Here is a 55,603-nt window from a genome sequence, read left to right as displayed (position 1 = left end):
CAGGCGCAGGGCGAGGTCGTGTTCGACAACCGGCGGGGCGTCACGCTCGCGCTGGAGCACCTGCGGGCGCTCGGGCACCAGCGCCTCACCGTGTTCACCCCCACCCTCGCCAGCACCCCCGACCGTCCCGCCGACGTGTACGTCAACGCCGAGGCCGAGCGGCTCGGCCTGAGCGTCGACGTGGTGGTCGTGCCGCAGTCCCTCCCCGAGTCCACCGAGGTCGCGCTGCGGGTGCTCGGCGGCCCCGACCGCCCCTCGGCCGTCTTCTGCTTCGCCGACTCCATCGCCTACGGCGTCTACGCCGCCACCCGCGAGCTGGGCCTGGACGTCCCCGGTGACGTCGCCGTCTGCGGCTACGACAACCACCCGATGTCGGCGCTGCTCACCCCGCCGCTCACCAGCGTCGAGTGGGACATCGACGGCATCGTCCACTCCGCCGTCCGCCTCGTCGTGGACGTCATCGACGGCAAGCCCCGCAAGCGCCGCGTCGTCCGCGAGCCGTCCCTGCGCATCCGCGCCTCCACCGGCGAACCGCCGGCGGACGGCTGAGCCGCCGGTGCGCCGGGCCACCGGTGTGCCGAGGTCTCCTGCAGACCGGGCCGCCGGCGGGGTGAGATCACCGGCGGGGTGAGATCACCGTTCCCACCGGGCTCAGGGGTGGAGGCGGGACAGGTGCGGTAGGAGGTCCGCGGCGGCGGCGATGTCGGTGTCGAGCGGGCGGTCCTCGACCCGCGGGTCGAGGACGGCGTCCGCCATGTCGTACGCCGAGCGCAGCGGGCCGCCGGAGGGTGCCCGCCCCTGCATCCGCAGCGCGCGGACGGCGGCCACCAGTTCGCAGCCGAGGCCGAGCCGGTAGGCGGCGACCGCGTCCGTCGTGGCGCGCGCCGACTGCGTCGAGAAGCCCGCGTGCTCCTCGACGCCGCGCGACAGCACCGCGCTGCCGAGCGCCGCGGGGGTCGCGAGGCGCCGCACGTCCGCCAGGCACGAGTGCGCCACGTACTCCAGGATCATGATCCCGGACGAGGCCTCCGTGGCGCCCTGGAACGGGTAGAGGCCGGTGAACGACGGCTCGGCGAGCGTGCCGAGGCGCGCGGCGGCCAGCGCCATCGTCTGGAAGAGGGCGGCGCGGGCCGCGTCCAGGGCGAGCCCGACGTAGGCGGTGTGGAAGTTGCCGTTGTGCCAGACCGCCCGGCCGGGGACGTCCACCAGCGGGTTCTCGGCGGCGGCGTTGATCTCCCGCGTGACGACCTCCTCGGCGTAGCCGGCCGCCTCCAGCGCGGGGCCGTGCACCTGCGGGAACGCCCGGTAGCCGTAGGGGTCCTGGATGCGCATCGGCGCCGGCCGGTCGAAGGCGAGCAGCGCGCGCATCGCCGCCGCGGCCTGCTGCTGGCCCGGATGGGGGCACGCGTCCTGCACCGCCTCCGCGTAGGGCTCCTCGGAGGCGCGGACGGCCAGATGCGACAGCGCCGCCACGACCGTCGACGCGCGCAGCGCCACCCGCAGGTCGGCGACCGCGAGCGCCGACTCGCCGAGCGTGGCCGCGTTGGAGCTGATGAACGCCAGCGCGTCGGCGGAGCGGAGCCGGTAGCCGGGGCCGCGCTCCTGACCGCCGTCCGGGCCGGGCAGCCACGGCCGCTCGCCGAGAAGGCACAGCGCGGTCGAGGCCAGCGCGGTCAGGTCGCCCGTGCCGATCGCCCCGTACACCGGCACCGGGGGGAGGAGGCCGAGGTTGAGCACGTCCGCCAACGCCTGGAGCGCGCCCGGTTCCACGCCCGAGCCGCCCGCCGCGATCTGGTTCAGCCGGACCGCCAGCATCGCCCGGACGATCTCCGGCGCGACCAGCGGACCCGCTCCGGCGGCGTGGCTGCGCAGCAGTCGCAGCCCGTGGGCGTCGGCGTCCTCCCACTCGACGTCCACGACGCGGTTGGCGCCGACCCCCGTCGTCCGCCCGTACACCGGCCGGGCCTCGGTGATCTCACGGACGAGTCGCCACGCGGCGCGCGCCCGCTCGACCCCGGCCGGGGCCACGGCGACCGCCACATCCTCCCGGGCGGCGCGCGCCACCTGCGCGCATGTGAGGGATGTCCCATCGATAACGATTCGGCTGTTCTCCACGCCGACACGCTACTTTCCCTGCATTACCGGTAGATATGCTTGCATGCTTGACGTGCCGGACATGCAGGGACACTGGGATGACGTTACCCACGGGTCGCGGTGGGGAACCAGTCGGAATCGATCATCGGCGTCACGGGGGACGCCCGGCGAGGACGTGATTCGTTGATCACCTTTGAGGGCGTCACCAAGCGCTATCCCGGGGGCACCGTCGCGCTCGACGACGTGAGCCTCGACTGCCCCGCGGGCCGCATCACCGTGTTCGTCGGCACGTCCGGCGGCGGCAAGACCACCGCCCTGCGGACCATCAACCGGATGGTGGAGCCGACGTCCGGGCGCGTGCTGATCGACGGGCAGGACGTCCGCGAGCGCAAGCCCGCCGAGCTGCGGCGCGGCATCGGCTACGTGATCCAGCACGCCGGGCTGTTCCCGCACCGCACCATCCTCGACAACATCGCCACCGTCCCGTACCTGCTGTCCTGGAACAAGAAGAAGGCGCGGGCGCGGGCGCTGGAGCTGATGGAGCGGGTCGGGCTCGACCCGGCGATGGGCAGGCGGTACCCGTTCCAGCTCTCCGGCGGCCAGCAGCAGCGCGTCGGCGTCGCGCGGGCGCTCGCCGCCGATCCGCCGATCATGCTGATGGACGAGCCGTTCAGCGCCGTCGACCCGGTCGTCCGCGCCGAGCTGCAGGACGAGTTCCTCCGCCTCCAGGAGGAACTGCACAAGACGATCGTGTTCGTCACCCACGACATCGACGAGGCCATCAAGCTCGGCGACCGGATCGCGGTGTTCCAGACCGGCGGCAAGCTCGTCCAGATCGACAGCCCCGAGAACCTCCTCGCCCACCCGGCCGACGACTTCGTCGCCGGGTTCATCGGCCAGAACCGCGGAATCCGCACCCTGTCGTTCGCCGAGACGGGCGGCCTGAGGCTGAGCGACGCCGCGGTCCGCGCGGCGAGCACCGACGCGGCGGACGCCGCCGGGACGGACTGGGTGCTCGTCGTCGACGACGACCGGCGCCCGCTCGGCTGGGCCCGTCCGGCGCAGGCCGGCGGGCCGCTCGGCAAGGCGAAGCTCAGCCCGGTCGGCCCGACGTTCCGGGTCGGCGGCGACTCCGTGCGGACCGCGCTGGACGCGGCCGTCCTGTCCCCGTCCGGGCTGGCGGTCGGCGTCGACGAGACCGGCGCCGTCGTCGGGACGGCGAGCGGGACCGACCTGCTGGCCGTGCCCACCCACGGCCGCGACGGCGCCGCCGCCGGAACCGCCGCCGGAACCGCCGCCGGTCCGGAAGAGGCGGATCCGGAAGGGGCCGACGCCGGAGGCACCGGCTGATGGACATCGACTGGGGCTGGATCGGCGAGCACACCGACACGCTGTCCGAGCACGCCCTCATCCACCTGCGGCTCGCCCTGCTGCCGGTGCTGTTCGGCCTGCTCATCTCGCTGCCGGTCGGCATGATGTGCCGCCGCTGGCGCTGGCTCTACCCGCCCGCGCTGACGATCTCGAACATCTTCTACGCGATCCCGTCGCTCGCGCTGTTCATGGTCTTCATCCAGTACACCGGCCTGACGGCGTCCACGGTCATGATCCCGTTGACCCTGTACAGCCTGTCGGTGCTCGTCCCGAACGTGGTGGACGGGCTGGCGTCGGTGTCCGAGCCCGTCCGGCAGGCGGCCACCGCGATGGGATTCGGCCCGCTGCGGCGCCTGCTCCAGGTGGAGCTGCCGATCGCCGTGCCCATCGTCATCGCCGGGACGCGCGTCGCCGCCGTCTCCTCCATCAGCCTCGTCGCCGTAGGCCAGCTGATCGGCCAGGGCGGCCTCGGCTACGACATCATCCGCGGCTACCAGCTCCAGTTCCAGACGCAGATCGTGGCCGCCACCGTCCTGATCGTCCTGCTGGCCCTGGTCACCGACGCGATCCTGGTCACCGTCCAACGCCTGCTCACGCCGTGGGCCCGAGCCCGGATGACCTCATGAACGAGCTGTGGAACCAGATCGACCTGTTCTGGACGTGGCTCACCACGTCCTCCCAGTGGCACGGCGGCGACGGCATCCCGCACCGGCTGCTCCAGCACGTCTACTACAGCGGCGTGGCGCTGGTGTGCGCCGCGGTCATCGGCCTCGCGCTCGGGCTGCTCGTCGGGCACACCGGCCGCGGCGGGTTCCTCGCGATCAGCCTGGCGAACGTCGCCCGCGCCGTCCCCACCTTCGGCCTGGTGCTGATCGTCGTGGTGATCGAGTACAGCATCACCCCGGTGCTCGTCGCCCTGGTGGCGCTCGCCGTCCCGCCGATCCTCGTCAACACCTTCGAGGGGATCCGCGGCGTCGACGCCGACGCCAAGGACGCGGCGAGCGGCATGGGCATGACCGGCTGGGGCGTGCTGTGGCGGGTCGAGCTGCCGATGGCGCTGCCCCTGATCCTGCTCGGGCTGCGCACTTCCGCGATCCAGGTCGTCGCCACCGCCACCATCGCCGCCTACCCGGGCTTCGGCGGCCTCGGCCGCTACATCATCGACGGCCTGGCCCGCAACGACTACCAGCTCGTCGTCGGGGGCACCGTCCTGGTGGTGCTGCTCGCGCTGATCGTCCAGGCGGCCTTCGCGGCGCTGCGCCGCCTCCTCGTCTCACCGGGCCTGCTCGGCTCCGCCCGATCCTCCTGAAAACCGAAGGAAGAGCACCATGAACAAAACCATCAGGGGCGCGGTCGTCGGCCTCGTGGCCGCCCTGTCGCTGTCCGCCTGCGGAAGCGGGGACTCCGGCGACGACAAGAACCCGCTGTCCGGCGGCGGCGGGAACGGCACCGTCACCGTCGGCGGCGCGAACTTCCCCGAGAGCAACCTCCTCGGCGAGCTGTACGCGCAGGCGCTGGAGGCCAAGGGCGTCAAGGTCACCCGCAAGTTCAACATCGGCGCCCGCGAGATCTACTACGACCAGGTCGTCAAGGGCGGCATCAGCGTGATGCCCGAGTACAACGGCGCCCTGCTCACCACCTCGGTCGACAAGTCCAGCACCGCCGCCACGACCGACGAGATCAACGCCGCCCTCAAGGCCAAGCTGCCCGCCGGCGTCGAGATCCTGGACTCCGCGCAGGCCGAGGACAAGGACTCCGTCACCGTCAACCCGCAGACGGCCGCCAAGTACAAGCTGAAGTCCATCGCCGACCTCAAGCCGGTCGCCAAGGACCTGGTCATTGCGGGGCCGTCGGAGTTCAAGACCCGCCAGCAGGGGCTCGTCGGCCTCAAGAAGACCTACGGCCTGGAGTTCAAGAAGTTCCAGCCGTTCGACGCCGGCGCCCAGGCCACCCTGGTGAAGCTGCTCACCGAGAACAAGGTCCAGGCCGCCGACCTGTTCACCACCGACCCGACGATCCAGCAGAACAAGCTCGTCGTGCTGGAGGACCCGGAGAACGTCTTCTCCGCCCAGAACGTCACGCCGCTGGTCAACAAGTCCGCGGTGGACGACAAGGCCAAGGCGGCGCTGAACGCCGTCTCCGCCAAGCTCACCACCCAGGACCTCCTCGACATGATGAAGCGCGTCGCCATCGACAAGGACGACCAGGAGAAGGTCGCCGAGGAGTGGCTGAAGAAGTCCGGCCTCGCCTGACCCGCCGCGACACCGCCGAACGGCCGGGCCCGCACATGGGCCCGGCCGTTCGCCGTCCGCGTCGGCGGGTCAGTTCCGGAAGGCGAGCCGGGCGAGCACGGGATCGTGGTCGGACGGGTAGAGCCCGCCGGAGCGGTAGGGGTCGATCTCGGCCCACGCCGTCCTGATCCGGCCCCGCACCAGGATCCAGTCGATGCGCCTGCCGCCCGGTTCCGGCGGCTCCCAGTGGTTCTCGGTCCGGTACTGCGGCCCGTGCCGGTCGGCCGCCGTCCAGGTGTCGCGGAACGCGCCCGGCCCGGTGAGGATCGAGTACGCCGGGGATGCCCCGGCCGTGTCGTTGAAGTCGCCCGTGAGGACGACCGGCGCGCCCGCCTGGAAACCGCGGACGCGGTCGAGGATCAGCCGGGCGCTCTTCTCCCGCGAGCCCGCCGACATGTTGTCCAGATGCGTGTTGGCCTGGTAGAACACCGTGCCGGTGCGGCGGTCGCGGAACTTCGCCCACGTCACCATCCGGACGTACCGGTTGCCCCAGGTGGCCGAGCCGATCACCGACGGGGTGTCGGACAGCCAGAAGTGGTCGAAGTCCAGCACCTCGAACCGCTCCTCGCGGTAGAAGATCGCCAGGAACTGGTCGCGGGTGCCGCCCTGGCTGCCGAGGCCGATCCAGCCGTACTCCGGCAGGGTCCGGAGGAGGTCGCGCACCTGGTACCAGCGCGCCTCCTGCACCCCCAGCAGATCCGGGTCGTGCTCCCGCAGCAGGCGCCTGACCAGCGGCAGCCGGGTCTTCCAGTCGCGGGGCGGCGGGTCGTTCACGCCGCGCAGGTTGTACGTCATCACCCGCAGCGACCCGTCGCCGGCCGCCCTGGGCTCGACCAGCACGAACCCGGAGACCAGCAGGACCGCAGCGGCCGCGACCGCCGGCCAGAACCATCGCCGGCGCAGGAGGCGCCCGGCCATCCCGCCGCCGTCACCATGACGCCGCCTCACCACGCAGCCACCGCCCGTCGTGCCGCACCCGCCGGTCCTGCCGCCGCTCCGAGCATAGATCGCGGCCTACGATTCGGACATGCTGCTCGAGCACCGAGGAAAGCGCCCCGTCGTTCCCGAGTCGGCGTACGTGGCCCCCTCAGCTGTCCTGTGCGGAGACGTCGTCCTGGGGGAGGGGGCCCGCATCCTGCACGGCGCGGTCCTCACCGCCGAGGACGGCACCGTGCGGACCGGCGCGAACGTCGTGGTCATGGAGAACGCGCTGGTCCGCGGCCGGGCCGGCCATCCGGCGGCCCTCGGCGACGCCGTGCTGGTCGGACCGCACGCGCACGTCAACGGCGCGACCGTCGAGGACGAGGTCTTCGTGGCGACCGGCGCGTCCCTCTTCCCGGGCTCGGTCGCCGGGACGCGCTCTGAACTGCGCATCAACAGCGTCCTGCACGTGAACTCGCGGCTGCGTCCGGACACGGTCGTCCCGATCGGTTGGGTGGCGGCCGGAGACCCCGCCGAACTCTTCTCCCCGGACCGGCACGACGACCTCTGGGAGAAGCAGCGCGCCCTGGACTTCCCCGGCACCGTCTACGGCGTCCCGCGCGGCTCCTCGATGCGCGACATCATGGCCCGCCAAGCGGACTTCTACGCCGCCCACCGCCACGACCGCCGACTCGACGACTGACCACCGCCGCCCCGGGCGGTGGTCAGGTCCAAGCGGGTGCTCAGACGCGGACGGGGAGGGAGACGAGGCCGCGGACGATCGAGCCGGTGCGATGGTGGCGCAGCTCGTCGGCCGGGACCGCGAGGGCGAGGTCGGGGAAGCGGTCCAGCAGGCCGCCGATGGCGATCTGGCCTTCCAGCCGGGCCAGCGGGGCGCCGAGGCAGAAGTGCGGCCCGTGGCCGAAGGCGACGTGGCCCTTGGGAGCGCGCGTCACGTCCAGCCGGTCGGGGGACTCGAACACCGCCGGGTCCCGGTCCGCGGCGCCGAGCGAGACGTGCACCCAGGCGCCCTTGGGGATCGGCGTCCCGGCGATCTCCATGTCCTCCAGGGCGATGCGCTGGCTCGCGCGCTCCACCGGGCCGTCGAACCGCAGCAGCTCCTCGACCGCGGCCGGCAGCAGCTCGGGCCGCGTCCGGAGCAGTTCGAGCTGGCCCGGGTTCCGGAGCAGGGCGAGCACCCCGTTGCCGATGAGGTTGACCGTGGTCTCGTGCCCGGCGATGAGCAGCAGCGCGACGGTCCCGAGCATCTCGGCCTCGGTGAGGGCGGACCCGCCATCGCGGGCGGTGATCAGACCGCTGACCAGGTCGTCCTCGGGACGGGCCCGCCGCTCGGCGATGACCGCGAGCAGGTAGTCGTTGAACGCCCGGGCCGCCGCGCGGCGGCGCTCGCGGGCCTCGGCGGTCAGCGCGGGCACGGTCAGCACGGCCGTCCACTCGCGGAACCGGGCCCGGTCGGACGCCGGGACGCCGAGCAGTTCGCAGATGACCTGGATCGGCAGCGGGACGGCCAGCTCCTCGATCAGGTCGGCCCCGCCGCGGGCCGCGATGCCGTCCAGCAGCCCGTCGGCGATCTCCTGGACGCGGGGGCGCAGCCGCTCGACCCGCCGGCCGGTGAACGCCTTCGCCACCAGCCCGCGCATCCGGGTGTGGTCGGGCGGGTCCATGGCGAGCATCGTGCCGCCGAAGAACAGCTCGGCGTTCACGGGCACGGTGCTGTACGAGCTGTCCTTGGACAGGCGCGGATCGGTCAGGGCCGCCCGGCCGTGCTCGTGGTCGACCACGAGGAAGGCGGTGGCGCCGGGAGGGAAGTCGATCGGATGGACGGGCCCGGAGGCGCGCAGCTCGTCGTACACGGCGTACGGGTCCTCGCTGAACGCCCGGCTGAACAGCAGGTCCAGTGGCAGCATCAGATCACCCTTCCGACGCCGGCGAGAAAGCCCGGCCGCGACATGTCGGGCGTGGCCGGCTCGGCGTCCGGCCGCCAGTCGGCCACCTGGACCAGGCCGGGACCGACCAGCTCGGTGCCCTCGAAGAACGTCATGACCTCGTCGATCCCGCGCGGGACGATGTCGCCCGCTCCGGTCCTGCCGTACGCGCCCCGCACCTGCTCCTCGACCTGCGGGGGGACGTGGCCGCGGTGGCCGTGCGTGACGGCCAGGTGGCTGCCGGGGGCGAGCGGCGCGCGGAGCCTCGCCACGATGTCCGCCGGGCGCGCCTCGTCCGGGATGAAGTGCAGGATGGCCAGCAGCAGGAGCCCCACCGGCCGGTCGAAGTCGATCCGGGCCTTGACCTCGGGATCGTCCAGGATGCTCTCCGGGTCCCGTAAGTCGGCCTGGATGACCGTCGTCAGCGGGTTGTCGGCCAGCAGCGCCCGCGCGTGCGTGAGCACGATCGGGTCGTTGTCGACGTAGATGACGCTGGAACCGGGAGCGGCGCGCTGGGCCACCTGGTGCACGTTCTCCTGGGTCGGCAGCCCGGAGCCGATGTCGAGGAACTGCCGGATGCCGCGCTCGGCCATCATCGTCACGGCCCGCGACAGCAGCCTGCGGTTGGCGCGGGTGAACTCCAGCACGTTCGGCATCGCGGCCACCACCTGGTCGGCGGCCTCGCGGTCCGCGGCGAAGTTGTCCTTGCCGCCGAGGTAGTAGTCGTACATCCGGGCCACGCTGGGGGTATGGGGATCGATCACCCACTCCGGATGGTGCTCACCGCTCACGGACGGTCCTCCCTGTCCGGGTACCCGACCGCCCGAGTCTAGGGGCGAACCCCGGACGATGTTGATCAATTCGCCACACCCGGACGGCCGGCCCCGGCCGGTGCAGGCCATCATGTGAATCATGATGTTCGTCGCGGACCCCGAGCGGACAGGGGAGACCACGCTGCCGGACGGCCGGCTGCTCGGCTGGGCCGAGTGGGGCCCGGAGGACGGAACGCCCGTCCTGCTCTGCCCCGGAGCGGCCACGAGCAGGTGGCTCGGCTTCGGCGCGGGCGCCGTGCGTCCCCTCGGAGTACGCCTCGTCTCGGTGGACCGTCCAGGCCTCGGCGCCTCGTCGCCCTCACCCGGCAGGACGTTCGCCGACTTCGCGACCGACGTGAGCGCCTTCTTCGCGCTGCGCGGCCTGGAACGTCCCGCCGTGGTGGGGAACTCGCAAGGCGCACCGTTCGCGCTGGCCTGCGCCGTCGCGGGCCTCGCGTCCTCCGTGGCCGTCGTCTCCGGCGCGGACGAGGTCGCCGCCCCCGAGTTCGCGACCGCGCTGCCGGACGAGCTGCGCGGACTCGTCGACCGGGTGGCCGCCGACCCGCGCGGCGCCGAGGAGTTCTTCCGCGGATTCGGCGCCGACGCTATGTGGACGATGGTGATGAACGGGAGCCCCGAGTCGGACCTGCGCGTGTACGGCGAACCGGCATTCGCCGCCGCTTACCGGCGCGCCCTGGACGAGGCTTTCGCGCAGGGCCCGGACGGCTACGCCCGCGACACCGTCCTCGCCATGGGCCGCTGGCCCTTCGACCTCGCCGCCATCGGCGTCCCCGTCGACCTCTGGTACGGAGAGCAGGACACCACCCATTCACCGGACAACGGCGCCACGCTCGCGACACGGATCCCCCACGCACGGCGCCACGTCGTAGAGGGGATCGGCGGCGCCGTTCTCTGGACGCACGCCGACCGCGTCCTTCGCACGTTGACCGCTCCCCTCCCCTAGAACCGGAGGAACCCGCATGCCCGGCACTACGACACGGGCGGTCCGAGACGGATTGGTGTGCGGGTCGCGTATCGCGGACGGATCGTCCAGGAGGCGGGCGGTTCCGCGACGATGCGTTCAGGCGCGATTGCGCACGGCGCGGAACCCGGCACCATGACACCCGTGAACGAGAATGATCTTTTCAACCTGGACGGCCGCCGGTTCGCGATGGTCAGCTCGACCGCGAGCCGGGTGGACCCCGCCGCGCCCACACGGTTCGCCTACACGGAGGCCGACGGCGTGGTGTGGGGCAGCTACGAAGGCGACACCGTGGTCCACGGCCGGTTCGTGGGGGCCCGGCGCGGGGCCGAGGTCCGGCTGAACTACGTGCATCTGACCAAGCGGGACGCGGATCCGGTCGCCGGGTCCAGCACGAACCGGATCGAACTCCTCCAGGACGGCCGGATCCGGCTGGTGGAGGAGTTCCGGTTCGAGGGGGACGACACGCCCCAGGTCAGCGTCTGCGAGGAGATCATTCGGGGAGGTCTTTGAGGTTGGCCCGCCCCGCGCCCGCGCGGATGAAGCGCATCCGTCCCATGGTGACCGGGGCGGGGCCGGGCTCCGCCTCGGCCTTCGCCGGAGCGGAGTCGGACGTCAGCACGAACGGGCGGCGGATCACCTCGTCGAGGATGAGCACCGTCTCGGTCGCCTTCACCGCCGGGATGCCGGCGAGGCGCTCGGAGACGAGTCGGTGCACGGCCGCCACGTCGGTGGCCCGGACCTGGATCATCGCGTCGTGCTGGCCGGTGGTGATCGCGCAGTACTCGACCTCGGGCATCAGCGCGAGCTGGGCGCGGAACTGCGGCCACATCTGCTGCCGGACGGTGACGAAGATCAGCGCGCAGATGCCGAGGCCGGTGCGGACGGGGTCGACCTGCACGGTGAACCGGCTGATCACGCCGCTGGTGCGGAGCGCCTCGAAGCGCATGTAGGCGTTGGCCCGGGAGATCCCGACCTGCTGGGCGAGGGCCGCGATGGAGATCCGGCCGTCCTGGCGCAGGACCTCCAGCATCTTGAGATTGATCGAGTCCAGCTCGGCGCGGATCTGTCCAGGTTCGGGCCCCCTATTGGGTGGTCCTTGGGACGCTCTGGCCATGAATTCGTTTCCTTCTTCGGCTTCGTCTTGACTTTCGCTGGCTGCATAGACGTTCAGCCGGAAGTCTCGCACTATCGGACATCGTCGTCCAGACGCAGAGAACTGACCTGACGGACCCCCGGAGGCCGCGATGCCGATCACGAGTGGAACCACACGGCGGGCGGCGTTGTCCGTCCTCGTGGCCGCAGCACTCAGCCTGACCGCCTGCTCGGGCGGGGACGAGGCGTCCTCGTCCGGGGGCGGCAAGGCCCTGGTCATCGACACCTCGTTCAACCTCAAGACCGTGGACCCGGGCCGGATGTACGAGCAGACCGGCCTGCTCATCGACCGGGCCCTCTACGACACCCTGCTGAGCTTCAAGGGCTCCGACGTCAGCAAGCCGGTGCCGGCGCTGGCGGAGTCGTACGAGCTGTCCAAGGACGGCAAGAAGCTCACCCTCAAGCTGCGCCAGGACGCCGTCTTCTCCGACGGCGGCCCCGTCACCGCCGACGACGTGGTGTTCTCGCTCGACCGGGTCCGCGACCTCAAGGGCAACCCGTCGTTCCTGCTCGATGGCGTGAAGGTCGAGAAGACCGACGACAAGACCATCACCCTGGTGTCGGCCAAGCCCAACCCGTCGCTGCCGTTCATCCTGCCGAACCCGGCGCTCGGCATCGTCAACTCCAAGGTCGTCAAGGCCAACGGCGGTGCCGCCGGCCCCGACGACAAGGCGGAGAAGTACCTGAACGGCCAGTCGGCCGGATCCGGCCCGTACATGCTGGAGTCCTTCAACGCGGCCACGCAGGTCGTGCTCAAGGCCAACCCCAAGTACTGGGGCGCCACCAAGCCCGTCTACAAGCGGGTCGTGGTGCGCAACGTCCAGTCGCAGACCCAGAAGCTGAACGTGCAGCGCGGGGACAGCCAGATCGCGGTGGACCTGACGGCCGACCAGGCCCAGGGCATCGGCGGCGGCAACCAGATCGTCAAGGGCGCGTCCGCCAACGTGTTCTTCCTGCTGACCAACCGGAACCCGGCCGTCAGCAAGACCACGTCCAACCCCCGGTTCGCAGAGGCCGTCCGCAAGGGCGTCGACTACGCGGGGCTGCTGGAGCTCGCAGGCGAGGGCTCGGTGCAGGCGGCCGGCATCGTGCCGTCCATGATCAACGGCTCGCTGCCGGCGGAGCAGGCGCCCAAGCGCGACGTCGCCGGCGCCAAGGCGGCGCTCGCCGCCGGCGGGATCACGAACCCCAGGGTCAAGCTGGAGTACCCCAGCGACTTCACGCTCAACGGCCTGTCCTTCCAGCCGCTGGCCGAGCGCGTCCAGGCCAACCTGAAGGAGGTCGGCATCACCGTCGACCTCGCCCCCGCGCCGATCGCGACCGCGCTGGAGAGCTACCGCGACGGCAAGGAGGAGATGGGCCTGTGGTGGTGGAGCCCGGACTACCCGGACGCCAGCAACTACCTCGCCTTCCTGCCCGGCGGCCTGATCGGCGAGCGCGCGGGCTGGAAGAAGGGCGCGGACAAGGCCCTGGAGGACGCGGGAGCCAAGGCCGCGACCACCATCGGCGATGACCGGTTCGCCCAGTACCACCAGATCCAGACCGAGCTCAACGCGCGCGGCCCGATCGTGCCGCTGATGCAGCCGAGCCAGCGCCTGGTCACCGCCGGATCGCTGACCGGCCTGGCGGTCAACCCCGTGTGGACCTTCGAGATCGCGGCGCTCGGCAGCAAATGAAGTCCCCACACCCGTCGGACGAGCGGACGCTCAAGGGCCGCCGGCCACCCGGCGCCCGGTGGTGGTCGCGGCATCCGCTGATGCGGTTCCTGACCCGGCGGCTGGCGGTCTCCGTACTGCTGGCCGTCGGGGTCACCCTCGTCACCTTCATCCTGACCAACATGGTGCCCGGTGACCCGGCCACCGCGAACCTCGGCCAGCAGGCGCTCGGCAACCCGGCGATCGTCCAGCAGTTCCGGGAGCAGCACGGCCTCGACAAGCCGCTGCCCGTGCAGTACGCGACCTACATGGGCAACCTGGTCCGCGGGGACCTGGGCGAGTCGCAGCAGAGCCACCGGCCGGTCGCCGACGACCTGCGGGAGTTCGTCCCCGCGACGTTCGAGCTGGCCGGCACGGCGCTGCTGGTGTCGCTGCTGGTGGGCGTCGCGTTCGGCGTGATCGCGGCGCTGCGCCGGGACCGGTTCGTCGACCAGTTCCTGCGGGTGACCAGCCTGGCCGGCGTCTCGGTGCCGACGTTCTGGCTGGCGCTGCTGGCCTTCTACCTCTTCTTCTACAAGTTCGGGCTGGCGCCGGGCTCCGGCAGGCTCTCCCCGGCCATGGCGCCTCCGCCGCACGCCACCGGCCTCTACACGGTGGACGCGGCGCTCGCCGGCCAGTGGGACGTCTTCGCCAGCGCCGTCGGCCATCTCGTGCTGCCCGCGCTCGTGCTCGCCACGTACACGATCGGCCTGCTCACCAGGTTCACGCGGTCGGCCGTCCTGGAGGTGCTCGGCCAGGACTACGTGCGGGCCGCCCGGGCCAAGGGCCTGCCCGGCCGCGCCGTCCTCTTCCGGTACACGCTGCGCGCCGCGCTGGTGCCGGTCATCACGGTGGCGGGGCTGGCCTTCGGCAGCCTGCTGTCCGGCACCGTGCTCGTCGAGGCGATCTACGCCTGGCCCGGCGTCGGCGAGTACGCGTACAAGAGCGCGACCACGCTCGACCTGCCCGCGGTCATGGGCGTCGGACTCGTGGTGGGCGTGATCTACGTGGTGGTCAACCTGGTGGTGGACATGCTGTACGGCGTCATCGACCCAAGAGTGAGGCACACGTGAGCCGCAGGGTGCCGGAGGCATGGCGCAAGCCGCTCGCCGTCGTCGGCCTCGCCATCGCGGCGGCATGGCTGGTCGTGGTGCTCGCCGCGCCGCTGCTCGCGCCGCACGACCCGCTGAGCCAGGCCTTCCCGCGGCTTCAGGCGCCGAGCGGGGCGCACTGGTTCGGCACCGACGAACTCGGCCGCGACGTCCTCAGCCGGGTGCTGTACGGCGCGCGCCTGTCCATCCCGCTCACCATGCTGCTGGTCGTGATGTCCGTCGTCATCGGCGGGCTCCTGGGGGCCTGCGCGGGCTACTTCGGCCGCTGGCTGGACGAGACGATCATGCGGGTGGCGGACCTGGTGTTCGCGTTCCCGACCGTCATCCTCGCGATGGCCGTGGCCGCCTCGCTCGGCGCCAGCCTCCGCAACGCGGTGCTCGCCGTGCTCGTCGTGTCCTGGCCCGCCTACGCCCGGGTCACCCGCGGTCTGGTGCTCGGCATCCGGTCCCGCGAGTTCGTGATCAGCGGGCGGCTCCTCGGGTTCTCCGCGTGGCGCTCGCTGCGCACCGACGTGCTTCCGAACGTGACCGGCCCGGTCCTGGTGCTGGCCACCCTCGACATCGGCACCCAGCTCCTGCTGCTGTCGGGACTGTCGTTCCTGGGGCTCGGCGCCAAGCCGCCCACCGCCGAGTGGGGCTCCATGGTGGCGTCGGCCACGCACGTGTTCGACAAGTGGTGGGTCGGCGTGTTCCCCGGCCTGGCCATCCTGACGGTGGTGCTGGCCTTCAACTTCCTCGGTGACACGATGCGCGACGCGCTCGACCCGCGGACCGCACGGGCGATCAAGGAGCGGGCGCTGTGACCGTGCCGAACACCGGGCCGGAAAGCGGGCCGGACACCGTGCTGAACATCGAGCGGCTCACCGTCGAGCTGGGCGGGCGCCAGATCATCCAGGGGATCGACCTGGCGCTGGAACCGGGCCGGATCCACGGGCTGGCGGGCGAGAGCGGCTCCGGCAAGACCATGACCGGGCTGGGCGTCATGGGGCTGCTCCCGCACGGTGCGCGCACCGGCGGGCGGATCCTCTTCGACGGGACCGATCTGCTGGCCCTCCCGCCCAAGAGGATGAACGCGCTGCGCGGCAGCGAGATCGGCATGGTCTTCCAGGACCAGTCGACGAGCCTGCACCCCATGCTCTCGGTCGGCCGCCAGCTCACCGACCACATGCGCCACCATCTGGACCTGGACAAGGCCGAGGCGCGCCGCCGCGCGGCCGAACTGCTGGCCAGGGTGCGCATCCCGGATCCCGGCGGCGCGCTCCGGAGATACCCCCACCAGTTCTCCGGCGGCATGCGGCAGCGCATCGCGATCGCGATCGCGCTGGCCTGCGACCCGAAGGTCCTGATCGCGGACGAGCCGACCACCGCGCTCGACGTGACCGTCCAGGCCGGCGTGCTGCGCCTGCTGCGCGGCCTGTGCGACGAGCTCGGGCTCGCCGTCCTGCTGGTCACCCACGACCTCGGCGTCATGTCCGCGGTGGCCGACACGATCAGCGTGATGCGGGCGGGCCTCCTGGTCGAGACCGGCCCGCGCGCGCAGGTCATGTGCGAGCCCGCCGACCAGTACACCCGAACGCTGCTGGACGCGCTGCCGGAGCGGAGCACCTCATGAAACTGCTGGACGGTGCCGAGCCGGCGCCCGCCACACCGCTGCTGTCCGTCGAGAACCTGGTGGTCGACCACCGCAGCCCGGACCGGCCCCCGGTGCGGGCGGTGGCGGGTGTCGACCTGTCCGTCGCGCCCGGAGAGGTCGTCGGCCTGGTGGGCGAGTCGGGCTGCGGAAAGTCGACGCTGGCCCGCGCCATCTGCGGCATCATCCGCCCGTCCGGCGGCTCCATCGGGTTCGAGGGCCGCCCGGTCACGCCGCTCGGCCTGCGCCGCCGCGATCCCGCGCTGACCCGGATCCAGATGGTGTTCCAGGACCCGTTCGCCTCGCTGAACCCGCGCCGCCGGATCGGCGGCCAGATCGCCGACGGCCGGCGCGGCGGCCCGGACCCGGGCGAGCTGCTGGAGCGGGTCGGGCTGTCGGCCGACATGGCCGGCCGCTACCCGCACGAGTTCTCCGGCGGGCAGCGGCAGCGCATCGCCATCGCCCGCGCGCTGGCCGCCCAGCCGTCCCTGCTGATCGGCGACGAGCCGATCTCCGCGCTGGACGCCTCCGCCCAGGCGCAGGTCGCGGGGCTGATGCGGTCGCTGACCGTGGAGTCGGGAGCGGGGCTGCTGTTCATCAGCCACGACCTGTCGGTCGTCCGGATGATCGCGGACCGGATCGCGGTCATGTACCTGGGCAGGATCGTCGAGATCGGCCGCACCGCCGAGGTCTGGGCCGACCCGCGGCACCCCTACACCCGGGCCCTGCTCGCCGCGGTCCCCGCGCCGGACGGGGCGGGCACGCTGCCCGCCGAGCTGCCCGGGGACGTGCCGGACCCGGCGGCGCCGCCGTCCGGCTGCCGGTTCCACCCGCGGTGCCCCCACGCCATGGAGATCTGCTCGCGACGGGAGCCGGTGCAGGAACGCGGGGTCGCCTGCTGGCTCTACGATTCGGCGCCGGAATGAGCGACGACCGGCTGGAGCGGGTGCGGGCCCGCATGGTCGAGCACGGGGTGGACGTCCTCGTCCTGCGCCCCTCTTCGAACCTGCGGTACCTCGCCCGCTCGGTACGGCACGGCTTCCTCGTCATCACGCCGGACGGCCCGCCCGCGCACGTCCCCGATGCCTCGCCCCTCATCCCGGCGGGCTCGCGGGTCGCCGTCGACCCCCAGATGCTCGCGCACGAACTGCTGTCCATCCAGGAGCGGCTCGGCCCGCAGACCCTGTTCGCCTCGGCCGAGCCGCTCCTCGCGGCGCTCCGGATGCGCAAGTCCGGCGCCGAGATCGCGGCGCTGGAACGCGCGGCCGTCGCCGCCGACCGGGCCGTGGCGTCGGCCGCCGAACTGAGCTGGTCCGGCGCCACCGAACGGGAGATGGCGCGGCTGCTGCGGCGGCTGCTGCTGGAGGCCGGCCACGACGAGGTCACGCTCGTCACCGTCGCGGCGGGGGAGCACTCCGCCGACCCCTACCACCGGCCCACCGAACGGACGATCAACCCGGGCGACGCGGTCCTGGTCAACATCGGCGGACGGTACGAGGACTACTGCTCCGACATCGCCCGGATGTTCGTCGTGGCCGAGCCGCCCGAGGACTTCGAGGCCATGTACTCCGTCGTCCTCGCCGTCCACGGCGCCGCCTGCGAGGCGGTGCGCCCGGGGGTCACCGCCGCCGAGATCGACGAGGTCTGCCGCGACGCCATCGCGGCCAGCGGGTACGGGTCGTTCTTCGCCCACCGGACGGGCCACGGGGTCGGCCTCGACCAGTTCGAACCGCCCTACCTGTCGCCGGGGGACCGGACCGTCATCGAGCCCGGCATGACCATGTCCATCCAGCCCGCCATCTACCTTCCGGGACTGTACGGCGCGCGGATCGAGGACGTCGTCGTCTGCACCGACGTCGGAGCCCGCCGCCTGAACCAGAGCCCCCGCCTGCTCATCGTCACCGACCGCTGAACGAGCGCCCCGGGCTCGGCGACCTGGCGTTCGAGCTTTTCCGCAGGGGACGGGGCGGGGTGGGGGCGGCGGTATCCGATGATCCGCCGCACGGGCGGGGGAGCGGCGCGAAAACGGCTTCGTCCGCGTGAAGATCAAGAAGCCGGTGACGGTACGGGTGGTCTCGAAGCACCCGGCGGCGCTAGGTCGGACGGCCGTCGGCGAAGTGTGTCAGCAGCATCTCGACCAGGGCGGTGACGTCCGCGTCCGCCATCGGCTCGCCGGTCATGCCCATCCGGTGCAGCAGGGTTCCGACGGCGACGTCGATGAAGAGCAGGACCCGGTCCTCCGGCTCGCCGAGCGCGTCCTGGAGCGCGGTCCGGTAGGGGGCCTGGAGCCGCGAGGACAGGACCTCGCGCAGGTCCGGGTCGCTGACGGCGTCGCTGAACACGCCCGCGAACGCGTCCCCCACGCCCGGCTCGGCGATCTTCGCCGCGATCCAGCGGACGGCCGAGGACATGAGCTCGGCCCGCCCGGTGCCCTCCAGCGGCACCGGGCCGAACGCGTCGAGCAGGCAGTCGACGATCAGCGCGCCCTTCGACGGCCAGCGACGGTAGATCGTCGTCTTGGCGACGCCGGCCGCGGCGGCGATGCGGTCGACGGTGGCGCGCGCGTAGCCGAGCTCCCGCACCGTGGTCAGCGTCGCGGCGAACACCACCGCGTTGACGCCGGAGCGCGGGCGGCCCGGTGGCCGGGCGGAAGCGGTCGCTGGTGGCACCCCCAGACGATACCCGTCGCGCCCCGGCGCCGATCAGCGGTTCAGCGCTCCCGCGTGCCGGGCGGATTCGATGCGGGGCGCAACCGGTGGCGCAGGAAGGCGAGGATCTCGCGACGTGCGGGCCGGGCGTCCGGGATCAGGCCGGGCATGCTGAGGAACCCGTGGATGGCCCCGGGGTAGCAGGCCACGCGGGCGTCCGTGCCGTCCGCGCGGAGCCGTTCGACGTAGCGGCGGCCGTGGTCGTCCCCGGGATCCAGCGCGCCGGTGACGACCAGCGCGGGCGGCAGGTCGGCGAGATCGTCGAACTTCACCGGGGACACCGTGCGCGGGTCGAGGGTCGGCGGGACGCTCAGCCTGCGGGCCGTGCGCCATTCGGACACCGACAGCCCGGGGTTCCCGGAGTTCGCGGCGACCGACGGGTAGTCGGCCATGGTGTCGGTCCAGTCCGTGCTCGGGTAGCAGAGCACCTGGGCGTGCAGGGGCGGGCCGTCCTTGCGGGCGCGCAGCGCGACCAGCGCGGCGAGGGTGCCGCCGGAGCTCTCGCCGAGGACCGCGACGGCCGCGGGGTCGATGCCCCAGCCGAAGGGGTCGTCGACGAGGGCGGCGAGCGCGTCGTAGGCGTCGTCGAGGGGCGCCGGCAGAGGGTGCTCCGGGGCGAGGCGGTACTCCACCGACACCACCACCGCGGGGCAGCGGGCCGCGAGGCGGCTGTTGAGCCAGTCGTTCTGCGCCGGGGTGCCCACGATGAAGCCGCCGCCGTGGAGCGAGAGGATCAGCGGCAGCCCCGGGCCGGCGTCCTTGGGGCGGTGCACTCGCAGCCTCAGGCGGCGGCCCGGCAGGTCGATGGTGCGCTCCTCGATGCGGGCGCCCCGGTCGGGCAGGCCGGTGATGATCCGTACCGCGCGGGACGCCCGCAGCCGGTTGACCTTCGCGCGCGCGGCGATCACCTGTTCGTCGGTGAGCGCCTCCCAGTCCACCTTGTCCCTGAGGACGATGCGGGCGCGCAGTGGAGCCTTGGCCGTCATGATGACCTCCTCATATTTACGATACCAATAGTAGCGTAATAGGGATGGCCGGTCCGCGCGGGGTGTCCCGGGTTGCGATGGCGCAGTTCGTATGTAAATGTTTACTGCATGTCGGTGAGCAAGGCTTCCCTCCTGGCCGCCGCGGCGGAGGAGTTCGCCCAGTACGGCCTTCGGGGCGCGCGCGTCCAGGCGATCGTCAAGCGGGCCGGTGTCAACGAGCGGATGATCTATCACCACTTCGGCAGCAAGGAGGGCCTGTACAGGGCCGTCCTCGAGGACCAGATGGCCGCGCTGCACGACGCGTGGCACCCGGCTCTGGAGAAGGCGCGGGCCCTCGCGCCCTACGAGGGCGTGACCGCGGCGCTCGGCGCGCTGGCCGAAGCCCTCTCGGGGCGTCCCGTCCTGATCGGTCTGTGGCTTCACGAGTCCCTGGGCGGGTGGAAGACCCTCCCGCTGCCCTCGGCCGACACGCTTCCGGCGGAGCTGCGCGAGCTGTACGAACGCGGCCAGCATGAGGGGGTCTTCCGCGGCGACCGGCCGTTCGAGATCGCTTGGGGCATCGCGATGAGCGCCCTCATCGGGGGCGTGGTGCTGGCGCGGCGCGGAGACGCTCTGGCGGCGGAGAGGGGCATCGACTTCACCGCGGCCGAGACGCGCCGCCTGGTGCTGGAACAGCTGCTGGACGGCATGACCGGCTCCAGGCGATCCCCGGGGGAGAAGTAGACGCCGCCGCTCGGAGCGCATCCGCTCCCCGCACGACATGCGCAGTAAATATTTACTGAAGATGGAGGGTCCAGTCCCATGACCGTGTCCGCGAAAGCGGTCGAGGAGCCGGGCGGCGGGCGCCTGCCCGCCCGGCTAGTCCTGCTCATGATCACGATCGCGCTGGGGTCGATCATGATGCAGCTCGACGCGACGATGACCAACATCGCCTACGACACGCTGCTCAAGCAGTTCGACAGCTCGTTGCTCACCATCCAGTGGATCACCACCGGGTACCTGCTCGCGATGGCCGCGGTCATGGCCCTGTCCGGGTGGGCCCTGGAACGGTTCGGCGCCCGGAAGATGTGGATCACCTGCATCTCGCTGTTCCTGGTCGGGTCCGTCCTGTGCGGCACCGCCTGGGACGTCTACAGCCTCATCGGGTTCCGGGTGGTCCAGGGGCTCGGCGGCGGCATGGTGCTCCCGCTCGGCATGGCGATCCTCGCCCAGGAGGCCGGGCCCGCCCGGTTCGGACGGGTCATGGGGGTGATGGGCGTCCCCTCCGCGCTCGGGCCGGTGCTCGGGCCGGTGCTGGGCGGCGTCATCGTCGACGACTGGGACTGGCGCTGGATCTTCTTCATCAACGTCCCGGTCTGCATCGCCGCCATGGTGATGGCCTGGCGCGTCATGCCCACGCGGACGTCGCCGGGCGCCGGGCGGCTCGACGTGCTCGGCCTCCTGCTGCTCTCGCCCGCCTGCGCCGTGGTCGTCTTCGGGCTCACCGAGGCCAGCAGGTACAGGTCGTTCGCGGACCGGCACGTCGTCCTCCCGCTGGCCGTGGGGGCGGTGCTCCTGGCGGCGTTCTGCCTGCACGCCCTGCGTGCCCGCGATCCGATCCTCGATCTGCGGCTGCTGAAGGTCCGCAGCTTCATGTCGTCCTCCGCCGTGCTGTTCTTCGCCAGCGTGGCCCTGTTCGGCGCGGTGGGCGTGCTTCCGCTGTACTCCCAGCAGGTCCGCGGCCACAGCGCCCTGGAGGCCGGCCTGCTGCTGGTCCCGCAGGGCGTCGGGATGGCCGCCTCGCTGATCGCGGTGGGCAAGCTCGCCGACCGGGTCGCCGCCCGCGTCCTGGTCATCGGCGGCCTGGTGCTGACGGGTGCGGGCGCCCTGGTCTTCACCCGGCTCGGCGCCGAGAGCAGCGAGGTCCTGCTGAGCGCGGCGCTCCTGGTCAACGGCTGCGGCATGGGCGCGGTGATGGTGCCGGCGATGGCGGCCGCCATCCGCGACGTCCCCGGGCCGGCGATCCCGCGGGCCAGCGCGGCGAACAGGATCATCATGCAGATCGGTTCGTCGTTCGGGGCCGCGGTCCTGCTCATCGTCGCGCAGGGACGCCTCGAGGAGCTGATCGCGTCGAAGCACGTCACCCCCGACGGGCTCGCGGGCGCCTACGGCCGCACCTTCTGGTGGGTACTCGGCTTCGTCGCCGTCTCGATCCTGCTCGCGCTCCTCATCCCCGCCCGGGCGTCCCAGTCCGAGCCGGCACGGCCGCGATCCGAGCAGGCCGGATCACCGCGCGTCGAGGATGTCCCGGACGTCTAGGTTGTGAGAATGGAGACGGCTGCTCTGGACGGGCTGGACCGGGCGATCGTCCACGCGCTGCACGTGGACGGGCGTGCGAGCTTCAGCCGGATCGCGGCCGTGCTGGAGGTGTCGGACCAGACGGTGGCGCGGCGCTACCGCAGGCTGCGCACGACCGGCGCGCTGCGCGTGGTGGGCCGGCCGGTTGCGCAGCGGATGGGCTGGGTGGAGTGGGTGCTGCGCGTCCAGGCCCTGCCCGAGGCGGCCAACGCGATCGCGGACGCGCTGGCACGCAGGGACGACACGCTGTGGGTGAGCCTGACCTCGGGCGGCACGCAGATCGTCTGCGTCGTGCAGGCGCGGGACCGGCGGCGCCGCGACGCGCTGCTGCTCGGGCAGCTCCCGCGGACGCCGCAGGTGACCGGGATCAGCGCGCACTGCGTGCTGCGGGTGTTCGCCGGAGGCCCGACCGGGTGGCACGGCCGGACCGACGCGCTCACGCCCGCGCAGATCGCCGCGCTGGCCCCCGACCTCGACGATCGCCAAGGCGAGGCCGTCGTCCTGACCGAGGAGGACGAGCAGTTGCTGAGCGTGCTCCTCCAGGACGGGCGGGCGGGCTACACGGACCTGGCCAAGGCGATCGGCGCCTCGGAGATGACCGCCCGGCGCAGGCTGGACCACCTGCGCCGGACCGGGGCGGTCTTCTTCGACGTGGACATCGACCCGCTGCTGCTGGGCTACGACACGGTGGCCATGCTGTGGCTCACCGTCGAGCCGTCCGCGCTGCGGCGGACCGCCGACGCGCTGGCCGCGCATCCCGAGGCCGCCTTCGTGGCGGCGACCACGGGGCCGACGAACCTGCTGGTGTTCGCCGCCTGCCGCGACGTGTCGGCGCTGTACGACTACCTGGAGGCGGGGATCGGCGCGCTCCCGGGCGTCCGCCAGGTGGAGAGCGCGCCGATCATCCGCAGCAGCAAGAGGATCGGGGCGGCCATGGGAAGTGATGGACCTCGGACCGACGGCCGTAGCGGCCTCGCCCCGGTGACCCGCCGCGGATGAAGGCGGTCCCCGCCTCCTGGACGCGGTCGGCCAGGCGCCGAGAGCCGCGGTGCCGTCCCGAAGCAGAGCCCGCGTAAGGCGCCTGCGGTCGCCATCAACGCACCTGCTGGAATGCGAGCGCCGCGCCCCGCGCCTGGGCCGCGCCGACGAAGAAGCCTCCACCCGGCAGGTCCCGCGCGACGAAGCCGTTGCCCTCCACGAGCGTGCGCGCGGCGCCGAGGTCGCCGACCGCCACCGTCTGGGCCGCCATGTACGGCAGGGCGGGGACGTCCTCACCGGGCAGCACCTCGCCGAAGGCGGAGACCGTGACGATCTCCACCCGCCCCAGCGCCAGCCGCAGCACCCGGCGCGGCCCCTCGGCGACCGCGGGGACGTCCAGGATAAGCGCGTAGCGGTCCGCGGTGGCGGCCAGCTCGCCGTCGCCGACCACCAGCAGGACGCTCTCCAGATGCGTCGCGCCGTTGGCGTGCTCCAGGTACCGGGGCTGGTGGATCAGCTCCGGTGTCAGGTGCCGGGCCGCGTGGACCAGGCCCTCGGGGGTGAGCGACCGCTCCAGGTGGACGGCCTGGAACCGGGCGGTGGCGGTGCCGCCGGGGGTCTCCACGTCGCGCTGGAGCGGCAGCACTCCCGAGGAGGACAGGCCCGCCCGGCGCAGCCGCTCCTCGGCCGCCTCCGCGTCCACGCAGCCGAACGAGTAGCCGTGCAGGCCCTCGTACTCGGCGATCAAGGGGCGGATGTTCCACGGGTCGACGCTTCCGTCGCCGAAGAGGCCGAGCAGTTCGAGGTAGTTCTGTCCGAACAGGGCGCAGCGGTTGCCGGCGCCCATGGGCCTGCGCTCGCCGCCGGGCCGGTCGGAGCCCATGTGCATCGACAGCGGGCTCAGGGTGAAGCCCAGGGCTTCGTAGGCCGCGGCGGTGGCGTCCATGTCGGTGGTGTAGAGGACGGAGTGGTCGATCCGGTCGATGTCGGTCATGTGCCAAGCGTCCGCGCCGCCCCCTCGCCGCCCCAGCCGCCCGTCGGAAACCGAGGATTTCCGACGCCCGGGCCCCTGCCGGTGGGGGAACGGCACGCCGCGGCCGTGCACCCGGCGGCGGGGGGAGGCGGGGTGGCGGCCGGTCATGCGAAGCCGAGCGCGACTCCTCCGTCCACGACGAGCTCGATCCCGGTGACGTACTTCGACCGGTCGCCTGCGAGGAACAAGGCCGCCTCCGCCACGTCCCACGGCGTGCCCATGTGACCCATCGGCACCTGGGCGTCCCGCTTCGCCCACATGGCCTCGATGTCGGGGCTGTCGTAGGCGTCGGCGAGCATCGCCGTGGCCACCATCGGCGTCTTCATCAGTCCGGGGAGCACCGCGTTCACCCGGACCCGCTCCCGGGCCCATTCACGCGCGGTCATCCGCGTCAGGTGGTTGAGCCCGGCCTTGCTCGCGTAGTAGCTCGCGTACGGCACGCCGCTCCAGCGGATCCCGGTGACCGAGGAGATGTTGACGATGGAGCCGCCGCCCTGCTCGACCATGTGCGGGATGACGTGCTTCATCGTGAGGAACGCCCCCTTGAGGTTGACCGCGAGGACCCGGTCCCAGTCGGCCTCGTCGAGGTCGGTGACGCCGCCCACCGCTCCGATGCCGACGTTGTTGTCGAGCACGTCGAGGTGCCCGTGCGCGTCTACGACGGCGCCGACGACGGCGCGGACCTGCGCCTCTTCGGTGACGTCGAGCTCGACCGCCTCCGCGGCCCCGCCCTCCTCCCGGATCAGGCGGACGGTCTCGCGCGCCGACGCGAGGTCGATGTCGGCGCAGACCACGGTCGCGCCCTCGCGTGCGAACGTCAGCGCGGTCGCGCGGCCGTTGCCCATCCCCTCGCCGATGCAGCCGGCGCCGACGACCAGCGCGACCTTGCCCGCCAGTTCGTCCCTGCCCGCCAGTTCGCCCCTGCCCGCCGGTTCGCTTCCGGTGGTTCTCGGTTCCGTCATGATGCTCCTCAGATCCTTGTTCGTGTGCCGGCCCAGAACCCCTCGCGGATCTCCCGCTTGAGGACCTTGCCGTTGCCGCTGCGCGGGAGCCGCTCCATGAAGACGACCTTCTTGGGCGTCCGGACCGGGCCGAGCCGCTCGCGGCACCGGGCGATCAGTTCGGCCTCCCCGACGTCGTGTCCGGCCTTGAGCTCGACCACGGCCGTCACGGCCTCGCCCCAGTCCGGGTCGGGAGAGCCGACCACGGCGCAGTCGCGCACCGCGGGGTGGCTCCAGATCACCTGCTCGACCTCGCTCGGGTGGACGTTGAAGCCGCCCGAGATGATGAGGTCCTTCTTGCGGTCGGTGATGTGGAGGTAGCCCTCGGCGTCGCGGTGCCCGAGGTCGCCGGTGTGCAGCCAGCCGTCGACGATCGTCTCCGCGGTGCGCTCGGGGTCCTTGTAGTAGCCCTTCATCACCAGGTCGCCCCGGACGCAGATCTCGCCCGTGCGGCCCTGCGGCACCTCCGTCCCGTCCTCGTCGAGGATCGCCACCGTGGCCAGCGGGTAGGGGCGGCCGCACGAGCGCAGCCTCTCCTCGGGCGCCACCTCCCCGCCGGCCAGGTGCTCGTCGGGCCGGAGGAACGAGATCGCCGCGATGGCCTCCGTCTGGCCGTAGCCGCCCAGGAAGACGGGACCGAGCCGGTCGATGCCGGCGCGCAGCCTGTCGGTCGACATCGGCGCCGCGCCGTACACCAGGTAGCGGAGGGACGAGGTGTCGGCCGTCCGGTGCTCCAGCGTCTCCAGCAGGCGGTACACCGCCGTCGGCGGGAGGAACAGCTCCGTGACCGCGTGCCGTTCGACGGCGTCGAGGACGGCGTCCGGCGTCGCGCGCGGGACGATGACGACCGTGCCGCCGCGCGCGGTCGTCTGCAGGCTGAAGAGCCCGGCCGTGTGCGTCATCGGGGCGGCGGCGAGGTTGACGACGGGCGCCCCCGCCGGATAGGTCAGCGCCATCATCTGGTGGGCGACCATCACCGACAGGGAGCGGTGGGTGTTCATCACGCCCTTCGGCTCGCCGGTCGTCCCGCCGGTCGGCGACACGGCGACCACGTCGTCCATGGCGAAGCGGACGGGCGGCGGCGTGTCCGGCCGGCCGGCGGTCCAGTCCTCCAACGCGAGGTCGCCGGTACCGGCCGCGAGGGCCACGTAGAGGCCGACTCCCGGCGAGGCGGCCTTCATCTCGGCGACCTGGTCGGCGAGGTCGGGGTGGTAGAAGAGCACCTCCACGTCGAAGCGCCGCAGCAGCCCGATGTTCTCGCTCACCGGAGTGGCCGGGTTCAGGGGCACCCACGCCGCGCCGGCGCGCCACGCCCCGAGCACGCAGATCCACGCGGACGGGGCGTTCGGGGACAGGACGGCGACCTTGGACTCGCGCCGTGCTCCCGCGCCCAGCAAGGCGTGGGCGATCCGGCACGACAGTGCTCCCGCCTCGTCGAAGGTCCACACCTCGTCGTCGGACCGGTAGGCGACCCCTGTCGGGTCGATCGCCCGGCCGCGGTCGAAGAAGTCGATGACGGCCATCTCTCACGCCCTCCCGAGGACGGTCACGCAGGTGACGGCCTCTTCGCCGCGGTGGAAGCCCCCGCCGTTCTCGGCGACGGCGATCCGGGCTCCCTCCACCTGGCGGGGTCCCGCGGTCCCGCGCAGCTGCTCGGTGAGCTCGAAGATCTGCCCGAGCCCGCTCGCCGCGAGGGGGTGGCCCTTGGACTCCAGGCCGCCGGAGGGGTTCACCGGCAGCCGGCCCCCGAGGGCGGTCTCGCCCCGCAGGGCCGCCGGTCCGCCCTCGCCGGGCGGAACCAGACCGAGCATCTCGGTCTGGAGCACCTCGCCGAAGGCCGTGGCGTCGTGGACCTCGGCCACGTCCACGTCGTCCGGGCCGACCCCGGCCTGTTCGTAGGCGCGTGCGGACACCGAGCGGCTCTGGTGGCCCTCGAAGGTGCGCGGGTCCCGATCCGTCCCGGTGCCGATCGCGGTGGCGAGGACCTCGACCCTCTTCGCCGCCCCCAGCCGCCGCAGCCCGGCCTCACCGCAGACGACGACCGCCGCGGCCCCGTCGGTGATCGGCGCGCACATCGGAACGGTGAGCGGGTACGCCAGCCTCCGCGCCGCCAGGACGTCCGCCACCGTCATCGGCCTGCGGTGGTGTGCCCGCGGGTTCGCGGCGGCGTGGCCGTGGTTCTTGGCCGCGACCGCCGCGATCTGCTCCTGGGTCGTGCCGTACACGCGCATGTGGTTGCGCGCGACCGCGGCGTAGACGTCCATGAAGACCGAGCGGGGCCCGAGGCCGTCCACGTCGACGTCTCCGCCGAGTTCCTTCAGGGTGCGGGCGAGCGCGGCGGGATCGGACACGTCGTAGGCGCCGTCGAACACCGCCATGGTGCGCGCGGGGTCGTCGACGTTCATCCGCTCCACCCCGACGGCCAGGGCCACGTCCGCGGCTCCCGCCCGGATCCGGTCCACGGCGAGCGCGAACGCGGTGGCGCCGGTGGCGCAGGCGTTCTCGACGTTCACGACGGGGATCCGCTGGACGCCCATCGCGCGCAGTGCGATCTGGCCCGGGACCATGTGCTGCCCTTCGAGGGCGCCCTGGGTGGCGGTGCCGAAGAACGCGGCGTCCAGAGCGCCGACGGTGGCGCCGCAGTCTTGCAGCGCGTCGGCGACGGCCCAGCGGGTGAGGTCGCCGACGCTTTTGCCGCGATGCCTGCCGAACGGTGTCATCCCGACACCTGCGATCCAGACGGGAGTTGGCACGGTCGTCCTTTCGACGGGGGCGGGGCTCAGTGGACGGGGAGGTTCGTCAGGGAGTTGAGGACCGGTACCAGGTAGTGCTCTTCGCGGTCGAGGTGGGTCAGGAGCTCGACCGACAGCCGTTCCAACTCGGCGTGGAAGCCGGGGGCGAGCGGGGTTTCGGTGGCCTTGCGGAGGTCGTTCAGGAGGGTGGCCATGTGCCGGTGGTCGGACGCGAGGCGGTCCAGCACCTCGGACAGTTCGGGGTGCTCCTGCGACAGGAACGGGAAGATCGCGCTGTCCTCGGTGGTGTGGTGGTCGTGCAGCGCTTCGCAGAACGTCACGCAGTGGCTGCGGAGCCGGTCCGGCAGGGCGAGCGGGCCGGCGGCGCCGCCGTCGGCGGGGAGCCGTGCCGCCTCCTCCCGCAGGGCGGCGATGTCGCGGCGGAGCTCGTCGTGGAGCGCGATCAGATGGTCGCCGAAGGCGGTCAGGCGGGAGTGCTCGGAGCCGGCGGCGGTGTGCGCGTGGTCGGGCATGAGAGGATTCCTCGTCTTTGTTTTCGGGCAGGCGGAACAGACCCGGCGGCGCGGGTGGCGTGCGCGGGGGCTCAGGCGGTCAGGGCGCGGACCTCAGTCGGCCGGCGTGCGGCGTTCAGTCGGCCAGAGCGCGGCGCAGGGCGGCGGCGAGGGCGGCGATCTGGCGCTGCGACACATCGGCGGACAAGATCGCCTGCGACCCGTGGAAGGTGCCGGGCCACTGGTGCAGCTCGACCGACACGCCCGCCTGCAGAAGGCGGACGGCGTAGTCGATGCCCTCGTCGCGGACGGGGTCGAACTCCGCGGTGGCGATGTAGGCGGGAGGCAGGCCGGCCAGGTCGGTGGCCCGCCCCGGGGCGGCGTACGTGGTGGCGGGCGCGCCCCCCAGGTAGTGCCCCCATGCCAGGGCGACCTTGTCGCGGTCGTGCCAGGGCGTGTCGGTGAAGGTGCGCTGCGACCAGGTCTCCTGCCGGTCGTCGAGTCCCGGCTCGTTGAGCAGCTGGAAGCGGATCGGCGGTCCCTGCTCGTCCCGCGCCCGCAGCGCCACCGCGGCCGCCAGGCACGCTCCGGCGCTGTGCCCGCCGACCGCGATCCGGCCCGGGTCGACGCCGAGGTCGTCCGCGTGCTCGGCCGTCCAGGCCAGCACGGCGTAGGCGTCGTCGAGCGCGGCCGGGAACCGGCTCTCCGGGGACCGCCGGTAGTCCACCGAGACCACCACCGCTCCCGAGCCGTCGGCGATGCGGGAGGCCCACGGGTGCTCGGTGTCCAGGTCGCCGAAGACGAACCCGCCGCCGTGCAGCCAGACGACGGCGCCCCGGGCGTCGCGCGGGCGGTAGATCCGCACGGCCACGTCCGGGTCCGCGGGCACCGTGCGGTTTTCGAGCCGCATGTCCGGGACGTCCGGTGCCGGACGCGCGGCGGCGCGCTCGGCGAAGCTCTTGCGCGCGCCGACGGGGTCGGTCAGGTCGGTGTCCGGGAGGAAGGGGATGAACGCTTCGAGCTCGGGATCCATGCCGGTAATCCTCACCGTCGCCGCCCGGCCGGCACATCCGCCATCCGTCGCGCATCCCGCATGGATCGCGCGCCGACCGGCGCTTATCCTCGTGCCCATGGAGGCCCTGGTCGAACGGTTGTCCGGATTGGACCCGCAGGTCGACGGCGTGATCCGCGTCGTCATGTTCTACGACACGCTGATGCGACGGCGGGTCGACCTGCCGGCGCTCGCCCGTGCCTCGGCGGGCCTGGCCGAGTGCGTCGCCGGGATCCGGCTGCACAGCACGGGGCGGGTGATCCGCGTCGCCCCCGACGGCGCGAACGCCTCCGGCCCACCGGCGCCCGCGTCCACCACGGCGCCGGTCGTCCTGGACGAGGAGGAGATCGGCACGGTCTGGCTGGAACGCCCCGGACCGCCCGGCCCGCTCGACGAGGCGGTCCTGGACCGCCTCGCCATCGCCGCCGCCGCGGTCTTCGAGAGGTACGGCCCGGAACGCACCACCATGGCCGACCCCGCCCTGGTCGAGCTGGTGATCAGCCCCGGCGCCGACGAGGCGGCCAGGGCCCGGGCGCTGCGGCTGCTGGGCTTCGCCGCCGACCTGCCCGTCCGCGTCGCCGCCGTCCGGTCGCCGCTTCCCCTCGACCGGATCGGGACCCTGGTCTGCCCGGGCCGGCCGGTGAAGGCGGCACCGGTCGCCGACGTCGGCGTCATCCTGGCGACCACCCTCGACGCGGCCCGGTTCCCGGCGGGCGTGCGCGCGGGCATCGGCGTCGCGGAGCGACCCGACCACGCCTGGCGCGAAGCCCGTACCGCCTTGCGCTTCGCCGGCACGCGCGAACCCGTCGTCCGCTACGAGGACCTGGGAGCGCTGGCCCTGCTCGCGCAGATTCCTCCCGGGTCCGTGCGCGACAACCCCGACGTGGCCGCGATCGCCGGGCTGGCCGGCAACCCGGACGAGCTGAACACCCTGGACGCCTACTGCGCCACCGGCTCCCTGCGCCAGGCCGCCGACCGGCTCCACCTGCACCACAGCAGCGTCGCCCGGCGGCTCGACCAGCTGGCGAAGACGCTCGGCATCGACCTCACCGAACCGGCGGGACTCACCCGCGCCAGGCTCGCCCTCACCATGTGGCGCCTCCTCGACGACTGATCCTCTTCGGCCGGGGAGTCGGTTCAGCGGGCGCGGCTGGACAAAAATAGGTAGACCGGTCTAGTTTGTCGCCATGGCGTTCAGTGCGAGCGAGACCGGCGGTGCCTTGGTCTTCGGGGCTACGGGGTTCATCGGGCGATGGCTGGTGGCGGAGCTGCTGGGCCGGGGGCGGACGGTCGCCGTGGCCGTGCGGGGCGGAGCCGACCGCGGTGAGGAGCTGCGTGGATGGCTGCGGGAGCACGGGGTCGACGCGCGGGGGCTCGTGGTCGTGGACGCCGACATCACCCGACCGGGTCTGGGGCTGGGCGAGGGCGATCGCGAGCGGCTGGAAGGCGTGCGGGACGTCTTCAACGCCGCCGCCCTCTTCCGGTTCGGGTTGGGACGCGAGGAGGCTAGGCGCGCGAACGTCGACGGTGCCGTGAACGTCGTGCGGTGGGCCGCAGGCCTTCCTCGGCTGCGGCGGCTCGTCCATGTGTCCGGGTATCGGGTGGCCTCCGCCGGCACGCTCACCTATCCGGCGGCGGCGAAGGAGTTGGACGCGCTGTACCGGCGGCTGGGCGCCTACGAGGCGTCGAAGCTCGAAGGGGACGCGGCGGTACGGGCCGTCTCGGAAGAGGAAGGCGCTCCTCTCACCGCGGTGCATCCGGCGACCGTGATCGGGCATTCGGTCACCGGTGAGGCCGGGCAGTACATCGGACTGGCCGAGCTGGTCCGGGACCTCTGGGCGGGGCGCCTGCCCGCGCTGGCCGGGTCGCGGCGCACGTTCGTCCCCGTGGTCACCGTCGATCACCTGGCGCGCTTCATGGCCGCCGTCCCCGAGTACGACGAGGGGCCGTACCGCGCCCACCGGGTCCTGGACGGCGCCACGCCGAACCTGCACGAGCTGGTCGGGCTGCTGGCGCGGCACCTGGGCGTGCGCCCTCCCAGGATGATGCTGCCGGTCGGGCTGGTGCGGCGGCTGCCGCGCGCGCTCACCGGCGTCGAACCCGAGACGCTCTCCTTCCTGTCCGAGGAGCGGTACGACACGTCCTCGGCCGACGTGCTGGCCAAGGAGGCCGGGCTGAGCCATCCGCCCGTGGAGGACGCGCTGCGCCGCTGGGCCGATCGGCTGGTCGCCGACCGTTTCGGGAGCTAGCGGTCAGGTCGGGGGGCGGCCCGTGAGCCGGGTGGTCAGGGCGGCGGCCGTGGCGCGGACGTGGTCCGCCAGGGCGGGCCACGCGGGTTCCGGGTGGTCCTCGCGGCGGAACGTCACCGTGATCGCGGCGGTGGGATGGCCGGTGTGGTCGAAGGCGCAGGCGGCGATGCTGGCGAAGCCCTCGGTGATGTGGCCGTCCTCGACCGCCCAGCCCCGGCGGGCGTCCTCGGCGAGGATGCGGCGCAGGTCGCTCAGGGACGACGGGCCGCGACCGGTGCGGTCCACGAAGCGGCCGGGGAACAGGGCCCTGACCTGCGCGGGCGGCAGGTAGGCCAGGATCGACCGGCCGCTGGCGGTGAGCTGGGCGGGCATCCGGACGCCCACGTCGGTGACCAGGGTGGCGTGCCGGGGCGGCTGCTCCTTCAGCAGGTAGAGGGTCTCGGCGCCGTGCAGGACGCCGAGCTGCGCGATCTCGCCCACGCGGTCGACCAGGCGGCGCAGCAGGGGGCGTGCCAGGCGCTCCAGGGGCTCGTGGCGCAGGTAGGCGGAGCCGATCTCGAAGGCGGCGACGCCGAGGCCCCAGCGGCGCTCCTCGGGGATGTAGGTGACGAAGCCGTCCTCGGCCATCGCGGTGAGCAGGTGGTAGGCGCTGGAGCGCGGCAGGTCGAGGGAGCGGGCGATCGCCGAGGCGGGCAGGGGGCCGGGAGCGCCCGCCAGGAGGCGCAGCACCGCGAGCGCGCGGCGGGCGGCCGGGACCTGGCTCATGCTCCGATTGTCTCGTATACGAGACACAGAGCGCGGTCCGGGGCTGGGGCGGAGGCCCCGGAGGCGCTCCAATGGTGGGTATGGGTTTGGTGGGTAGGGGGTTTGGCATGGGGGACGCAGGCGTCGAGGTCGGGCCGGAACCGCTGGCGTTCGATCAGGTCGTGGCGGTCGCGCGGGACGGTGCGGAGGTGGCGCTGTCCGACGGGGCGCTCAAGCTGATCGGTGAGGCGCGGGCCCACATCGAGGAGCTGTCGGCCCGTCCGACGCCGGTCTACGGCGTCTCGACGGGCTTCGGAGCGCTCGCCACCCGGCACATCGCGCCCGAGATGCGGGCGCAGCTCCAGCTGAACATCGTCCGGTCGCACGCGGCGGGGTCGGGGGCCGAGGTCGAGCGGGAGGTCGTCCGGGCGCTGATGCTGCTCAGGCTCCGGACGCTCGCCACGGGACGGACCGGCGTCCAGCCCGTCACCGCCGGGACCCTGGCCGAGCTGCTCAACGCGGGCATCACCCCGCAGGTCTTCGAGTACGGGAGCCTCGGCTGCTCCGGCGACCTCGCGCCGCTCGCCCACGTGGCCCTGGCGCTGATCGGCGAGGGGTCGGTCCGGGATGCCTCCGGCGAGCTGAGGCCGGCGGCCGACGCCCTGCGGGACGCGGGCATCACGCCGGTCAAGCTCGGCGCCAAGGAGGGGCTCGCCCTCCTGAACGGCACGGACGGGATGCTCGGCATGCTCGTCCTCGCCATCCACGACCTGCGGAGGCTGCTCACCGCCGCCGACGTCGCCGCCGCGATGAGCGTCGAGGCGCTGCTCGGCACCGACCGCGTCTTCGCCGCCGACCTGCAGAACCTGCGGCCCCATCCCGGCCAGGCCGCGTCGGCCGCGAACCTGCGGGCGCTGCTGGCCGCCTCGGAGATCATGGAGTCGCACCGCGGGCCCGACTGCACCCGCGTGCAGGACGCCTACTCGCTGCGCTGCGCCCCGCAGGTGAACGGCGCCGCCCGCGACACCCTCGCGCACGCCGAACTCGTGGCGGGACGGGAGCTGGCGTCCGCCGTCGACAACCCCGTCGTCCTCCCGGACGGGCGGGTCGAGTCCAACGGCAACTTCCACGGCGCCCCGATCGCGTACGTGCTGGACTTCCTCGCGGTCCCGGCCGCCGACGTCGCCTCGATGTCGGAGCGCCGCACCGACCGGATGCTCGACAAGGGACGCTCCGCCGGGCTGCCCGCCTTCCTCGCCGACGACCCGGGCGTCGACTCCGGCCACATGATCGCCCAGTACACGCAGGCCGCGATCGTGTCGGAGCTGAAGCGCCTCGCCGTCCCCGCGAGCGCCGACTCGATCCCGAGCTCGGCCATGCAGGAGGACCACGTCTCGATGGGGTGGAGCGCGGCCCGCAAGCTGCGCCGCGCCGTGGACGGGCTCGCCCAGGTGGTCGCCGTCGAGATCCTCACCGCCGCGCGGGCGCTGGAGCTGCGCACCCCGCTGCGGCCCGGCCCGGCCACCGCCGCCGTGGTCGCCGAGCTGCGCGAGGCGGTCCCGCCGCCCGGCCCGGACCGCTACCTCGCCCCCGAGATCGCCGCCGCGACCGCGCTGGTCCGGGACGGCTCACTGGTCGCCGCCGCCGAGGCCGTCACCGGCCCGCTGTCCTGAAGGAGTCGTACATGTCCGGTCCCCGTCCCGTCCGCGCCCCGCGCGGCACCTCGCTGACCGCCACCAAGGGCTGGCCGCAGGAGGCCGCCCTGCGCATGATCCAGAACAACCTCGACCCCGAGGTCGCCGAGCACCCCGACGAGCTGGTCGTCTACGGCGGGTCCGGGAAGGCGGCCCGGAACTGGGACGCCTTCGACGGCATCATCCGGTCGCTGTCCGACCTGGAGGGGGACGAGACGCTGCTCGTCCAGTCCGGCAAGCCGGTCGGGATCTTCCGGACGCACGAGTGGGCGCCGCGCGTGCTGATCGCGAACTCCAACCTCGTCCCGCAGTGGGCGACGTGGGAGGAGTTCCGCCGCCTTGAGTCGCTCGGCCTGACGATGTTCGGGCAGATGACCGCCGGGTCGTGGATCTACATCGGGACGCAGGGGATCCTCCAGGGAACCTACGAGACGTTCGCCGCCGTCGCCGAGAAGCGGTTCGGCGGCACCCTCGCCGGGACGATCACGCTCACCGCCGGGCTCGGCGGGATGGGCGGCGCGCAGCCCCTCGCCGTCACGATGAACGGCGGCGTCGCGATCTGCGTCGAGTGCGACCCGTCCCGGATCGAGCGCCGGGTGGCGCACCGGTACTGCGACGTGCAGGCGGGTTCGCTGGACGAGGCGCTCCGGCTCGCGGAGGAGGCCAAGGCCGAGCGCCGGCCGCTGTCGATCGCGGTGCTGGGCAACGCCGCCGACATCGTCCCCGAACTGCTGCGGCGCGGCGCCCCGATCGACATCGTCACCGACCAGACCAGCGCGCACGACCCGCTGATGTACCTGCCGAGCGGCGTCGCGTTCGAGGACATGGCCGCCGAGCGCGACAAGGACCGGGACGGCTTCATCGCCAAGGCCCGCACCTCGATGGCCGCGCACGTCGAGGCCATGGTCGGCTTCCAGGACGCGGGCGCCGAGGTGTTCGACTACGGCAACTCCATCCGCGGTGAGGCGCAGCTCGCGGGCTACACGCGCGCGTTCGAGTTCCCCGGGTTCGTGCCCGCCTACATCCGGCCGCTGTTCTGCGAGGGCAAGGGGCCGTTCCGGTGGGCGGCGCTGTCGGGCGACCCGAAGGACATCGCCCGCACCGACAAGGCGATCCTCGACCTGTTCCCCGACAACGAGCCGCTGAGCCGGTGGATCCGGATGGCGGGGGAGAAGGTCCATTTCCAGGGCCTGCCGTCGCGGATCTGCTGGCTCGGCTACGGCGAGCGCGACAAGGCGGGCGAGGTGTTCAACGACCTCGTCGCGCGCGGCGAGATCAGCGCCCCGATCGTGCTCGGCCGCGACCACCTCGACTGCGGCTCGGTCGCCAGCCCGTACCGGGAGACCGAGGGCATGAAGGACGGGTCCGACGCGATCGCCGACTGGCCGCTGCTGAACGCCATGCTCAACACCGCCTCCGGCGCGACGTGGGTCTCCATCCACCACGGTGGCGGGGTCGGCATCGGCCGGTCCATCCACGCCGGGCAGGTCTGCGTCGCCGACGGGACGGCCCTCGCCGGGGAGAAGCTCCAGCGCGTCCTGACCAACGACCCGGGCACCGGCGTCATGCGGCACGTCGACGCCGGCTACGAGCGGGCCGCCGAGGTCGCCGACGAGCGCGGGCTGCGCATCCCGATGCGGTCGTGAGGGGCGGTCCGGTCGTGGGCTTCGAGGAGATGTGGGCGGAGCTGCTGCCGGTCGGCCGGGACGCGGCGACCGGCGGCTACCACCGGTTCGCGTGGACGCCGCCCGAGCTGGAGTGCCGCGCCTGGTTCGCGGGCGAGGCGCGCCGCCGCGGCCTCGACCTCGAACACGACCCCAACGGGAACATGGTCGCCTGGTGGTACCCGGAGGACGGGACCCGCGCGGACGCCGTCCTGACCGGCAGCCATCTCGACTCCGTGCCCGGCGGGGGAGCGTTCGACGGGCCGCTCGGCATCGTGTCGGCGTTCGCGGCGGTCGACCTGCTCCGCGAGCGCGGCGTCCGGCCCGCCCGTCCGATCGGCGTCGGGGCGTTCGCCGAGGAGGAGGGCGCCCGGTTCGGGGTGGCCTGCCTCGGCTCCCGGCTGCTGGCCGGCGCGATCGACCCGGACCGGGCGCGCGGCCTCACCGACGCCGACGGGCACACCTTCGCCGAGGTGGTGCACAACGCCGGGCTCGACCCGCACGCGATCGGCCCCGACGAGGACCTCCTCGGGCGGATCGGCTGCTACGTCGAGCTCCACGTCGAGCAGGGCCGTGCGCTGGAGGAGCCGGTCGGCGTCGCGAGTGCGATCGTGCCGCACGGCCGGTGGCGGTTCGGCTTCGCGGGCGAGGGCAACCACGCCGGGACGACCGGGCTGCCCGACCGGCGCGACCCGATGCTGCCGTTCGCGCACATGGTCATCGCCGCGCGGGAGGCCGCCGAGCGCAACGGGACCGTCGCGACGGTCGGGAAGGTCCGGGTGGAGCCGAACGGCGTCAACGCGATCCCGTCGGCCGTCACCGCCTGGCTCGACGCCCGGGGCCCCGCCGACGACGCCGTCCGCCGGACGGTGAAGGAGGTCGACGAGGCCGCGCGGGTCGCGGCGCGCCCGCACCGGGTGAGCGTCGACCTCGCCGAGGAGTCCTACACCGAGATCGTCGACTTCAACCTGGCGCTGCGCGACCGCGTCCGCGCGGTGCTCGGCGGCGTGCCCGTCCTGCCGACCGGCGCCGGGCACGACGCGGGCGTCCTGTCGGCCCGGCTGCCGACCGCGATGCTGTTCGTGCGGAACCCGACCGGGGTGTCGCACGCGCCCGAGGAGTTCGCCGAGCCGGCCGACTGCCTGGCCGGGGTCGAGGCCCTCGCCGCGGTACTGGACGACCTGGCGCGCGGGTAGGGATTCCGATATGCAGTGGCATGCCCAGTTCGCCTGGCTAGGCGACGGCGTCGCGCCCGACGTGCTCATCGAGGCCGACGGCGAGCGGATCACACGCATCACCCCCGGAGTCCCGGCGGCGCCGGGCGCCCAGCGCCTTCCCGGCCTCACCCTGCCGGGCCTCGCCAACGCCCACTCCCACGCGTTCCACCGCGCGCTGCGCTCCCGCGTCCAGGCGCACTCCGGGACGTTCTGGACGTGGCGCGAGCAGATGTACCAGGTCGCCGAACGGCTCGACCCGGGCTCCTACCGCGCCCTCGCCACGGCGGTGTTCGCCGAGATGGCCCTCGCCGGGATCAGCTGCGTCGGCGAGTTCCACTACCTGCACCACCGGCCGGGCGGCGCGCCCTACGGGGACCCGAACGCGATGGGCGAGGCGCTGATCGCCGCCGCGGCCGACGCGGGCATCCGGATCACCTTGCTCGACGCCTGCTACCTGACCGGCGGCATCGGCCGCCCGCTCGCCGGCCCGCAGCTGCGGTTCGGGGACGGCACCGCCGGGAACTGGGTGCGGCGCGTCGACACCCTGTACGAGCAGACCGGCAAGGCGGAGCGGCTCCATGCCCGCGTCGGCGCCGCGATCCACTCGGTCCGGGCCGTGCCGCGCGAGCAGCTGCACGCCGTCGCGTCGTGGGCGCGCGAGCACCGCGCCCCGCTGCACGTCCACCTGTCCGAGCAGCCCGCCGAGAACCGCGACTGCCTGGACGCCTACGGCATGACGCCGACGCGCCTGCTCGCCGAGGCCGGGGCGCTCGGCGCGCTCACCACCGCCGTGCACGCGACCCACCTCGCCGAGGAGGACATCGCCCTGCTCGGGACGACGATGACCGGCGTGTGCATGTGCCCGACCACCGAGCGGGACCTCGCCGACGGCATCGGCCCCGCCCGCGGCCTGGCGGACGCGGGCTCCCCGATCTGCCTCGGCTCCGACCAGCACGCCGTCGTCGACCTGTTCGAGGAGGCCCGCGCGGTCGAGCTGGACGAGCGGCTCCGCACCCGCGCCCGGGGCCACTGGACCGCAGGGGAACTGCTCGCCGCCGCGACGTCCAACGGCCACTACGGGCTCGGCTGGCCCGAGGCGGGACGGCTGGAACCCGGCGCCTACGCCGACCTCGTCACCGTCGCCCTCGACTCGGTCCGCACCGCGGGCGCCGCCCCGGACCACGCCGCCGAGGCCGCCGTCTTCGCCGCCACCGCCGCCGACGTGCGGCACGTCGTCGTCTCCGGCCGCCAGATCGTCCACGACGGCCGCCACCTGCTGGTCGAGGACGTGCCCGCCGCCCTGGCCGAGTCCATCGCCGCCGTCACCGCCGACCCGCCCCCGGACCCCGGAACCGGCTGAGCCTCGATTCCAGGACGGGAACCGGCCGCCCCCTTGCCTGCCGGCACGCGCCGTTTACGATCATGTAGTGGTCGATATGGGCACCCCTCCCATGTTGTACGGCAGGAGCGTCGAACAGGCGCGGATCGAACGGCTCATCGCGGGCGCGCGGACCGGGCGCGGCGGTGCCGCCGTCATCCGCGGCGCGCCGGGCATCGGCAAGACCGCGCTGCTCGACCACGCGGCGGACGCCGCGGACGGCACCCTGGCGCTGCGCTGCGCCGGATCCCCGTGCGAGGCGGGGCAGCCCTTCGCGGGCCTGGACCTCCTGCTGCGGCCCGTCCGGGACGGCTTCGACGCTCTCCCCGGCGCCGCCGCCGACCGCCTCCGCGCGCTGAGCGAGCCGTGCCCCGACGGGGAGGTGGACCTCGTCCCCGTCCGCCTCGCCTTCCTCGCCCTGCTGCGCCGGATCGCCGGCGAGCGCCCGGTGCTCTGCCTGGTCGACGACGCGCAGTGGCTGGACCCGGCCTCGGCGGACGTGCTGGCGTTCGCCGCACGCCGCCTGGCCGCGGAGCCGGTCGCCCTGCTCGCGGCCGATCGCGGGGAGGAGACCTTCCGGTCGTCGGGGCTCCCGGACATCAGGCCGGACGCGCTGGAACCGCACGAGGCGGCCGCGCTGCTGCGCGACGGAGGCGGAGGGCTGAGCCCGCTCGCCGTGGAGCGCGTCGTCGCCGAAGCGGACGGCAACCCGCTCGCGCTGCGGCTCCTCGCCGGATGCCTCACCCCGGGCCAGCGCGCGGGGCGCATCAACCCGTTCACGTTCCACGACGGCACCCGCCCGATCCGCGGGCCCGTCCTGGACGAGGCGGCGGAGCGGCTCGACGCGCTGCCCGCCCGCACCCGGACCCTGCTGCTCGCGGCGGCGGCGGACGACGCCCGCGACGCCGCGCGGCTCGCGGCGGCCGCGTCCAGGCTCGGCGCGTCCGCCGCGGACCTGGCGCCCGCCGAACGCGCGGGCCTGGTCGAGGCGGCCGGGACGGCGGTGGCCTTCACGCACCCGCTCGTGCGGGCCGCCTCCTACCAGCACGCCACCGCGTCGGAGCGGCGCGCCGTCCATCGGGCGCTCGCGGACCGCGCCGGGCGCGAGGACCCCGAGGCGCGGGCCTGGCACCGGGCGGCCGCGGCCCTCGGACGCGGCGAGGACGTCGCGGCGGAGCTGGAGCGGGCGGGGGAGTGGTCCGGCGACCGGCGCGCCTACCTGTGCTACGCGCGGGCCGCCGAGCTGACCCCGGACGGCGGCGTCCGCGCCCACCGGCTCGCCGCGGCCGCGCGGTCGGCGAGCGAGGCGGGCCTGTTCGGCGCGGCGGCGGAGCTTGCGGCGCGGGCCGCCCCGCTCGCCGCCGACACGCTGACGCGCGCCGAGCTCGCACAGGTCGGCGCGGCGGTGGAGTTCGAGTGCGGCTCGCCGGGCCGGGCGGCGCGGACGCTGGTCGAGGGCGCCCTGCCGATCGTCCGCCGGGACCCGGCGGAGGCGCTGCTGATGCTGGCGGACGCCGTCCGGTGCGGATGGCACGCGGGCGATCCGGGGCTCGTGCGGGAGGCCGCGGACGCGCTGCGGGCCGTCCGGCCGCCCGGGCACTCGCCGGCGGCGGACCTGGCGCGGGCGGTCGCCGAGGCAGCGGGTCCGGCGGGCGGCGCCGGAGGCCTCGGCGGGCTGCTGGGCTCCCTGGCGGACGAACCCGGCCGCCGCCTCGCGGCCGCCTGCCTCGCCCTCGCGGACGGTGCGCACGAGGCCGCGTCCCGGTTCGCGCGGGACTGCCGCGACGCGGCCGGGCGGCTCCCCTACGCGCTGCAGGTCCTCGCCCACGCGCAGATCGACCGGGGACGCCACCGCGAGGCGCGCGAAGCCGCCGAGGAAGGGCTGCGGCTCGCGGGCGGGCGGCACCGCTCCGGCCACCTGAGCTGCCTCCTCGGCTGGCTGGCCGCCGTCGAGGGGGACGAGCGGCGCTGCGCGGACCTGGTCGCGGCCGGGACGGAGCACGCCCGCGCCGAGCGGATCACGCCGACCGTCTCCCTGGGGACCTGGGCGCTCGCCCTGCTCGACCTCGGGCACGGCCGCCACGACGAGGCGCTCGCACGCCTGGAGGACGTCCCGGAGAGCGCGCCGGAGGCGGGGCCGGTCGCGACCGTCGTCCGCCAGGCGTCCGACCGGGTGGAGGCCGCCGTGCGGTGCAGGCGGCCGGAACGGGCACGGCGGCCCCTCGCCCTGCTCGAAGACCGGGCCGCGAAGCATCCCTCGCCGACCGCGCTGGCGCTCCTGGAGCGTTGCCGGGGCCAGCTCGCGCCCCGGGACGAGGCAGAGCACCACTTCGCGCGCGCGGCGGAACTGCTGGGCCGGGAGGGCGGCAACACCTACGAACGAGCTCGGACGGAACTACTCTACGGCGAGTGGTTGAGGAGGGCGCGCCGCCGGGCCGAAGCCCACCGGCACCTGGCCCTGGCCGTGGAGCTGTTCACGACCGTGGACGCGCGGGTCTGGGCCGAACGCGCGAGGGCCGAACTCGGGGCCGCCGGGGTGGCCGGTCCCGCGGCGGGGGCGGACCGCGGTCCGGCGGGCGGCGGTCCGGGAGCCGGCGGCCTGACCCACCAGGAACTGCAGGTGGTGCGGTTGGCCGCCGCGGGCGCGACCAACCGGGAGATAGCGGCCCGGCTCTATCTCAGCCCGCGGACGGTCGGAAACCACCTCTACCGCGCGTATCCCAAGCTCGGCGTCAGGACCCGCGCGGAGCTTCGGCGGCTGGACTTCGGCGCGGGTTCCGGCCGCCCGGGCGAATGACACCCGGCGGGCGGCGCCTTCGCCGCCGTTCCGCCGCCGGTCATCCCCGGGAGTGCTCAACCGGAGCCCGCTCCTTGCTCAACCGGCGGCTCAACCGGGGCCGCCGGCCGCCGCCGAAGATGAGTCGTCCAGCCTCGTGATCTTGAGCCGGACGGCTGGTTAGCCTCCTCGGAGGAGGTGGCCGAATGGCGCCGGACGAATGGGCACTGACCGCCGCGGACGCGGCGGCGGCCGCGGTCCTCCTCAACTCCGGGCTCGCGAAGCTCGTGGTCCCCGGGCCGCTGCGCCGCGCGCTGGCCGAGCTGACGCCCGCCGCGGACCGCCCGGCGGCGGTGCGGGGGCTCGCCGCCGTCGAGATCGCCGCGGCGGTCGCGCTGATCGTCGGTCCCCTCCGCGTGCCCGCCGCCGTCCTGGCCTCGCTGCTCGGCCTGCTGTTCGCCGCGTTCGGCGTCCTCGGCCGGACCCGGCGGAGCACCGCCCCGTGCGGCTGCTTCGGGGCGTCGGCCGACCGCCCCCTCGGCTGGTCGAACGTGGCGGTCGGGCTGCTGCTCGCCGCCGTCCTGCCGCTCGCCGCGACCACCGCGACGCCCGCGGACCACACCGAGGGCGCCGTGCTGCTCGCCTCGACGGGCTCCCTGGCGCTCTGCCTCTCCGCCCACCGCGAGCTGATCCGGCAACGGCTGCTGAGCCGGATCCGCGCCGCGGCCCCGCCCGCCCCCGCCGCGGGGCGACCGCTCGACGCGAGTCCGCTCGCAGGAAGTGAGGCGCGCTGATGCTCATCGTGTTCGGCTTCGCGCTGCTGCTGCTGACCGCCGCCGTCGTGGTGCTCTTCGCCATGCTCGGCGAGCTCGCGACGCGGGTGCCCGATCCGGACGACCGCCCGGTCCCCGTCGTGCGGCCGCTGGACGGCACGAACATCGGCCGCGAGCCCGGCGAGTGGCCCGCGGGACTGCCCGACCGCGACGACGCCGTGATCCTCGTGCTGAGCACGGTCTGCGCGTCCTGCCAGACCATCGCCAAGCAGCTCGCCGCCGAGCCCGAGCACCTCGCCTGGGCGGAACTGGGCCTGGTGATATCGACCGGCGCCCGGGAGGGCGGCGAGGACTTCGTCACCGCCAACCGCCTCGGCTCCTACCGGCACCACGTGGACGAGGGCGGCGCCTGGACGCGGGCGGAGTTCGCCGTCGAGATCAGCCCGACCGCGCTCGTCTTCCGCGGCGGCCGGCTGGCCTCGGCCCACACCTTCAACGACGTCGCCGCGCTCCGCGACGCGGTGCGGAAGGAGATGGAGACCGCATGAGACGGTTCACGAGGCGCCGGTTCTTCTCCGGCGTCGGCGCCACCGGGCTGACCACCGCCGCCGTGATCTTCGGCGGGGCCGGGACGGCGCACGCCGCGAAGTACAAGTACTACTGCTGCAACCTCTGCAAGGCACCGTCCATCTCCATGACCACGTGCCGCTCCTACGAGGGCTACCTCTGGACGTGCTCGCCGCCTGACAACGGCTACCTCCACTGCACCTGCTGCGAGACGATCAACGCGGGGGCCTACTGCCCCTCGTCGATCAAGTCCGCCGCGGAATGCAAGTACAGCTGACGGGCGCGGGAACGTGACGGTCTGGGTGATCATCGGCGCCGTGGGAGCGGTGCTCCAGGTCCTGAGCCCTTGAGGCCGCTCCATGGCCGGGGTCGCCGGTCCCATGCTCCGCCGCAGCAGGCGCAGCGGCGCGAAGTTCCTGGCAGGGCTCGCCGTCGGCGGCGCCCTGGCGGGCCTCATGCTTGCGGTCCCCGCGTACGTGCTCGGCGTCCTCCTGCGCTCGGTGCTGCCCGAGCCGGTGAGGGTCTGGCTGGTGGTCGCGGCCGCCGTCGCGTTCGCGGTCGCCGACATGCTGAACCGGACCCCGCACGTGTGGCGGCAGGTGCCGCAGGAGCTCGTGCACAGGCTGCCTCCCGGGACGCTCGGCGTCACGTGGGGGTTCGACCTCGGGCTGCTGTTCACCACGCAGAAGACGACGTCTCTCATCTGGGCGGCCATGGGGGCGGTGGTGCTCCTGCGGCCGGACGTCGGCGCGGCGCTGCTCGTGGCGCTCTCCCTGATCGTCAGTGTGGCCGTCACCGCCTGGAGCATGAGCGACCGGGCGATGGGACTGCTCGGCAGCGGAAAGGATCACCGATGGGCGAGGACGCTGCGGCGGACGTCGGGAGCGGGCCTGCTGCTCGCGGCGGCGGCCTGGGCCCTGGCGTGGGCGGCCTGACCCCGGTCATCGAGCCGGACCCCGCGCTCGGGCAGGTCGTGGTGACCCGCTTCGAATGCGGCACGCTGCCCAAACTACTCGCCCTGATCGTCCTGCACGTCCGGGTGAAGCGGCAGGTGCGCCGCCACGCCCGCGGCCTGGTGGCGTCGCGCGCGGTCGTGCAGTGGCGGCGGCGCACCCTCCTCAGCGTCTCGCTGTGGGAGGACCTCCAGAGCATCTACTCGATGGGGAACGTGACCGCGCACGTCGGAGCGGCCGGCGTCCCCCACGCCCTGGGCGTCCGCACCGCGGCCGGGGTCTTCTGCTTCGCCGGCGACTGGCGCCGGGTGCTCTTCCAGAGCCCCCTGGAACCGAGATCGCCACTGCGTCCCCTGGAACCGCGTCCACTGGAGAGGAAGGACCGAGATGCCGCAACGGATCGAGCGCGGGCACGCCGTGCTGACGCCCCGGCAGGACGGACGGACCAAGGTCGAGGTCTGCGCCGCCGTGCGCGACGGTGAGCCGGACCGGGTCACCGCCGTCTTCTTCGCGGTGCCGCGGGTCCGCGTGGCCCCCGGGATCCGCTTCGCCTCCGGCGCGTCCGGCCGCTACACCCGGGAGGCCGTCGAGGTGCGGGCGGACGCCGCCGGCGTCCTGCACCTGACACGGATCTGACGCCCGGGCGCACCGGTGACCGGGCTCCGGCCCGCCGGTGCCGCGCGGTGGGGGATCCCGCGCCGCCGCGTGAGATCCTGCCCCGGTGAGCACGGTCATCCCCACGAGCAGGGGCAACTCCACGAGCACGGTCATCACCGACATCGGAGAGCTCGTCACCAACGATCCCGCCGCGGGCGGCGGCCTCGCCGTCGTCCGCGACGCCGCGCTGGTGATCGAGGACGGCGCGGTCGCGTGGACGGGGCCGTCCTCGTCCGCGCCCGCCGCCGACGAGTCGTTCGACGCCGCCGGGCGGGCGGTGCTGCCCGGCTTCGTGGACTCCCACGCCCACCTGGTCTTCGCCGGTGAGCGCGCCGAGGAGTTCGCGGCCCGGATGAGCGGCGAGAAGTACGCCGCGGGAGGCATCCGCACGACCGTCGAGCGCACCCGCGCCGCGTCCGACGACGAACTGCGCGCCAACGTGCGCCGCCTCGTCGGCGAGATGGCCCGGCAGGGCGTCACGACGGTCGAGTGCAAGTCCGGCTACGGCCTCACGGTCGAGCAGGAGGCGCGCGCCGTCCGGATCGCCGCCGAGTACGCCGACGAGGTGACCTACCTCGGCGCCCACGTCGTCCCCGCCGAGTACGCGGGCGACACCGCCGGGTACGCCCGCCTCGCCGCCACCGACATGCTCGCCGCCTGCGCTCCGCACGCGCGCTGGGTGGACGTCTTCTGCGAGGAGGGCGCCTTCGACGCCGACCAGGCCCGGGAGGTCCTCACGGCGGGCGTGAAGGCGGGCCTGCTGCCGCGCCTCCACGCGAACCAGCTCACGCAGGGGCCCGCCGTGCGGCTCGCCGTCGAGCTGGACGCCGCGTCCGCCGACCACTGCACGTTCCTCGGCGACGCCGACGTGGACGCGCTGGCGTCGTCCCGGACGGTCGCGACGCTCCTGCCCGGCGTCGAGTTCTCCACCCGCCAGCCCTACCCGGACGCGCGCCGCCTCCTGGACGCCGGGGCCACCGTCGCCCTCGCCACCGACTGCAACCCCGGATCCTGCTACAGCTCCAGCATGGCGTTCTGCATCGCCGTGGCCGTCCGCGACATGCACATGACGCCCGCCGAGGCCGTCTGGTCGGCGACCGCAGGCGGCGCCCGCGCCCTCCGCCGCACCGACGTGGGGCACCTGACGCCAGGCGCCCGGGCCGACGTCCACGTCCTCGACGCACCGTCCTACATCCACCTCGCCTACCGTCCCGGAGTGCCCCTCACACACGCCGTGTGGAAGCACGGGCGCCGGGTAAACGACTTCCAATAGTCGACTGTGGAGGCCCCTAGATGGCGGAGTTCCTGACGGACATCAAGACCCTGCGCGAGCGTGCTCGGCAGGAGATCGATAAAGGCCCGATCACCGAGGCGTACGGTGCGGACCTCGAGCGCGTGATCCAGGTCTGCAACGAGGCCCTGGCCACGGAGATCGTGTGCGTGCTGCGGTACAAGCGGCACTACTACACGGCCACCGGCATCCACGCCGAGACCGTCGCGAGCGAGTTCCTCCAGCACGCGGCCGAGGAGCAGCAGCACGCCGACATGCTGGCGGAGCGGATCGTCCAGCTCGGCGGCGAGCCCGACTTCTCCCCGGACACCCTCACCACCCGCGCGCACGCCGAGTACAACGCCAGCCTCGACCTGGTCGAGATGCTCAAGGAGGACCTGGTGGCGGAGCGGATCGCCATCGCGTCCTACACCGAGATCATCCAGTGGCTCGGCGACGGCGACCCCACCACCAAGCGCGTCTTCGAGCAGATCCTGGCGCAGGAGGAGGAGCACGCCGACGACCTGCGCGGCTTCCTGGAGCGCTTCCCGAAGGCGTAGGCCGCCGGGCCGGCGGCTAGACGGGCAGGTAGCGCCGGGCGACCCTCACCAAGGGGGGCCGCCCGGCGCTGACGTAGTCGGTCGAGAGGACCTCGGCGATGAAGAGGGTGTGGTCGCCCGCCTCGACGGTCTGCCGGGTCTCGCACTCCAGGGCGGAGACGCCCGCCTCGGGGACGAGGGCGCCGGAGTGCTCGCCGCGGTGGTGGGGCTCGCTCGCCAGCAGGATGCGGGCGCTCGGACGTCCCTCGGCGGCGAACCTGCCCGCCAGGGCGCGCTGGGCCGAGGACAGGACCGTCGCGGCCCAGCGCGGGCGCCGCCCCAGCACCTCCGTGAGGTAGGACGAGGTCGTCACGCTCGCCACGACCATCGGCGGTTCCAGCGACACCGACATGAACGAGGTGACCGTGGTGCCGAGGTCGTCGCGGCCGTCGCGGACGGTCAGCACGGCGACGCCCGTGGCGAAGCCCGCGACGGCCTCGACGAACTCGCCGCTCAGCGGATCTCCCAGGAGCCGGGCAGGGTGAGCGGGCCGGCGGCGGGCAGGCCGAGGCGCGCGGCGAGGCCGCCGAGGGAGCCCCAGCCGTCGAAGCGCGCGGCCGCGGCGGCGCGGTCCTCGCTGGACTCCGGCGGACGCAGCCGCTCCAGCGGCGAGGTGTGCGGGTAGAGCCGGACCGGGGCGTCGGAGGCCAGGCCCGCCTTCTTGCGGGCGATGTCGAGGGCCAGGTCGATGCCGCCCAGCTCGTCGACGAGGCCGCGCTCCCGGGCGTCCGCGCCCGTCCAGACCCGGCCGCGGGCCAGTTCGTGGACGCGCTCGCGGGTCAGGTCGCGGCCCTCGGCGACCTTCGCGGTGAAGTCGTCGTAGATCCGGTCGAGGGAGGCGTTGACCCGCTCCCACTCGGAGTCGCTGAAGTCCTTGGTGGCGCTGAACATGCGGGCGTGGTCGCCGTCGGCGACGGAGCCGAGGCCGATGCCGACCCGCTCCAGCAGGTCGTTCACCACGGCCTTGCCGACCACGACGCCGATCGAGCCGGTGATGGTGCCGGGCTGCGCGACGATCGTGTCGGCGGCCATCGCGACGTAGTAGCCGCCGGACGCCGCGACGTTGCCCATGGACACGACGACGGGCTTGCCGGCGCGGCGGGCGAGCACGACCTCGCGCCAGATCGCGTCGGACGCGACGGCGGAGCCGCCCGGGCTGTTGACGCGGAACACGATCGCCTTGACCCGCTCGTCCTTCACCGCGGCGCGGAACGCGGCGCCGACCGTGTCCGAGCCCATCGCGGGGCCGGAGTTCGGGAGCGGGCCGCCCCGGCCGCTGCGGCCGAGCCGGATCGGGCCCTGACCGTTGATGTAGGCGACGACGTCCTGCTTGCCGGGCTGCGGGAGGCGGCCCGCGAGGCCGTGCGCGCGGTTGTAGCGGGAGACGAAGCGCAGCTGCGCCTCCTCGCCGAACCGCTCGCGCAGGCCGCCGTAGACCTCGTCGCGGTAGGCGAGGCCGTCGACGAGGCCCGCCTCCAGCGCCTCGGCCGCCAGCAGCGGGCCGCGGTCGGTGAGCTCGCGGACCTCGTCCTCCGGCAGGCCGCGGGCGGCGGCGATCCCGGCGGTGATCTGCTCGCCGAGCGAGGTGACGAGGCGCTGCGACGACTCCTCGTGCTCGGGCGTGTAGGTCTTCTCCATGAACGTGTTCGCCATGGTCTTGTACTCGTAGCGCTTGGCGAAGCGCGGCTGGACGCCCGCCTTCTCCAGCGCGCCGGCGAAGAACGGCTCCTCCAGCGCGACGCCGGTGAGCCCGACCTCGCCGGTGGGCTGGAGGTAGACCTTGTCGAACCCGGTGGCCAGGTAGAACGGGACGGTGCCGCGGCCCCCCTCGCCGAACGTCTCGGCCCAGGCGACGGTGAGCTTGCCCGCGTCCCGCAGCCCCTGGACGGCCTCGCGCAGCTCCTGGGCGAGCGCCAGCCCGATGGTGCCGGTGACCTTCACGACGAGGGCGCGCACCCGGCTGTCGGAGCGGGCGCGGCGCAGCCCGTCCAGGACGTCGCGCAGGCTCGTCCGGCGCATGGACAGGATGGCCGAGACGGGGTCGGACGGCGCGGTCTCGACGATGCCCTCGGTGAGGTCCAGTTCGAGGATCAGCGGGGCCGTCCGCCGGTCGCGGGCCTGTTTGATCACGTTGACGACTGTGCCTGGATCCACCATGGGCCCAGCCTATGTGCTCTCCCGCCACCGTTCCGGGTGTCCCCGGCCGGTGCCCGTCTGCCGGAAGGGGGAGTGCGCGGCGGGGGAGGGGTCAGCGGGCGAACGCCTTGTTGGGGATGACGCTGGCCGAGGCCTGGGCGACCGGGCGGCCGTGCCCGTCGGCGACCACGGCGTTGGAGACCATGCGGGTGCCGCCGGGGTGCACGCACGTCCCGGTCACCGTGTAGGTCTCGCCCGCCCGGACGCCGCGCAGGTAGTCGACGTTCAGGTTGAGCGTGAGCATCGGCATGAAGTGCTCGCCGGTGCTGCTCGCCGCGAGGCAGACCGCGTTGTCGAGGATCATCGCGATGTAGCCGCCGTGCACGGTGCCGCCGGGGTTGCAGAGCCGCTCGCCGGGCGTCCACCGGATGGAGACCCGGCCCGGTTCGGCGGAGGCGATGTCCTGCCCGATGTAGTCGTTGACGTCGGAGATCTGGGGGAACCGCCCGTCCGCCATCGCCTGGATCAGCTCGGCGCCCGACAGGGTGTTCCACAGGTCGGCCGCCTCGCGATGGGCCTCCGGGGTCGCCTCGACGCTCACACCACACTCCCTGATCACGATGACCTCCGAATGGTATTCGGCGAGCGGGGCGGGGTCGGGGCGAGGGCACTGTGCCCTTCGTCACGGGACCGGCCTGCACCGCGGGTCCGCGGCGCTATCGTCGGACGCATGGGAGACGGCGACGGCTGGGCCGCCTGCGAGCTGGGCCACACGCACTGGGGGCGGTTCGGCGCCGCGGGCCTGCTGGCCTACCACCGCGACTCCTCCGGCCAGGTGTGGTTGCTGCTCCAGCAGCGCGCGTGGTGGGGTCTCGGCGGCGGGACGTGGGGCATGTTCGGGGGCGCGCTCCACAGCCACGAGGACGTCGTCACCGGCGCGCTCCGCGAGACGTCCGAGGAGTGCACGCTCGACACGACGACGGTCGCCGTCCACGGGACCAGCGTCGAGGACCACGGCGGCTGGTCCTTCACCTCCATCGTGGGCTCGCTGCCCGAGCTCGCGCGGGTGCTGCCCGCGTCGCGGGAGACGCGCAGAGCCGAGTGGGTGCGCGCGGAAGAGGTCACCGACCGCAACCTGTTCGAGCCGTTCGCGCGCTCCTGGCCCCGCCTGCGCGACGCGATGCAGGAGCTCGTCCTCGTCGTGGACGCGGCGAACGTCGTCGGCGCCCGTGCCGACGGCTGGTGGAAGGACCGGGCGGGCGCGAACGCGCGGCTCCGCGACGACCTGAAGCGCCTGGACGGCGGCGTGCAGGGCCTGCCGAGCGGCCTCTTCCCCTACGACCGCTGCTTCCCGGAGGTCGTCCTCGTCGTCGAGGGAGCGGCGCGCGGCGTCGCCGACGAGCCCGCCGGCGGCCTGCGGGTCGTGGCCGCCCCCGGCAGCGGCGACGACACGATCGTGGACCTCGTCCGGCAGGGCCGTCCGGGGCAGGCCCACCTGGTGGTCACGGCCGACCGGGAGCTGCGCGCCCGCTGCGAGGCGGCGGGCGCCGCCGTCACCGGCCCCCGCTGGCTGCTCGAACGCCTCTAGGCCTCGACGCGGTGGCCGGCGTCGCGCAGCGCCCCGGCCGCCGCCTCCGACCGGTGCTCGGGGACGAGCACGAGGTCGGAGTGGTACGTCGAGACGACGAAGACGGACACGCCGGCCTCGGCCAGCGGCCCCACGATCCCGGCGAGCACGCCGGGCGTGTCGGGGCCGCCGTCCGGGTCGCCGTAGAAGCCGACCCAGCGCTCCGCCTCGGTGAACGGCGAGGCGTCCCGGATCACGGTGAGGCCCTCGGGGGCGCGGATGAGCGCGACCCACTCGTCGTCCTCGGGGAACGTCGCGTGCGGGAGGTGCTCCACCAGGAACTGTCCGGGGACGATGTGCAGGCGCATCCCGTCACCCTATTCAGGGACGAGCCACACCGCTCCCAGGGGCGGGACGCGCATCTGCGCGGACGCGGGCAGCCCGTGCCACGGCTCCGGGACGGCCTCGACGCTGCCGAGGTTGCCGACGCCGCTGCCGCCGTACTCGTAGGCGTCGGTGTTGACCAGCTCGCGCCACCGGCCCGCCTCGGGCAGGCCGAGCCGGTAGTTCTCGTGCGGGCTCCCGGCGAAGTTGACGACGCACGCGACGACGGGCGGTTCGCCGCCCTCCCGGGCCGGCGTCCCGTAGCGCAGGTAGGACAGGGTGTTGCCGCCCGCGTCGTTGCCGTCGATCCAGCGGAACCCCTCGGGGTCGCTGTCGCGCGTCCACAGCGCCGGCTTCGACCGGTAGGCGAGGTTCAGGTCGCGGACGAGCTTCTGCAGCCCGAGGTGGTTGGCGCCCTCGGCGGCGTTCTCCAGCAGCCACCAGTCCAGCGGCCGCTCCTCCGCCCATTCGGCGCCCTGCCCGAACTCCTGGCCCATGAACAGCAGCTGCTTGCCGGGGTGCGACCACATGTAGGCCAGCAGCGCGCGGAGCCCCGCGAACTGCTGCCATGAGTCGCCCGGCATCTTGCTCAGCAGCGAGCCCTTGCCGTGGACGACCTCGTCGTGCGACAGCGGCAGGACGTAGTTCTCAGAGAACGCGTACACCAGCGAGAACGTGATCTCGTTGTGGTGGTAGTGCCGGAACACCGGCTCGTGGCGCAGGTATTCGAGCGTGTCGTGCATCCAGCCCATGTTCCACTTGAACCCGAACCCGAGCCCGCCGAGATGGGTCGGCCGGGACACCCCGGGCCACGCCGTCGACTCCTCCGCGATCGTCACGACGCCGGGGTTGCGCTTGTAGACCGTCGCGTTCATCTCCTGGAGGAAGGAGATGGCCTCCAGGTTCTCCCGCCCGCCGTAGATGTTGGGCGTCCACTCGCCTTCCTTGCGCGAGTAGTCGAGGTACAGCATCGAGGCGACGGCGTCCACGCGCAGCCCGTCGATGTGGAACTCCTCCAGCCAGAACGACGCGTTCGCCACCAGGAAGTTGCGGACCTCGGCGCGCCCGAAGTTGAACACGAGCGTGCCCCAGTCGGGGTGCTCGCCGCGCTTCGGATCCTCGTGCTCGTAGAGGGCGGTGCCGTCGAACCGGGCCAGCGCCCACTCGTCCTTGGGGAAGTGGGCGGGCACCCAGTCCATGATGACGCCGATACCGGCCTGGTGGAGGCGGTCGATGAGGTAGCGGAAGTCGTCGGGGTCGCCGAACCGCGCGGTGGGCGCGTAGTAGGAGGTGACCTGGTAGCCCCAGGACGGGCCGTAGGGGTGCTCGGTCACCGGCAGCAGCTCCACGTGCGTGAAGCCCATGTCGCTGACGTACTGCGTCAGCTCGTCCGCCAGCTCCTTGTAGCCGAGCCCGGGGCGCCACGACCCGAGGTGCACCTCGTAGGCGCTCATGGGTTCGTGCAGCCAGTCGTGGTCCTTGCGCGAGTCCATCCACGCGCCGTCCTCCCACTCGTAGGAGGATGTGAACACGCGGGACGCCGTCGCGGGCGGCCGCTCGGTGGCCTGCGCCATCGGGTCGGCCTTGGTGCGCCACACGCCGTCCGCGCCGAGGATCTCGTACTTGTAGCAGACGCCGTCGCCGACGCCCGGGACGAACAGCTCCCAGACGCCGGTGGAGCCGAGCGACCGCATCGGGTGCGCGCGGCCGTCCCAGTGGTTGAAGTCGCCGACCACGCGCACGCCCCGCGCCGTGGGCGCCCACACCGCGAAGCCCGTCCCGGTCACGGTGCCGAACGCGGAGGCGTAGGAGCGGACGCGGGCGCCGAGCGCGCGCCACAGCTCCTCGTGCCGCCCCTCGCCGATCAGGTGCAGGTCGAGTTCGCCGAGCGTCGGCAGATGCCGGTAGGAGTCGTCCTGGATCGACTCGGCGCCGTCCCCGTAGGTGACGGCGAGCCGGTAGTCGGGGACGGCGAGGGGCGCCTTGTCCGCGCCGGCGCCCGCGAGCGACGTCCCGGCGGGCAGCGTTCCGGTGAACAGCCCCTGGTGGAAGTGCCGGAGCGGATGCCGGTCGCCGTTCGGGAGCACAACCTCGACCTTCTCGGCGAGCGGGCGCAACGCCCGCACCGTCACCCCGTCCCGTCCGGGATGCGCCCCGAGGACACCGTGCGGATCATGGTGGTCGCCGCCGACGAGCCTGTCGATCTCCGCGCGCGTCACCCGTGCCATGACGTCATGGCCTCCCGTCCCTGAGCCGTTTTATCCCAATGAGGGTGCCCCGAGAAGCGGCGCTCTCACATGCCCGGCCCACCTGTTTTCGCGAGCCGGCGCCCACCTGCGGGTGCCGCTCGGACGCGGGTGCCGCCGGGTACGGGTGTGGTCGCCTGTGCGGGTGTTGCGACCGCACGGCCGGCACGACTCTTCGTCGTGGGGTCGCGCCGAATGCGCCGACCGTGCGGCCACGTCTACCTCGCCCCAGGGGTGACGCCGACCCCACCGCCCAGGGCTCCATTCCTGTGTCACCTCAGCGCCACAGGTACCTTCCGTACCGGAATGTCCCAGCCCGGCCCGCCCCCGCTCGCGGGCCGGGCGGCCCCGCCTCCCCTGCCTTCCGTCACCGGTCTCAGGACTCCCCGCGCCTCTGGTCGAGCAGCGTCCGGCGGAGCCCCTCCGCGTCGTCCGCGGCCACCGTCATCGCACATCCCGCCTGGAGTTGGGCGTCGGTGAGGTCGCCGCTGCGGGTCGCGTACCAGCGTCCCGCGTCGCTGCGCCACACCTGCCAACCCGGAAACTCTCCCTCGATGGCCGCCTTCAGATCCTCGAAGTCGCCCATCAAGGTCGTCCCTTCCCCGGGGCCGCGCTTCTGTATACAAAAGTCTTACTCGGCCTGAGAGGTGTCAAGCTGTCCGTAAGCGGACCGTGCCCCCGCGGATAGCGCCCGGAAGGTATGGATGACAGGAGGGACGCGCAGGATCGAACGCGGCGTCGAACGCTGTCCGAACGCCGCGGCAGGCCCGAGGCCCGGGGGTGCGCCCGAGGAGAGGGAGGTGACGCCGGTGCCGGACCGTCCCGCCTACCTGCGCATCGCCGACACCCTGCGAGAGGGGATCCGGGACGGCAGCCTTCCGCCGGGGACGCGGCTGCCGACCATCGCCGAGCTGTGCGGCGCCCACGGCGTCTCGGAGATCGTCGTGCGGCAGGCGGTCGCGCTGCTGCGCGGGGAGGGGCTGGTGGAGACCCGCCGCGGCGGCGGCACGATCGTCCGGGTCGTCCCGCCTGCGCGGCGCGTGGCGATGGACCGCTACCGCGCGGTGAGCGAGCCGATGGCGGTGCCCGAGACCACGTTCACCCGCGACCAGAAGATCACCTGGGAGGAGTACCGGCTCGACCGCGAGTTCTCCCGCGTCCGGGCCGACGACGACCTGGGCGCGCTGTTCGAGCTGCCGTCCGGCACCGAGCTGCTGCGCCGCCGGTTCGTCTTCTACGCCCGCGAGGAGCCGCAGCAGATCTCCGTGAACTACCTGCCGTGGGACGTGGTCGGCGACACGCCCGTCGCCGACCCGGCGCGCGAGCCCTGGCCCGGCGGGACGCTCGCGCAGCTGGCCTACCTCGGGCACCCGCCGATCCGGGTCGAGGAGGCCGTCCGCTCCCGCATGCCGACCCCCGAGGAGGCCGAGACCCTGCGCATGACGGGCGGGGTGCCGGTGCTCGCCATCACCCGCCGGATGCTGTCGCGCGCCGGCGTCATGGAGGTCTGCCGCGACATCGTGCTGCCCGCCGACCGGGTCGTCCTGGACTACTCCATCGACCTGTGACGCGGCCCGTGAGGAGGCCCATGGCACGACATGCGGCGCGGCGCGATCCGCGGAGCGCGCGCGGTCCCGGCCCGGTCAGCCCGCGAGCCGGGCCAGGGACCGCAGCGGCACGGGGAGCCACGACGGCCGGTTCCGCGCCTCGTAGCGGATCTCGTAGACCGCCTTGTCGAACTCGAACGCCCGCACCAGCGACGCGTGCTCGGCCGGGTCGGGCCCGCCCGCGGCGGCGTAGCCGGCGCAGAACGCCGCCCGGTTCCGCTCGGCCCACGCCTGGGCGCGCAGCTCCAGCGCGTCCGCCGCCTGCTGCGGCAGGTCCGTGTCCCTGACCAGCAGGAACCGCGCGGCGTACTCGAACGAGCGGAGCATCCCGGCGACGTCGCGCAGCGGGTGCGCGGGCGCCCGGCGCTCGGCGGGCGCGCGGGCCGGCTCGCCCTCGAAGTCGAGCAGCATCCACCCGGAGTCGGTCCGCAGGACCTGGCCGAGGTGGTAGTCGCCGTGCACGCGCTGGAACGGCAGCGGCACCGCCTCGGCGGCGACCCGGTCGAACACCTCGCGGATCGCGGGCGCGTACGGGCGCAGCTGCGGGACGGCGGCGGCGACCTGGTCGAGCTGCTCGTGCATCGCGAAGACGATCTCCCGCACCAGCTCGGGCGGCGCCTGCGTCACGCCGAACGCGGCGGCGAGGTCGCGGTGCACCTCGGCGGTGGCCGCGCCGAGCCGCTCGGCCTCGGCGGCGAAGTCGCCGCCGGCCGCCCCGGGGTCCTCGGCGGCCGCACCGGCGTCGTCAGCGGCGAACGCGGGCGGCGGTCCCGGCGGCGCCGGCTGCGCGAACCAGTCGCGGACGCTGGTGAGCGCGAGCTGCCAGCCGTCCGTCGCGGTGCGCAGGAACTCCGACAGCAGCGCGAGCGTGGCCGGCTCGCCCTCGCCGGACTCCGTGCCCGCGGCCCCCAGCGCGCCCGGTGCCAGCTCGATCCAGCCGTGCACGCTCGGGATGTGCTCGGAGCCCCGCCGCGAGAGCGCGAGGTTGACCTCCAGGTCGGGGCTGACGCCGGGGGACAGGCGGCGGAACAGCTTGCAGATGTAGGCGTCGCCGAAGATCAGCGAGGTGTTGCTCTGCTCGGCCGGGATCGGCGTGCCGTCCAGGTCCGTGCGGATGCCGGTGCCGGGCGCGCGGCGGAAGGTCAGCGGCCCGACCGTCCGCTCGTCCGCCATGAGGCCGAGCAGCGGGCGCGTCAGCTCGGTGTCGTGCGCGGCGTCGTAGACGTAGCCGGTGATCCCCTGCTCGGGGTCGTCCAGCCGCCCGATCGCGACCGGCGCCAGATGCTCGGGCAGGTCGCGGCGGACGCCGAGGAGGAGCTGGTAGTAGTCGGTGGCGCCGTCCTGGCGGACGTCGATGACGAGGTGGTGCAGGGCGGGGTCGCCGGGGCGGAGCTCGGTGGCGGTGCCGATGGCGAGCTCGTGGATGGGGCCGTCCTTGCCGCCGAACCAGCGCTGCCGGGGCAGCCAGCCGGACAGGAGCCGGACGAGGGAGTCGTCGGTCGGCAGATCGGACGGCGCCACGGTCACATCACTCCCTCTCCCTGCTCCTGCTCGTCCGGCGGCGGCGGAAGCAGGAACCAGTAGAAGCCGTGGCCCGGCAGGGTCAGCAGGTAGGGCAGCTCGCCGATGGCCGGGAACTGCACGCCGCCCATGCACTCGATCGGGGACGAGCCCCGGAAACGCCGCAGGTCGAGTTCCACGGGCTGCGGGAACCGCGAGAGGTTGTTCACGCACAGGACGGTGTTCGTGCCGCCCCACTGGTTGGCGTCCCCGCCG

General features: G+C 73.6%; 56 protein-coding genes (1 of these 56 cut by a window edge). 34 read left to right on the top strand and 22 right to left on the bottom strand.

All coding sequences use genetic code 11. From position 1 onward, the window contains the following. On the top strand, positions 1-549 hold the 3' portion of the coding sequence (locus tag K4S16_RS38915; RefSeq protein WP_149264108.1) for a LacI family DNA-binding transcriptional regulator. 465 nt of this gene lie to the left of the window's left edge; 549 of the gene's 1,014 nt are visible here — the last part of the coding sequence; its start codon lies beyond the left edge, outside the window; it ends in the stop codon at positions 547-549. A 102-nt stretch (positions 550-651) separates the two neighbouring features. Here the strand turns inward: K4S16_RS38915 and K4S16_RS38910 are convergent, their stop codons facing one another. Next, entirely contained in the window at positions 652-2,115 is a 1,464-nt protein-coding gene (locus K4S16_RS38910; protein ID WP_149264107.1) for an aromatic amino acid ammonia-lyase, read from the bottom strand. Between the two features lie 162 nt (positions 2,116-2,277). Here K4S16_RS38910 and K4S16_RS38905 point away from each other — a divergent pair, with 162 nt between their 5' ends. Genes K4S16_RS38905 through K4S16_RS38890 form a run of 4 tightly spaced genes read left to right on the top strand, consistent with a single transcriptional unit; the run spans position 2,278 to position 5,717 of the window. Next, positions 2,278-3,444 carry an ABC transporter ATP-binding protein gene (locus tag K4S16_RS38905; protein WP_149264106.1) on the top strand — a complete coding sequence of 389 codons (1,167 nt, stop codon included), beginning with the start codon at positions 2,278-2,280 and terminating at the stop codon, positions 3,442-3,444. Further along, a complete protein-coding gene (locus K4S16_RS38900) occupies positions 3,444-4,091 on the top strand; it encodes an ABC transporter permease (protein ID WP_149264105.1) in 648 nt (215 codons plus the stop codon). The genes K4S16_RS38905 and K4S16_RS38900 overlap by 1 nt, the downstream gene beginning before the upstream one ends. Then, entirely contained in the window at positions 4,088-4,774 is a 687-nt protein-coding gene (locus tag K4S16_RS38895) for an ABC transporter permease (protein ID WP_149264104.1), read from the top strand. The genes K4S16_RS38900 and K4S16_RS38895 overlap by 4 nt, the downstream gene beginning before the upstream one ends. Positions 4,775-4,793: 19 nt before the next feature. Further along, entirely contained in the window at positions 4,794-5,717 is a 924-nt protein-coding gene (locus K4S16_RS38890; RefSeq protein ID WP_149264103.1) for an ABC transporter substrate-binding protein, read from the top strand. A gap of 69 nt (positions 5,718-5,786) precedes the next feature. Here K4S16_RS38890 and K4S16_RS38885 read toward each other — a convergent pair whose 3' ends face one another. Beyond that, positions 5,787-6,674, bottom strand: a complete 888-nt coding sequence (locus K4S16_RS38885) for an endonuclease/exonuclease/phosphatase family protein (RefSeq protein WP_149264102.1) — start codon at positions 6,672-6,674, stop codon at positions 5,787-5,789. 109 nt (positions 6,675-6,783) lie between these two features. Here K4S16_RS38885 and K4S16_RS38880 point away from each other — a divergent pair, with 109 nt between their 5' ends. Further along, positions 6,784-7,380 carry a gamma carbonic anhydrase family protein gene (locus K4S16_RS38880; RefSeq protein ID WP_149264101.1) on the top strand — a complete coding sequence of 199 codons (597 nt, stop codon included), beginning with the start codon at positions 6,784-6,786 and terminating at the stop codon, positions 7,378-7,380. 40 nt (positions 7,381-7,420) lie between these two features. Here the strand turns inward: K4S16_RS38880 and K4S16_RS38875 are convergent, their stop codons facing one another. Both K4S16_RS38875 and K4S16_RS38870 read right to left on the bottom strand, forming a co-directional pair. After that, positions 7,421-8,605 (bottom strand): cytochrome P450, encoded by a 1,185-nt coding sequence (locus K4S16_RS38875; protein WP_149264100.1) that lies wholly within the window; start codon positions 8,603-8,605, stop codon positions 7,421-7,423. After that, positions 8,605-9,414, bottom strand: a complete 810-nt coding sequence (locus K4S16_RS38870; protein ID WP_235037367.1) for an SAM-dependent methyltransferase — start codon at positions 9,412-9,414, stop codon at positions 8,605-8,607. The genes K4S16_RS38875 and K4S16_RS38870 overlap by 1 nt, the downstream gene beginning before the upstream one ends. A 121-nt stretch (positions 9,415-9,535) precedes the next feature. On the opposite strand from K4S16_RS38870, the gene K4S16_RS38865 reads away from it, so the two are divergent. Together K4S16_RS38865 and K4S16_RS38860 are read left to right on the top strand one after the other, a co-directional pair. Continuing rightward, on the top strand, positions 9,536-10,399 hold the full coding sequence (locus K4S16_RS38865) for an alpha/beta fold hydrolase (RefSeq protein WP_235037366.1): 864 nt from the start codon (positions 9,536-9,538) through the stop codon (positions 10,397-10,399). 162 nt (positions 10,400-10,561) lie between these two features. Beyond that, entirely contained in the window at positions 10,562-10,930 is a 369-nt protein-coding gene (locus K4S16_RS38860; RefSeq protein ID WP_235037365.1) for a hypothetical protein, read from the top strand. Here the strand turns inward: K4S16_RS38860 and K4S16_RS38855 are convergent. Beyond that, positions 10,911-11,534 (bottom strand): Lrp/AsnC family transcriptional regulator, encoded by a 624-nt coding sequence (locus tag K4S16_RS38855; RefSeq protein ID WP_149264099.1) that lies wholly within the window; start codon positions 11,532-11,534, stop codon positions 10,911-10,913. The genes K4S16_RS38860 and K4S16_RS38855 overlap by 20 nt on opposite strands. Positions 11,535-11,664: 130 nt before the next feature. On the opposite strand from K4S16_RS38855, the gene K4S16_RS38850 reads away from it, so the two are divergent. The 6 genes from K4S16_RS38850 to K4S16_RS38825 are packed head-to-tail and all read left to right on the top strand — an operon-like array spanning position 11,665 to position 17,920. Further along, on the top strand, positions 11,665-13,248 hold the full coding sequence (locus K4S16_RS38850) for an ABC transporter substrate-binding protein (RefSeq protein WP_149264098.1): 1,584 nt from the start codon (positions 11,665-11,667) through the stop codon (positions 13,246-13,248). Further along, positions 13,245-14,339 (top strand): ABC transporter permease, encoded by a 1,095-nt coding sequence (locus K4S16_RS38845; protein WP_149264097.1) that lies wholly within the window; start codon positions 13,245-13,247, stop codon positions 14,337-14,339. The genes K4S16_RS38850 and K4S16_RS38845 overlap by 4 nt, the downstream gene beginning before the upstream one ends. Then, positions 14,336-15,181, top strand: coding sequence for an ABC transporter permease (locus K4S16_RS38840; protein ID WP_149264096.1), 846 nt, complete (start codon positions 14,336-14,338; stop codon positions 15,179-15,181). Before K4S16_RS38845 ends, K4S16_RS38840 begins: the two co-directional genes overlap by 4 nt. After that, positions 15,178-15,990, top strand: coding sequence for an ABC transporter ATP-binding protein (locus K4S16_RS38835; RefSeq protein WP_235037364.1), 813 nt, complete (start codon positions 15,178-15,180; stop codon positions 15,988-15,990). Before K4S16_RS38840 ends, K4S16_RS38835 begins: the two co-directional genes overlap by 4 nt. Next, entirely contained in the window at positions 15,987-16,934 is a 948-nt protein-coding gene (locus K4S16_RS38830) for an ABC transporter ATP-binding protein (RefSeq protein WP_149264095.1), read from the top strand. Before K4S16_RS38835 ends, K4S16_RS38830 begins: the two co-directional genes overlap by 4 nt. Continuing rightward, positions 16,931-17,920: a Xaa-Pro peptidase family protein gene (locus K4S16_RS38825; RefSeq protein WP_149264094.1), complete on the top strand. Its 990-nt coding sequence runs from the start codon at positions 16,931-16,933 to the stop codon at positions 17,918-17,920. Before K4S16_RS38830 ends, K4S16_RS38825 begins: the two co-directional genes overlap by 4 nt. 181 nt (positions 17,921-18,101) lie before the next feature. Here the strand turns inward: K4S16_RS38825 and K4S16_RS38820 are convergent, their stop codons facing one another. Together K4S16_RS38820 and K4S16_RS38815 are read right to left on the bottom strand one after the other, a co-directional pair. After that, a complete protein-coding gene (locus K4S16_RS38820) occupies positions 18,102-18,677 on the bottom strand; it encodes a TetR/AcrR family transcriptional regulator (RefSeq protein WP_149264093.1) in 576 nt (191 codons plus the stop codon). A gap of 41 nt (positions 18,678-18,718) precedes the next feature. After that, positions 18,719-19,702, bottom strand: a complete 984-nt coding sequence (locus tag K4S16_RS38815; protein ID WP_149264092.1) for an alpha/beta hydrolase — start codon at positions 19,700-19,702, stop codon at positions 18,719-18,721. A 114-nt stretch (positions 19,703-19,816) separates the two neighbouring features. On the opposite strand from K4S16_RS38815, the gene K4S16_RS38810 reads away from it, so the two are divergent. From K4S16_RS38810 to K4S16_RS38800, 3 genes are all read left to right on the top strand, one after another. After that, entirely contained in the window at positions 19,817-20,425 is a 609-nt protein-coding gene (locus K4S16_RS38810; RefSeq protein WP_200842371.1) for a TetR/AcrR family transcriptional regulator, read from the top strand. A 78-nt stretch (positions 20,426-20,503) separates the two neighbouring features. After that, the gene (locus tag K4S16_RS38805) at positions 20,504-22,000 is read left to right on the top strand and encodes an MDR family MFS transporter (RefSeq protein WP_149264090.1); all 1,497 of its coding nucleotides are present in this window, start codon (positions 20,504-20,506) and stop codon (positions 21,998-22,000) included. 9 nt (positions 22,001-22,009) lie between these two features. Beyond that, positions 22,010-23,038 (top strand): Lrp/AsnC family transcriptional regulator, encoded by a 1,029-nt coding sequence (locus K4S16_RS38800; protein WP_149264089.1) that lies wholly within the window; start codon positions 22,010-22,012, stop codon positions 23,036-23,038. A 94-nt stretch (positions 23,039-23,132) separates the two neighbouring features. Here the strand turns inward: K4S16_RS38800 and K4S16_RS38795 are convergent, their stop codons facing one another. From K4S16_RS38795 to K4S16_RS38770, 6 genes are all read right to left on the bottom strand, one after another. Beyond that, a complete protein-coding gene (locus tag K4S16_RS38795; protein WP_160161173.1) occupies positions 23,133-24,011 on the bottom strand; it encodes a VOC family protein in 879 nt (292 codons plus the stop codon). A gap of 143 nt (positions 24,012-24,154) precedes the next feature. Next, positions 24,155-25,012: an SDR family NAD(P)-dependent oxidoreductase gene (locus tag K4S16_RS38790; RefSeq protein ID WP_149264087.1), complete on the bottom strand. Its 858-nt coding sequence runs from the start codon at positions 25,010-25,012 to the stop codon at positions 24,155-24,157. Between the two features lie 8 nt (positions 25,013-25,020). Then, the gene (locus K4S16_RS38785) at positions 25,021-26,574 is read right to left on the bottom strand and encodes a class I adenylate-forming enzyme family protein (RefSeq protein WP_149264086.1); all 1,554 of its coding nucleotides are present in this window, start codon (positions 26,572-26,574) and stop codon (positions 25,021-25,023) included. Between the two features lie 3 nt (positions 26,575-26,577). Next, positions 26,578-27,804: a thiolase family protein gene (locus K4S16_RS38780; protein ID WP_149264085.1), complete on the bottom strand. Its 1,227-nt coding sequence runs from the start codon at positions 27,802-27,804 to the stop codon at positions 26,578-26,580. A gap of 26 nt (positions 27,805-27,830) precedes the next feature. Continuing rightward, a complete protein-coding gene (locus K4S16_RS38775; RefSeq protein WP_149264084.1) occupies positions 27,831-28,316 on the bottom strand; it encodes a hemerythrin domain-containing protein in 486 nt (161 codons plus the stop codon). A 115-nt stretch (positions 28,317-28,431) separates the two neighbouring features. Further along, entirely contained in the window at positions 28,432-29,328 is an 897-nt protein-coding gene (locus K4S16_RS38770; protein ID WP_149264083.1) for an alpha/beta hydrolase, read from the bottom strand. A gap of 97 nt (positions 29,329-29,425) precedes the next feature. On the opposite strand from K4S16_RS38770, the gene K4S16_RS38765 reads away from it, so the two are divergent. Next, positions 29,426-30,460, top strand: a complete 1,035-nt coding sequence (locus K4S16_RS38765) for a CdaR family transcriptional regulator (protein WP_149264082.1) — start codon at positions 29,426-29,428, stop codon at positions 30,458-30,460. A gap of 73 nt (positions 30,461-30,533) precedes the next feature. Next, entirely contained in the window at positions 30,534-31,595 is a 1,062-nt protein-coding gene (locus K4S16_RS38760) for an SDR family oxidoreductase (RefSeq protein ID WP_149264081.1), read from the top strand. A gap of 3 nt (positions 31,596-31,598) precedes the next feature. On the opposite strand, the gene K4S16_RS38755 is transcribed toward K4S16_RS38760, so the two are convergent. Further along, positions 31,599-32,360, bottom strand: coding sequence for an IclR family transcriptional regulator (locus K4S16_RS38755; protein WP_149264080.1), 762 nt, complete (start codon positions 32,358-32,360; stop codon positions 31,599-31,601). Positions 32,361-32,467: 107 nt separating this feature from the next. Here K4S16_RS38755 and hutH point away from each other — a divergent pair, with 107 nt between their 5' ends. From hutH to K4S16_RS38690, 13 genes are all read left to right on the top strand, one after another. Next, on the top strand, positions 32,468-34,012 hold the full coding sequence (hutH, locus tag K4S16_RS38750) for a histidine ammonia-lyase (RefSeq protein WP_149264079.1): 1,545 nt from the start codon (positions 32,468-32,470) through the stop codon (positions 34,010-34,012). Positions 34,013-34,023: 11 nt separating this feature from the next. Further along, positions 34,024-35,679 carry a urocanate hydratase gene (hutU, locus tag K4S16_RS38745; RefSeq protein WP_149264078.1) on the top strand — a complete coding sequence of 552 codons (1,656 nt, stop codon included), beginning with the start codon at positions 34,024-34,026 and terminating at the stop codon, positions 35,677-35,679. 14 nt (positions 35,680-35,693) lie between these two features. After that, positions 35,694-36,893 carry an allantoate amidohydrolase gene (locus K4S16_RS38740; RefSeq protein WP_200842379.1) on the top strand — a complete coding sequence of 400 codons (1,200 nt, stop codon included), beginning with the start codon at positions 35,694-35,696 and terminating at the stop codon, positions 36,891-36,893. Between the two features lie 10 nt (positions 36,894-36,903). After that, a complete protein-coding gene (locus K4S16_RS38735; protein WP_149264077.1) occupies positions 36,904-38,274 on the top strand; it encodes a formimidoylglutamate deiminase in 1,371 nt (456 codons plus the stop codon). 76 nt (positions 38,275-38,350) lie between these two features. Then, positions 38,351-41,089 (top strand): AAA family ATPase, encoded by a 2,739-nt coding sequence (locus K4S16_RS38730; RefSeq protein WP_149264076.1) that lies wholly within the window; start codon positions 38,351-38,353, stop codon positions 41,087-41,089. Between the two features lie 185 nt (positions 41,090-41,274). Then, a complete protein-coding gene (locus K4S16_RS38725) occupies positions 41,275-41,862 on the top strand; it encodes a MauE/DoxX family redox-associated membrane protein (RefSeq protein ID WP_149264075.1) in 588 nt (195 codons plus the stop codon). Continuing rightward, complete coding sequence (locus tag K4S16_RS38720; RefSeq protein ID WP_149264074.1) at positions 41,862-42,389, top strand: hypothetical protein; 528 nt, start codon at positions 41,862-41,864, stop codon at positions 42,387-42,389. The genes K4S16_RS38725 and K4S16_RS38720 overlap by 1 nt, the downstream gene beginning before the upstream one ends. After that, positions 42,386-42,685, top strand: coding sequence for a hypothetical protein (locus K4S16_RS38715; protein WP_149264073.1), 300 nt, complete (start codon positions 42,386-42,388; stop codon positions 42,683-42,685). The genes K4S16_RS38720 and K4S16_RS38715 overlap by 4 nt, the downstream gene beginning before the upstream one ends. An 82-nt stretch (positions 42,686-42,767) precedes the next feature. Continuing rightward, positions 42,768-43,343 (top strand): hypothetical protein, encoded by a 576-nt coding sequence (locus tag K4S16_RS38710; RefSeq protein WP_149264072.1) that lies wholly within the window; start codon positions 42,768-42,770, stop codon positions 43,341-43,343. Beyond that, on the top strand, positions 43,262-43,843 hold the full coding sequence (locus K4S16_RS38705; RefSeq protein WP_160161172.1) for a hypothetical protein: 582 nt from the start codon (positions 43,262-43,264) through the stop codon (positions 43,841-43,843). Before K4S16_RS38710 ends, K4S16_RS38705 begins: the two co-directional genes overlap by 82 nt. Next, complete coding sequence (locus tag K4S16_RS38700; protein WP_160161171.1) at positions 43,830-43,997, top strand: hypothetical protein; 168 nt, start codon at positions 43,830-43,832, stop codon at positions 43,995-43,997. The genes K4S16_RS38705 and K4S16_RS38700 overlap by 14 nt, the downstream gene beginning before the upstream one ends. 85 nt (positions 43,998-44,082) lie before the next feature. Continuing rightward, positions 44,083-45,291, top strand: coding sequence for an imidazolonepropionase (gene hutI / locus K4S16_RS38695; protein ID WP_235037363.1), 1,209 nt, complete (start codon positions 44,083-44,085; stop codon positions 45,289-45,291). Positions 45,292-45,311: 20 nt separating this feature from the next. Continuing rightward, on the top strand, positions 45,312-45,848 hold the full coding sequence (locus K4S16_RS38690; protein ID WP_149264069.1) for a bacterioferritin: 537 nt from the start codon (positions 45,312-45,314) through the stop codon (positions 45,846-45,848). Between the two features lie 16 nt (positions 45,849-45,864). On the opposite strand, the gene K4S16_RS38685 is transcribed toward K4S16_RS38690, so the two are convergent. The 3 genes from K4S16_RS38685 to K4S16_RS38675 all read right to left on the bottom strand — a co-directional run bounded on the left by K4S16_RS38685 (position 45,865) and on the right by K4S16_RS38675 (position 48,624). After that, a complete protein-coding gene (locus K4S16_RS38685; RefSeq protein WP_149264203.1) occupies positions 45,865-46,356 on the bottom strand; it encodes a flavin reductase family protein in 492 nt (163 codons plus the stop codon). Beyond that, positions 46,341-48,044 carry a signal peptide peptidase SppA gene (gene sppA, locus K4S16_RS38680; protein ID WP_149264068.1) on the bottom strand — a complete coding sequence of 568 codons (1,704 nt, stop codon included), beginning with the start codon at positions 48,042-48,044 and terminating at the stop codon, positions 46,341-46,343. Before sppA ends, K4S16_RS38685 begins: the two co-directional genes overlap by 16 nt. Positions 48,045-48,135: 91 nt before the next feature. Further along, a complete protein-coding gene (locus K4S16_RS38675) occupies positions 48,136-48,624 on the bottom strand; it encodes a PaaI family thioesterase (protein WP_235037362.1) in 489 nt (162 codons plus the stop codon). Positions 48,625-48,753: 129 nt separating this feature from the next. Here K4S16_RS38675 and K4S16_RS38670 point away from each other — a divergent pair, with 129 nt between their 5' ends. Then, positions 48,754-49,611, top strand: coding sequence for an NUDIX domain-containing protein (locus tag K4S16_RS38670; RefSeq protein WP_149264067.1), 858 nt, complete (start codon positions 48,754-48,756; stop codon positions 49,609-49,611). Here K4S16_RS38670 and K4S16_RS38665 read toward each other — a convergent pair. The 3 genes from K4S16_RS38665 to K4S16_RS38655 form a co-directional block, all read right to left on the bottom strand. Further along, positions 49,608-49,958: an ACT domain-containing protein gene (locus K4S16_RS38665; RefSeq protein ID WP_149264066.1), complete on the bottom strand. Its 351-nt coding sequence runs from the start codon at positions 49,956-49,958 to the stop codon at positions 49,608-49,610. The two genes, K4S16_RS38670 and K4S16_RS38665, sit on opposite strands and share 4 nt — an antisense overlap. A 9-nt stretch (positions 49,959-49,967) precedes the next feature. Further along, complete coding sequence (glgB, locus tag K4S16_RS38660; protein WP_149264065.1) at positions 49,968-52,202, bottom strand: 1,4-alpha-glucan branching protein GlgB; 2,235 nt, start codon at positions 52,200-52,202, stop codon at positions 49,968-49,970. Positions 52,203-52,596: 394 nt separating this feature from the next. After that, positions 52,597-52,806, bottom strand: a complete 210-nt coding sequence (locus K4S16_RS38655) for a hypothetical protein (protein ID WP_149264064.1) — start codon at positions 52,804-52,806, stop codon at positions 52,597-52,599. A 214-nt stretch (positions 52,807-53,020) separates the two neighbouring features. Here K4S16_RS38655 and K4S16_RS38650 point away from each other — a divergent pair, with 214 nt between their 5' ends. Further along, positions 53,021-53,788, top strand: coding sequence for a GntR family transcriptional regulator (locus K4S16_RS38650; RefSeq protein WP_235037361.1), 768 nt, complete (start codon positions 53,021-53,023; stop codon positions 53,786-53,788). Between the two features lie 75 nt (positions 53,789-53,863). On the opposite strand, the gene K4S16_RS38645 is transcribed toward K4S16_RS38650, so the two are convergent. Beyond that, on the bottom strand, positions 53,864-55,348 hold the full coding sequence (locus K4S16_RS38645; RefSeq protein ID WP_149264063.1) for an aminoglycoside phosphotransferase: 1,485 nt from the start codon (positions 55,346-55,348) through the stop codon (positions 53,864-53,866). 2 nt (positions 55,349-55,350) lie between these two features. After that, on the bottom strand, positions 55,351-55,603 hold a 253-nt coding region (locus tag K4S16_RS38640; protein WP_200842369.1), incomplete at its 5' end, for an alpha-glucosidase C-terminal domain-containing protein.

The organism is Actinomadura sp. K4S16 (assembly GCF_008327685.1).
Classification (GTDB): domain Bacteria; phylum Actinomycetota; class Actinomycetes; order Streptosporangiales; family Streptosporangiaceae; genus Spirillospora.
Note: the sequence above shows the minus strand (reverse complement) of the source record. Positions and strands in the feature narration are given on the sequence as shown.

What these genes read in the sequence shown, in the direction of transcription:
- K4S16_RS38775 (WP_149264084.1), bottom strand. Translation starts at nt 28,316, where the DNA reads ATGCCCGACCACGCGCACACCGCCGCCGGCTCCGAGCACTCCCGCCTG.
- K4S16_RS38655 (WP_149264064.1), bottom strand. Translation starts at nt 52,806, where the DNA reads ATGGGCGACTTCGAGGATCTGAAGGCGGCCATCGAGGGAGAGTTTCCG.
- K4S16_RS38715 (WP_149264073.1), top strand. Translation starts at nt 42,386, where the DNA reads ATGAGACGGTTCACGAGGCGCCGGTTCTTCTCCGGCGTCGGCGCCACC.
- K4S16_RS38815 (WP_149264092.1), bottom strand. Translation starts at nt 19,702, where the DNA reads ATGACGGCCAAGGCTCCACTGCGCGCCCGCATCGTCCTCAGGGACAAG.
- K4S16_RS38895 (WP_149264104.1), top strand. Translation starts at nt 4,088, where the DNA reads ATGAACGAGCTGTGGAACCAGATCGACCTGTTCTGGACGTGGCTCACC.
- K4S16_RS38665 (WP_149264066.1), bottom strand. Translation starts at nt 49,958, where the DNA reads ATGCGCCTGCACATCGTCCCCGGACAGTTCCTGGTGGAGCACCTCCCG.
- K4S16_RS38785 (WP_149264086.1), bottom strand. Translation starts at nt 26,574, where the DNA reads ATGGCCGTCATCGACTTCTTCGACCGCGGCCGGGCGATCGACCCGACA.
- K4S16_RS38670 (WP_149264067.1), top strand. Translation starts at nt 48,754, where the DNA reads ATGGGAGACGGCGACGGCTGGGCCGCCTGCGAGCTGGGCCACACGCAC.
- K4S16_RS38875 (WP_149264100.1), bottom strand. Translation starts at nt 8,605, where the DNA reads ATGCTGCCACTGGACCTGCTGTTCAGCCGGGCGTTCAGCGAGGACCCG.
- K4S16_RS38765 (WP_149264082.1), top strand. Translation starts at nt 29,426, where the DNA reads ATGGAGGCCCTGGTCGAACGGTTGTCCGGATTGGACCCGCAGGTCGAC.
- K4S16_RS38720 (WP_149264074.1), top strand. Translation starts at nt 41,862, where the DNA reads ATGCTCATCGTGTTCGGCTTCGCGCTGCTGCTGCTGACCGCCGCCGTC.
- K4S16_RS38725 (WP_149264075.1), top strand. Translation starts at nt 41,275, where the DNA reads ATGGCGCCGGACGAATGGGCACTGACCGCCGCGGACGCGGCGGCGGCC.
- K4S16_RS38855 (WP_149264099.1), bottom strand. Translation starts at nt 11,534, where the DNA reads ATGGCCAGAGCGTCCCAAGGACCACCCAATAGGGGGCCCGAACCTGGA.
- sppA (WP_149264068.1), bottom strand. Translation starts at nt 48,044, where the DNA reads ATGGTGGATCCAGGCACAGTCGTCAACGTGATCAAACAGGCCCGCGAC.
- K4S16_RS38830 (WP_149264095.1), top strand. Translation starts at nt 15,987, where the DNA reads ATGAAACTGCTGGACGGTGCCGAGCCGGCGCCCGCCACACCGCTGCTG.
- hutU (WP_149264078.1), top strand. Translation starts at nt 34,024, where the DNA reads ATGTCCGGTCCCCGTCCCGTCCGCGCCCCGCGCGGCACCTCGCTGACC.
- K4S16_RS38760 (WP_149264081.1), top strand. Translation starts at nt 30,534, where the DNA reads ATGGCGTTCAGTGCGAGCGAGACCGGCGGTGCCTTGGTCTTCGGGGCT.
- K4S16_RS38805 (WP_149264090.1), top strand. Translation starts at nt 20,504, where the DNA reads ATGACCGTGTCCGCGAAAGCGGTCGAGGAGCCGGGCGGCGGGCGCCTG.
- K4S16_RS38730 (WP_149264076.1), top strand. Translation starts at nt 38,351, where the DNA reads ATGGGCACCCCTCCCATGTTGTACGGCAGGAGCGTCGAACAGGCGCGG.
- K4S16_RS38850 (WP_149264098.1), top strand. Translation starts at nt 11,665, where the DNA reads ATGCCGATCACGAGTGGAACCACACGGCGGGCGGCGTTGTCCGTCCTC.
- K4S16_RS38885 (WP_149264102.1), bottom strand. Translation starts at nt 6,674, where the DNA reads ATGGCCGGGCGCCTCCTGCGCCGGCGATGGTTCTGGCCGGCGGTCGCG.
- K4S16_RS38825 (WP_149264094.1), top strand. Translation starts at nt 16,931, where the DNA reads ATGAGCGACGACCGGCTGGAGCGGGTGCGGGCCCGCATGGTCGAGCAC.
- K4S16_RS38795 (WP_160161173.1), bottom strand. Translation starts at nt 24,011, where the DNA reads ATGACCGACATCGACCGGATCGACCACTCCGTCCTCTACACCACCGAC.
- K4S16_RS38900 (WP_149264105.1), top strand. Translation starts at nt 3,444, where the DNA reads ATGGACATCGACTGGGGCTGGATCGGCGAGCACACCGACACGCTGTCC.
- K4S16_RS38890 (WP_149264103.1), top strand. Translation starts at nt 4,794, where the DNA reads ATGAACAAAACCATCAGGGGCGCGGTCGTCGGCCTCGTGGCCGCCCTG.
- glgB (WP_149264065.1), bottom strand. Translation starts at nt 52,202, where the DNA reads ATGGCACGGGTGACGCGCGCGGAGATCGACAGGCTCGTCGGCGGCGAC.
- K4S16_RS38845 (WP_149264097.1), top strand. Translation starts at nt 13,245, where the DNA reads ATGAAGTCCCCACACCCGTCGGACGAGCGGACGCTCAAGGGCCGCCGG.
- K4S16_RS38880 (WP_149264101.1), top strand. Translation starts at nt 6,784, where the DNA reads ATGCTGCTCGAGCACCGAGGAAAGCGCCCCGTCGTTCCCGAGTCGGCG.
- K4S16_RS38735 (WP_149264077.1), top strand. Translation starts at nt 36,904, where the DNA reads ATGCAGTGGCATGCCCAGTTCGCCTGGCTAGGCGACGGCGTCGCGCCC.
- K4S16_RS38770 (WP_149264083.1), bottom strand. Translation starts at nt 29,328, where the DNA reads ATGGATCCCGAGCTCGAAGCGTTCATCCCCTTCCTCCCGGACACCGAC.
- K4S16_RS38800 (WP_149264089.1), top strand. Translation starts at nt 22,010, where the DNA reads ATGGAGACGGCTGCTCTGGACGGGCTGGACCGGGCGATCGTCCACGCG.
- hutH (WP_149264079.1), top strand. Translation starts at nt 32,468, where the DNA reads ATGGGGGACGCAGGCGTCGAGGTCGGGCCGGAACCGCTGGCGTTCGAT.
- K4S16_RS38790 (WP_149264087.1), bottom strand. Translation starts at nt 25,012, where the DNA reads ATGACGGAACCGAGAACCACCGGAAGCGAACCGGCGGGCAGGGGCGAA.
- K4S16_RS38705 (WP_160161172.1), top strand. Translation starts at nt 43,262, where the DNA reads ATGGGCGAGGACGCTGCGGCGGACGTCGGGAGCGGGCCTGCTGCTCGC.
- K4S16_RS38755 (WP_149264080.1), bottom strand. Translation starts at nt 32,360, where the DNA reads ATGAGCCAGGTCCCGGCCGCCCGCCGCGCGCTCGCGGTGCTGCGCCTC.
- K4S16_RS38690 (WP_149264069.1), top strand. Translation starts at nt 45,312, where the DNA reads ATGGCGGAGTTCCTGACGGACATCAAGACCCTGCGCGAGCGTGCTCGG.
- K4S16_RS38710 (WP_149264072.1), top strand. Translation starts at nt 42,768, where the DNA reads ATGGCCGGGGTCGCCGGTCCCATGCTCCGCCGCAGCAGGCGCAGCGGC.
- K4S16_RS38865 (WP_235037366.1), top strand. Translation starts at nt 9,536, where the DNA reads ATGATGTTCGTCGCGGACCCCGAGCGGACAGGGGAGACCACGCTGCCG.